Here is a 57671-nt window from a genome sequence, read left to right as displayed (position 1 = left end):
TGTCGTTGACGAGGCTGGCGCTGGCGTCGTCGCTGAGCTGCAGGCGCAGCGGCGCCGCGCGTGATACCGATGCGACAACGGAACTTGAAACGGCAGGTTTCTGCAACTGTTCGCTGAGTCGCAGCGGCAGGCCGGCAGCCTGCGCCAGGCCGCAGCACGGCAGCAGGATTACGGCGGCGCAGAGCTGGCGGCGGATCATGGGGCGGACTTGGCGATGGCGAGCGCTCATCGTCAACGGACGACAGGTGCGCGTGCGGCCGACCGCGATGAGCGGCGGCGTCGGTCCGACTGGCGCCGACCGATCGGAGGATTTCGAACGGCCGATGCGTTTGCGGTTCCGCTCCTCGGGCCGTTGCGGCGCGGGTCGATCCGGAATGCCCGTCATTGCGAGCCGCGCAGCGGTGATGCCATCCAGCTGGGCGGCCGGATTCCGCGGTGGCGGTGGATCGCTTCGTCGACCTTCGGGTTCCTCGCAATGCGGTGACTTTTTTCGACAGACAGGCAATGTGCGGGTCTGCTCGCGCCTGCGCCGTGATGCGAGGCACGGCATCCTCTGGGTGATGGCGGGCATCGAGCGCACAAAGCAAGAGGCCCGCATCACGATGCGGGCCTCTTGTTTTCCGCCATCCTTCAGCCGCGCAGCCTGCGGACGATGCCGGTGACGATCACCAGCGCGGACAACACGCAGACGATGAACGGGCCGGCCGGCAGATCGAAGGGCACCGACAGCCACAGGCCGAGGCCGTAGCCGGCGCCGGCGATCAGATAGCCGATCGGCAGGCCACGTCTTTCCGGCAGCATCGAGGTGGCGATCGCCGGCATGATCAGCGTCGCGAACACGAGGTAGACGCCGACCAGTTGTACCGAGGCCATGACGGTCAGCGCGAACAGGAAGTAGAACAGCCCCGGCCGCGTGCGCACGACACCGAACCACATCAGCAGGATCACCGCGTAGAGGATCGCGACCGGCCACAGCTGCGAATAGCTGACCCAGAGAATCTGGCCGGCCAGCAGTTCCTGCATGTGTTCGGCGCCGTGCGGATTGTGGGCGAGCACGAGGATCGCGATGCAGGCCGACAGCACGTAGAGACTGCCGATCAGCGCTTCCTGCAGCTTGCGGAACTTGTGCTCGGTCCAGGTCAGCAGTGCCGCGGCGAGGAGTGCGGCCACGGCTGCGGCGACCTGTGTCGCGATGCCGCCACCGTCTTCGCTGACGCCGGCGAGAATCACGCCGAGCGCGGCGACCTGCGCGATCGTCAGGTCGATGAAGATGATGCCGCGCTCCAGCACGCGCCGGCCGAGCAGCACGTGCGTGGAGGCTACCAGCAGGCCCGCCAGCAAAGGCGGGCCCATCAGCGACCAGTCGAACGAGAAATCGGCAAGCGTCATGACGACTTCCCGTTCAGCGCGTTGAGCAGCTGCTGGATCGTCACGTCATAGAAGCCGAACAGGTCATCCGTGCCTTTCAGACCGCCGGGCGAGAACGGCAGCCTGGCGCCGGGCAGGCCGCTGTGTTCTTCCATCCAGCCGACCGGACGCGGGTCCTGATACGCAGCGTAGACGACCATCTTCGCCGGCGTGCGCTTCAGCGTGGCCAGCACGTTTTCGAGATCGGCGCCGCTCGGCGGAATGCCGGGCTTGGGCTCCAGCGTCGCGACTTCCGTCATGCCCAGCCAGTGGTACATGTAGACCCAGCCCTTGTGCGCGCTGACGACGGCGACCCCTTTCAGCGGCGCGGCTTCGGCGGTCCACTTCGCCATGGCCGCCTGCCAGCGCGTGTCGAAGCTGGCGTAGCGCTGCGCGTAGTCGGCCTTGTCCGCGGGATCGAGTTCCGCGAGCTTGTCGGCCAGCGGTTTGGCGACCAGTCCGATGTTTTCCGGCGAGGTCTGGATGTGCGGATTGCCGAACGGATGCACGTCGCCTTCCGAGCGATCCAGCTTCTCCGGCACTTCCAGCATGTGCACGTAGCGGCTGGCCTCGAAGTAGCCCGCAGCGCCGGGAATGACCCTGGGGTTGTTGCCCTTTTCGGCCAGCGGCGGCAGCCAGCCGATCTCCAGTTCCGAGCCGGTGCAGACCACCAGATCGGCCTGTCGATACTTCGCGATCAGGCTCGGTCGCGGCTGGATCTTGTGCACGTCCTGCAGCGCCGAAGTCGCGACGTAGACATCGAGATGGTCGCCGCCGAGTTCCTGCAGCAGGGCGCCCCACTCGGGTTCGCAGGTGAAGACCTTGAGGGCGGCCGCCGAAGCGGTCTGACTGAAGACGGCGCCGAGACCGAGCGCGGCGACGATGAGATAAGGCTTCATGAGTTCACCTTCAGAACTGATGCGCGGGGTGCGAGCCCATCGCGAAAATGTATTGGACGAGGATCTGGTTGTCCGCCTTGTTGTCCGGCCGCGATTCGTCGCGGTTGTACTGCAGACGGATGCGTGAGAACTCGCTGTTCGAGAAATCGAGCATGGCCGAGACGCGCTGCGGGTGATCGCCGTCGTCGGCGAGCGTCGCCAGCGACGTGCCGCCGACCGGATTGGCGACGCTGTTGCTGGCGTTCATGCGGTCATAGCGCAAACCGACGCGCCAGCGCTGGATGAACTGGTAGACGCCTTGCACATACCAGCCGAACTGCGTGCCGTCGTAGGCGCTGGCGTCGGCGGCGCCATCCGGATCGTAGATCACGCTGCCGTTCTCGCTGCGGCGCATGGCTTCGGCCTGCAGCACGAAGTTGTGCACTTCCGGATTGCCGTTCGGCGCCCACTTGTAGACGAAGTCGAGGCCGTTGATGTGGCTCTTGCCGGTGAAGCTGGTATCGACGTCCTCGTCGCCGCTGCTGCGTCGGTCGTCCGACTTGCCGTCGTAGTGCCAGGCACCGAGACGCCAGGAGCCGGAGAAGCCGATGTCGCCACCGACATGCGCAAACGCCGTCCAGGCTTCGACGCCGCTGCGGCTGTCGCCGCCGGCCGGGAAGGCGTCGCCGCGCAGGCCTTCGGCGCCGATTTCGAGGAACAGGTCGGTCGGCGCCAGCCAGCGCAGCTGTACGCCGTCATCGCCGAGCTGGCCGCCGAAAAACGTGCGATAGACCAGCGGTGCGTCGGCGAAGTCCCAGGCGTGCGCGTGCACGTGGTTCTGATAGCCGATATCGGAGAAGAAGCGGCCGAGCTTGACGGCCAGGCCGTCCGGCAGCGCCAGGGTGTTGATGTAGGCCTCTTCGACGCTGACATCGGCATTGCCGTGGCCGTCGTTGCCGATCGAGATCGCGGTCCAGCCGTGGAACTGGTCGTCGATGTTCGATTCGATCGCCAGTTCGGTTTCGCCGATCGAGAAGCCTTCCGGCGCGTAGTCGGACTCACCGCCGAGCAGGGCGCCGGCGACATCGGCCGGCGCCTTGGAGCTGTAGTGGGCGTACTGGCCGTTGAGGATCAGGCTGATTTTGGGATTGAAACTGTTGCCGGACTGGGTCTGGGCCAGCACGGCGCCCGGTGCGCCGAGGATGAGCAGCGCCGCCGCGCTGCGTCTGAACAGATGGGACATGAAAACCTCGTTGAAAAAATGAAAACAGCAGACGACGACTCCGCGCCGCGGAGCCGTGCCGTTTCAGTGATCAGGCGAGGTGAAGGGGAGGGCCGCGAATCCGCTGGCGCGTGCGCGGTGCGAGCGCCGCAACGACCGCGATCGCCGGGGCCGGCGCTTCGCTGATCGCGAACTGCGAGGGCAGTTGCAGGCTCGGCGCCAGCGCGCTGCCGTCGAGGCCCTGGCCATGCGCGCAGATCTGGCAGGCGGCATCGGTCTGCAGCGCCGGATGCTCGAAGCCGTGCGCCAGCCACAGCCACTGGCCGAGCGCGAGCGCAGCGGCGAGCAGCAGGAGACGCAGCTTGAAATGACGACGCATAGGCCGGCGATTCTAAAGCCTCCGGGCGCCGGCACAAGCGGGAGAACCCCTGCAGCGCCGGCGTCAGTGCTTGCCTGCCCCGGGCTCGGCGGCGGCCTGCAGGCTTTGTCGGGTCGGCGCGTGGGCCGGCATCCAGCCGGCGATCGACGGCAGGCGACGCGTGAGGTGGTAGGCCAGATAGCTGAGGATCTGCCGCAGCAGCGTCCGTTGCCGGGCGTCCTGCCGGTCGATCTGGCGACAGTGACGGTCCATCAGTTGCGTCAGGCTCGTGTGCAGGGTCGTCGCCAGTTCCGCGTCGCGCACCACGACATTGGCTTCGAGATTGAGGAACAGGCTCAGCGGGTCGAGATTGCTGGAGCCGACCGTGACCCAGTCATCGTCGATCAGCGCGACCTTGGCGTGCATCGGTCGCTCGCAGTACTCGTAGATGCGCACGCCGGCGCGCAGCAGGTAGTCGTGCAGCGTGTTCGCCGCCCACTGCACCCACTGCATGTCCGGATTGCCCTGCAGGATCAGGCGCACGTCGACGCCGCGCCGGGCTGCCCGGCGCAGATCGCGCAGCAGCCGGTAGCCCGGAAAGAAGTAGGCATTGGCGATGACGATCTGCCGCTTCGCGGCGCGAATGCCGAGGCGATAGATGCGCTCGATGTCGGCGCGATGCAGGCCGTTGTCGCGAATCAGGAAGGCGGCCAGGGCCTTGCCGGCGCGCGTCGAGGCGACCGGCGCGGCCTGTGCCGGGCGCTGGCGTCGGCGCAGCCACTGCCAGGCCGGTCGCGCGGTCCTCGGCAGCATCACCAGCATCGCGCGGTAGATGTCGGCGACGACCGGGCCCTCGACTTCGAGCGCGTAGTCCTGCTTTGAGTGCTCGCCGTAGCTGCGCAGATGATCGTGCGAGAAATTGATGCCGCCGCACCAGGCGATGCGCTGGTCGATGACGATCAGCTTGCGGTGCAGGCGCCGGAAGATGCGCGTGCGGCGGCCGAAGCGCCATTTCACGGGATCGTAGATGTGGATGCGCACGCCGGCTTCGATCATCGGCGCGATGAAGTCGGCCGGCAGGGTCGCCGAGCCCCAGCCGTCCAGCGTCATCTGCACGCTGACGCCGCGTCGCGCGGCCGCGATCACCGCCCGCTGCAGCGGCTGCCCGGCCGGATCGTCGAACAGGATGAAGGTTTCGAGCAGGACCTCGCGCTCGGCCGCCGCGATCGCGTCGAGCACACGCGGGTAGAACTGCTCGCCGTTTTCGAGCAGCGCAACGCGATGGTCTTCATGCCAACGGGTCAGGCTCACAGATGCACCTCGGCAGTCAGGGCGGCATGGTCGGAGAGTCGCGACCACGGCGTCGCCGACAAGACCTGAGGATTGTCGATCCGGGCATTGCGATAGTAGATGCGATCGAGCTTGAGCAAGGGCCAGCGCACCGGGAATGAACGCGCGAGATGCCCGCGGCACTCGACGAAGGCTTCGCGCAGTCCGCAGGCCTGCAGGCGCCGATTGGCGCGCAGCCACCAGTCATTGAAATCGCCGGCGACCAGCAGCGGCGCATCGGACGGCACTTCGGTGCCGATCAGCTCGCAGAGTTGCTGCAGCTGTTGCCGGCGATGTGCTTCGCGCAGGCCGAGATGCACGCACACCGCGTGCACGTCGAGTCCGCTGCCGGGCACGCGCAGTATGCAGTGCAGCAGGCCGCGCTCCTCGTGCGTGCCGACCGACACGTCGTGATTCTCGTAGTGCACGATCGGGAATTTCGACAGCAGCGCATTGCCGTGATGGCCCTCGGTGTAGACCGCGTTGCGGCCGTACGCGAAGTCCTGCCAGATCGAGTCGGCGAGGAATTCGTACTGCGGCCGTTCCGGCCAGGCCGGTACGCGCACCGCGTGCGCCGCATGGCTGCCGAGCACTTCCTGCAGAAACACCACGTCCGCCGATTGCCCGCGCACGGCTTCGCGCAGCTCGTGCAGCACGAAGCGACGATTGAAGGAATTGAAGCCCTTGTGCGTGTTGAGCGTCAGGAGCTTGAAGCCCCGCGGCCGGCGAGCCATCGTTCATCCATGACAAAAACCTGCGTATAGCCTTCGCGATCCCGATGAACGCAGGCTGATGCCGCGCTCAGGATGGCAGGCCATCCGGCCAGCGCCGTGCGAGCCAGGCGATCGCGTCGTCGGCATCCTGTGCGAACCACGCGGCGGTGCTGCCGAGCCGGAAGTTGTAGCCCCAGGCGTCCATGTCGGCGAAGCAGCGCGCCTGCGAGTAGCCGGCCAGGCGATCGGCGAGCCGGCATTGCAGGTAGCAGACGGCGTGCTCCTCGACGTCTTCACCGCCGGCGTTGGTGTGCAGCTTCTGCCGCCGCGCGCTGTCGGCGCACAGCCAGTGGCAGGCCTCGTGCAGCGCCGAATGCACCGGGGTGTCGGCGCGCAGATACAGTGTCGCGCCGATCAGGCCGGCTTCGCTGTCGCCCCAGTAGCTGCCGGGAATGTCGGTGCCGTCCGCGACCGCTGAAATCTGCAGGCCCAGCGGTTCCAGCAGCGCGCGCAGCGGCGCGATGCCCAGCGCAGCGCAGCGCAGAACGGCGGCTTCATCGACGACAGCCATTAAGGTGGATTTCCTACTGTGGATCGCGGCACAGGATTTATAGTGCCGGGTATTAAAAAACAAGGGGAGCATGGTCGCGCCCCGAGAACGACGATGAGGGGAATCATGAACGGATCGAGCGTGACGCAGCGTGGCGTCTGGATCGGTGCGCTGCTGCTGGCCTTGAGTGCCTGCGGCCGCAGTTCGCCGGTCGGCGACGACGGTAATCAGAGCGATGGCGGCAGCGGCATCAATGCGCCGGGCACCATTGTCAGCAGCCAGAACACCTTTCTCAGCATCGTGCCGCCCGGTTCGAACGGCAACTCGGCGGGCGGCATCGGCGCGCCGGTGCCAGGCGTGCCGACGCTCAGCTATCCGAAGAACTTCGCCGACCAGCTGACGATGTACGGCGATCTGTCGTACGCGAAGTCGCCGCTGCAGGCCGACAACTGCGTGCCGCCGAAGAACATCGGCGAACACCAGAAGGCGTCCGATCAGGCCTGCAACTATTTCAAGCGCGCCGATCTGACGCTCAGTGACACCGATGCCGTTTCCAAGCGCACGATGACCGCACCGAACGGCAAGACCGTGACGATCCGCCGCGACGGCTGGGGCGTGCCGTACATCGATGCCGAAGACCGCGAGTCCGCCGAATACGGTCTCGGCTTCGCCGCCGCGCAGGACCGCCTGTGGCTGTTCGACGTGCTGCGCCGCGCCGGCCGCGGCCGCGCGTCGGAATTCCTCGGGCCGTCGCCGACCACCTACGGTCTCGATCTCGAATTCGGCCCGCCGGCCGGCTACAGCGAGGACGAGCTGACCGACATGGTGAACAAGGCGGTCGCCAAGCTCGGCGCGCTCGGGCCGATGTTCCTGGACGACACGCAGAACTTCGTCGACGGCATGAACGCCTACATCAGCTACCTGCAGACGCCGCAAGGATTGACTGAGCTGCCGCCGGAATACGCGACGCTCGCACTGGAAGTGCCGCCGAATTTCCCGCCGAAGCCGTTCACCGTCAACGACATCGTCGCCAACGCCGTGCTGATCCAGTCGGCGCTCGGCGGCGGCGGCGGCGGCGAAGCCACCAATGTGCAGCTGCTGCAGAAACTCGATCCGGGCATCGGGCCGAACACCACCAGCCTGCCGAAAGCCGCCTGCGAGATGTGGCGCGATCTGCGTCATGCCGACATCGCCGATACGCCGCATACGCTGGATACGCGCTTCGACACCGAATCGCCGGCCAAGCTCGACGAATCCTGCCCGCAGACCCTGCCGGCCGGTGTCGCGATCTGGGACGCCGGCAGTTTCGAGGGCATTCCGTTCCTGAATCACGCCGGCGCGATCGGCGTGCCGCTGCTCAATCTCGGCGCGCTGCCGAAACCGCTGGACGCGCTCAGCCGCCTGACGCTGAGCCAGTTCGTGCCGGTCGATGGCGCCGCGCCGGTCGTCGATGCACGTCCGCCGCTGAAGCGGCAACAGCGCGGCGTGACGATGGTGGCGTCGAACGATCCGCTCGGCAGCCTGCATCGCACCCTCAACAAGATGGGCCTGCCGATGACCACGTCGAACTGGATCGGCGTGACCGCGAGCCAGACCAAGAGCGGCCATCCGATCGCCGTGATGGGGCCGCAGACCGGTTACTACAACCCGCAGCTGCTGTGGGAAGCCGCGGTGGTGTCGCATGGCGGCACACCGTACGAGTTCGCCGCGCGCGGCATCACGACCGTCAACCTGCCGTATATCGTCATCGGCCACGGCCTCGATTTCGCGTGGAGCCCGACCTCGGCCGGCAGCGACTTCACCGATACGCGCGTGTCGAAGATGTGCAATACCGATGGTTCGCAACCGAGCCGCGACGACAACGACGGCGACGGCTTTCCGGATGCCGACGGTTATCTGTACAAGGGCCAGTGCGTGCGTTTCTATCGTCGCGTCGATGAGTGGACGGCGACGCCGACCGCCGCGAGCATCGCACTGGGCGGTCCGGCCACGCCGGAAGCGGTCAAGCGTTACATCCTGCGCACGCACTACGGCCCCGTGTTCGGCACCGCGACGGTCAACGGCGAGCCGGTCGCGATCTCGACCGAGCGCTCGACCTTCCTGTCCGACATCGACACCGCCGCGCCGTTCGCGCTGCTGACGACGACCGGCCGGAAGATGAACGAGAAGCGCTTCAAGCAGTTGTTCAACAGCATGAGCAGCACCTTCAACTGGCTGTATCTCGACAGCAAGGATCTCGCGTACATCCAGTCCGGGCTCTATCCGATCCGGCATTCCGGCACCAATCCGGACCTGCCGGTCTGGGGCGACGGTCGTTTCGACTGGGCGGCCGACAACGATCTGCCGAGCGACTTCTTCACCGCGCATGGCGGCGATGCCGAGAACGGCGGCACGCCGTATCCGGCGCGCACGGTGGCGGTCGCGCAGGGCAATGCGCTCGACGGTTACTTCGAGTGGAAGGGCTATCTGCCGCTGTCTTCGCACATCCAGGCGACCAACCCGAGCAAGGGCTACATGGCGAACTGGAACAATTCCGGCGCGCCCGGCTGGTGGGCGGCCGACAGCAACGGCACCTACGGGCCGACCCATCGCGTGACCATGCTTCAGCAGCGGCTGGCGGCGTTCAAGGCCAGCGGCCGCAAGCAGGATCTCGGCAGCATGGTCGAGATCATGGCCGACACCGCCTATACCGATCTGCGCGGTTTCGACGTGCTGCCGGAACTGCTGAAGATCATGAAGATGGGCACGCTGACATCCGATCAGCAGGCCGTCGTCGACCTCATGCAGCAGTGGTACGACAGTGGCTCGCGCGAGTGGATCGATCAGCAGAAAGGCCTGGGTGCGTACCGGCGTGACCGCGATGGCGACGGCATCTACGATTTCCGCGCGCAGGCGGTGTTGATGGATGCCTGGTATCCGCATCTGATCGACACCGTGCTGCCGCAGATGGTCGCCATCGAGGGCAAGGGCGCATCGCTGCTGACCGGTCGTTACGACGCGCCGCGTGCGCAGGGTTCGGCGTTCCAGGAAGGCTGGTTCCAGCACATGAAGCGCGTGCTGAACACGGCCATGGCCACGCCGGGGCATGTCGACTATCGCGCGCTCAAGTGTGCCGATTCCGATGATCTCGAAACCTGCCGACAGGCGGTGCTGACTGCGCTCGGCGAAGCGCTGAGCGATCTCGGTGGTCTGTCGAACCAGGCGAACTGGGATGGCACGACGCTGAGCAACGCCAAGGGCGATGCCAACGCCACGATCGAGGATTACGACGCGGTCGAGCACACCTCGTTCAGCTTCATTCCGGTGCCGCCGATTCCCTGGCTGAACCGGCCGACCTTCCAGCAGGCGGTGGAGATCACCACGCCGCTGTCGCCGCCGTAGCGGCGTTCCCTGCGCACGCGAGGTGAATCGCGTGCGCAGGCTCTCGTCTCAATGCAGGACCCGCCGTGCCCGGCCCGGCGCTAGGATCGGTGCACGCATTCCCTCACGAGAGATCAGGCCATGCCCGCGACACCCGAGAAGGTTCGTTCCGTCATCCGGCAGTACGCCGACGCCTGGGCGCGCAACGATCGTGCGCTGCTGATTTCGCTGTTCGCCGAGGATGCGAAGTGGATCGATCCGGCCGGCACGCCGGCTTTCGTCGGCCACGCCGGCGTCGCCGCGTTCTGGGACTTCGCGCATCAGGAGACGGCCCGCGAGTTGTCGCCGCGGGTGCATCGCATCGTCGCCTGCGGCAACGAGGGCATTCTCGATTTCACGATGCAGGTACGCGTGCCGGGCGCGAATCAGGGGCTGGACCTGCACGTCATCGACCGCTTCGTGCTCGACGACGACGGCAAGATCGCGCTCGCCTGTGCGTACTGGGACGAGGCCAGCGCGAGCGCGCCGCCCGGCATGGACTTCTTCGCGCCGAACCTCGACGACGCCTACGACAAATCCTGATCGTCGCTACGCGCAACCGCCTCGATGGGCGCCGCTCCTGCACGGGAATTCGCAATCGTCGTTGCGAGTACGGCGGGGCCATCCGGCGACGTCGCGGGATGGCCCTGTCGCGCGAGCTGTCGCGATGGAGAGATCCCTTACAGAATCCACGGAATCAGCGCGCGCCGCGTACTCGGATAGTCGGCAAAATTCTCGCGATACCAGCGATGATGCGACAGCGCGCGTGGCAGCAGATTGGAGATCGTGAAGATCGCGAACAGCGCACCGGCGGCGGTCCACGACATCACCGCCCAGCCACACCACAGCACGATCTCGCCGAAGTAGTTGGCGGCTGACACATACTCGAACGCGCCGCCGCGCGGAATCCTGTAGCCGGGTGCGCCATCGCTGCGCAGGCCGATCAGGATGCTGTCGGCCTGGAAGTTGATCAGCCAGCCGGCGACGGCGATCGCCAGGCCGAGTCCGAAGCGCGGATCGCGGAACCACGCGTCCGTCATCAGATGCGGTGCGTGCGAAACCGCGTAGCCGTTGACGAAACCATTGAGGCCGTTGAACAGCACGCCGAAGATCACGCCGCTCATCGGAAAGCGTTTGCCGTCTTCATTGCGACGCAGCGGATAGATGATGCCGCGATACAGATAGTGACTCTGCCAGAGTGCGAACAGGACGATCGCCGGTGTGCCGGGCGATTGTGCGGTGAGCCAGAACGTGACCGCGAACGACCACCACTGCGGCGACTCGAACAGCAGCCACGCCGGCCGCGCCGTCATCGTGTTGCGGTCGGTCGGTCTGGCGTAGCGGCCGTAGGGATTGACCTGCTTCATCGTGCCGTAGAACGTGAACACTGCGAGCGCCGCGATGAAGATCAGGACGCCGGTGTAGAGGTGCTGCAGCATGGTTGCTCCCTTGCATGACGATGCGCCGCATCGATGCGCACCGCTCGCGAATCTGTCACCTGCCGGCCCTCCGGCATGCAGCATTAAGGCGTCGCGGGTCCGGCGATGCCTCGTCCATACGAATGATGGCGCCGTAGCCATTTCGGCCCTGCAGGTGCCGGCGGGAGTCAGGGCCGCGAACCGCTGTCGGGCTTTTCGCCGCGCTCGACCCAGCGGCGCAGTTCGTCCCACGCCGACGCCAGCTGCTGCGGCCGGAAGCCGCAGTGCATGTAGCCGTCGAGCGTGCTGAAAGGCAGCGGGCGGCGCATCGGCGGAACCGTCAGCTGCACGAGATGCTGCAGGTTGCCGGCAGCGGCGACGCGCCTGCCGAGGTCGACAGGCTGTGCATACGGCACGAGCGAATCGATGCGGTTGTGCAGCGTCAGCAGCGGCGTGTCGAAGCGGCCGCTCGCGGTATGCCATTTCGCGATGTAGGCGACCGCCTGCGGATCGGCGGCGATGCGCGCGATGCCGCGGTTCAGCGCCGCGATGTCGGCATCCGTCAGGCCCGCGCCGCGATAGACCCTGGCGCGGTTGTCGTAGGTGCTGCCGCCGGCGGTGGCGACCACATCGTCCATGCCCAGCGCGATCGTCGCGATCGGCAGCACGAAGGCGGCCGGGTCGGGTTCCCAGCCGGTCACGGCCGACACCTTGCGGATGATCGCGGCCTCGCGGCCGTCGGGATTTTCCGCCGCCGCCGTGAACAGCGCCTTGATCGGATCGAAGATCCGCTTGAGCTGGATGACGGCCCAGGGCTTCTGCAGCCAGCCCAACCCGGTCGGCGGCCGGGCGGCGAGCGCGGACACGTTCAACTCGTGCGATCCCGGCAGGGCATACGGCGTGCCGGCCGTGTAGTAGTCGTAGACCGCGCGGATGTCGATCAGTCGACCGATCAGCTCGGCGAAACTGTCGTCCGCGCCGCAGACCGCCAGCGCGCCGGCGAACGCGTCGGGATGCATTTCGATGAGACCGACGACGATGTTGCCGCCCATCGAGCCGCCAGCGATATAGACGCGTTTCGCACCGAGGCGGTCGAGATACTGCTTCAGGCGCAAGCTGTTCTCGACGCCGCTCTGCACGCCGAGCCCGGCCTTGTCGTAGGCGGCCGTCGCGACCGCGTAACCCTGCAGGTAGGCGTACTTCAGCAGGCCGCCGCTGAGATCCTGATCGAGCGGATTGTCGGGCACCTTCGTCGATGCACCGGGCAGGGTGTAGCCGTGCGCGAACAGCAGAGCATCACCACCATTCCAGTCGACCGGAAACGCGATCGCGTAGGCGTGTCCCGCCAGCGTGCCGTCCACCACCAGGCCACCATCGTCGAGCTCGGTGCTGCGCAAATCGGCCGCGCCGTTGCGCGTCGCACCAGCTGTGGCGAGCAGCCGCGAGCGAGCCGGACTGTCGCCGGGCCGGATGGCGGCACAGCCGGCCAGGCCGAGGATCAGCAAGGCCAGTGCGGTGCGAGGCAGTCGGCGCATGTGCAGGGCTCCGGAATGTCGGGATGTCGCGGTTGGCGAATCAGCGGACGATCGCATCCGCCATCAGCGTCTGGGTCGTCGCCTGCAGCGGCGGCGCGCTGTACGACATCAGCTGGATCAGGCCGATGAACAGCAGGTCGTTCTCGGGGTCGACCCAGAACCAGGTGCCGGCCGCGCCGTCCCAGTGATAGGTGCCCTTGCCGACCGGAATGCCGGCCAGCGCCGGATCGGTGAAGACGACACCGTTGAAGCCGAAACCGAAGCCCGGTCGCAGGCGCTGGTGGCCGGCAACGTAACCTGCATCCAGCATCGTGTCCGGCAAGTGATTGCGCATCTGCAGGGCGATCGCTTCGCGGCTGGCGATGCGGTGGCCGTTCAGTTCGCCGCCGTCGAGCAGCATCTGCGCGAAACGCGCGTAGTCGCCGGCGGTGGAGATCAGACCGCTGCCGCCCAGGGCCAATGCTGGCGGCGTTTCATGGTCCGGTGCCAGCGGATTGGCGATCGGGATCAGGGGGCCGTTCTTTTCGCTGAAGTACAGCGTCGCCCGGCGCCCCTGCTTTTCCGCCGGCGTGTGGAACGCCGTGTCCTGCATGCCGAGCGGCGTGAAGATGCGTTCGGCCATGAAGTCCGGCAGCGACTGGCCGCTGAGGCGTTCGATGATCGCGCCCTGCAGATCCATCGACAGGCTGTAGGCCCATTTCGTCCCCGGCTGGTAGGCCAGCGGCAGCGTCGCCAGCCGTGCGCAGAACTCCGTGAGGTTGGCGGACTTCCAGATCGCGGCCTTCTGGTAGAGGCGGTCGAACGCCGTGGTCGGCAGCAGGCCGTAGCCGAAACCGGCGGTGTGCGTCATCAGCTCGCGCATGGTTGGCGCGTGCGCCGCCACTTCGGTGGTGTAGCTGCCGTCCGGCAGGTGTTGCCCGATCACCGCCAGATTCGCGAGCTCCGGCAGGTGTCGGCCGATCGGATCGTCCAGCGCCCAGCGACCTTCGTCGAACAGGATCATCATTGCCGTCGCCGTCACCGGCTTGGTCATCGAATAGATGCGGAACAGGGTGTCGGCGCGCATCGGCTCCGCGCTCGCGAGATCCTTGCTGCCCATCGCGTTGACGTGAACGGTGCGGCCGTGACGAGCGACCAGCGTCAACGCACCGGCGAGCGTGCCCTGATCGATCAGCTGCTGCACCGCCGCGTCGACGGCGGCCAGGCCCTCGCGAGACAGTCCGACGTCTTCCGGCTGCGCCGGCTCCAGATTGCGTTCCAGGGGGGCGTGCTTCGGCATTTCGATGGTCATCCGGGTTCGTGCTGCTCGCGCTGCGGGCAGGGCGGCGATGCTATTTCAGATATCGGTCAAGGAAAGTGCAGAAGTCCTGCATGCAGGCATCGGACTCGGGCATGCGGAAGCCCATGAAGCCGTGCGGCATGCCCTCGAAGACACGCAGCTCCTGCGTGACGCCGGCGTCGATCAGCTTGCGCTGCAGTCGCGCGCAGTCGGACAGCAGCGTGTCGCGCGTGCCGGTCGCGATGATCGTCGGCGGAAAGTCCGCCGGATACCTTGCATGGATCGGCGAGAGCGCTGCCGAGCGCAGCGCCTCGTCCGAGCCGACCAGCTTGCGCACGGTATCGAGCGAATCGGTGTCGAGAATGTCGTAGGGCACCAGCGTCCGGTTGGTGTCGCCGGCGCCGGTCACGTCCGTCCAGGGCGTCGCGAGCAGCAGCGCCGCCGGCAGCGCTTCGCCCAGCGCATGCAGCCGGAGCGTGGTTCGCAGGGCGAGGCCGCCGCCGGCCGAATTGCCCATCAGGGCGATCGACGAAGCCGGACGCTCCTTGCGCAGCTCGCGGTAGATCGCGACCAGACGATCGACGTCGGCACCCGGCGGCGCCTCCCACCACAACGGATAGCGCACGGACAGCACGGCGCAGTTCAGCAGCTCGACGACGGGTGTCGCCGAGCAGGCTTCGTTCTCGGGGGCGCCGGACACGTAGCCGCCGCCGTGGATGTGGACCAGCAGCCGCGGGTCGCGACCGGCGTCGTACCCCGGCGGATGGAACAGCACATGTTCGGCACCGTCCAGCGTGAGCCGGCGCGACTGCGCAGGTTTCACGTTCAGCATCTGCTGCATCAGGGGACTGGCGATGAACGCCTTGCCGGCTTCGTTACGCGCCCGCCATTCCTCGGTGGAGGTCGGCGCGACCCGATTGATCGGCACGTGGCGGAACATCTCGGCAATCGCACGCGCCTCGCGACTGATGGTGTCGGGCAGCAGACTCCAGACGCCCGTCTCGCGCTTTTCCGTATGGGTATTCATCGGGGACTCCGGTGGCGGTTCGCGCTCAGGCGGTTTTGGGGTGGAATGCCCGCAGGCGCAGCGCGTCCGTGCGCAGCGGCTGGTCCGCGGTGACGTGCAGGCTGCGAACTTCGCCGGCCTGCAGGTCGAAGTAGTTGTCGCTGTAGCGGAGGCTGGCGTCGTCGCCCTGCAGGTGCACGAAGCTGTGATAGCGCGTGCCGCGCAGGGTCACCGCCAGGCCACCGTCGTCCAGCGCCTCGATCTGCATCTGCGGCAGCTCGTCGGCCAGCGGCAAGTCCTTGAACGCGGCGAACAGCAGGCGGTTGCCGGCAAAATTCGGCGAGCGCACCGTCAGCACGCGATCGGGCGAGGCGGCGATGGTCGCGGCATCGGCGCGCCAGACCGCGACCGACTGGTTCGCGCCAGCGTTGATCGACAGCGATTCGCGCCACAGCGGCTCGCCGTTGAGGTGCAGCATCGTCACCGTGGCGTCGATCTGCGCGGGTGCCTGCCGATCGTTGCTGATCCAGAGTTCGACATCGCCGTTGTCGAGCGTCTTGAACGACGCCATCAGCGGCGCGTAGGCGCGCGCCACGTAGAACCAGCTCGCCTTGCGCACGCCATCGTGATCGACGAGGCTCCAGCTGATGCCGGGCCAGCAATCGTTGTATTGCCAGATCAGCGTGCCTGAGCAATGCGGCTTGCGGCGCCGGTAGTGTTCGACGCCGAACTTCAGGCCCTCGGCCTGGACAAGCTGGGTGTAGTCGACGTACTCGTCGAGGTTGCCGGGCAGGCCGGTGACCGGCAACAGCATCGCATTGACCTTGTTCTTCGGACGGTCCTTGATGCGATCGAGGAAGGCCGCACTATCGAGCGCGAGCGCTTCATGTCCGATCCAGCGTTCCAGCGTCGCGCGTGCGGGCGCCGCCTGGATGCCGAACTCGCTGACGAAGCGCGCCTTGTCCTCGGCGTAGCGCGTGTAGGCGACGGCCGCCGGGCTGTGGTCGAAACCGCCGACCGGCAGTTCGTCAGGCACCGGCGGCAGACCATGCCAGACGGTCCAGTTGTGCACGTCGCCGGCGCGCATGCTGTTGTGGCTGGGACCGCCGTAAGGGCTGCCGGGACGATACGGCGTGGCCGGGTCCAGCTGTCGCAGCGCGTCGGGAATCAGCGTCTCGAAGATCAGATCGCCGGGATAGCGGGTCTTGGTACCGGACAGGCGATCGACGAGCTGATGGACGGCTTGCCCTTCGTTGTTGCCGCACCACAGCGCCAGGCAGGGGTGATGGCGCAGGCGCCGGACCTGCGCATCGACTTCGCGGCGCACACTGCCGACCAGATCGGCGTCGTGATCGGGGTAGGGGGCACAGGCGAACATGAAGTCCTGCCAGACCAGCAGGCCGAGGCGGTCACAGGCGTCGTAGAACGCATCGGCTTCGTATACGCCGCCGCCCCAGACGCGCAGCATGTTGATGTTCGCGTCGATCGCGGAGCGCAGCAGGCTCTCGTAGTCCTGCACGGTGACGGCACCGACGAAGCTGCTGGCCGGAATCCAGTTCACGCCACGCGCGAACAGCGGCACGCCGTTGAGCACGAAGCGGAAGAAATCGCAGCCGGGCTCGTCGGGGTCCGGCGAAGTGTCCAGCTCGATGCGGCGGATGCCGACCGCCTGCGTACGGCTGTCGAGCGTCTGCGTGCCGCGACAGAGCGCCGCTTCGAGCCGGTACAGCGCCGGCGCGCCGAGCTCGGGCGTCCACCACAATTCCGGCTGCTCGACGACCAGCTCGGTTCCGACCCGCTGCTGATCGGCGTCGATGGCGAGACGGGCTTGCGCGGCACAGTCGCCGGTCGGCGAAAAGAGGCGGAGTTGCACGTTCAGCGCGTCGCCGGCACGCGTCGCGAACTCGTCGATCGACAGCGTGATCTGCAGGTGCGCCCGCGCCGGTGTCGCCTGCGTCACGACCTGCAGATCATCGATCGCGGCGATCCGTTGACGGAGCAGATGCACCGGTTGCCACAGTCCGACGGTTGGCAGGTCGGGACCCCAGTCCCAGCCCCAGCCGAACTGCGCCTTGCGATGGAAATTGCGTTTCGATGCCTTGATCGGGTCAGCGATGAATGGCCAGATCGGCATCGATTTGTCGGCGACCTGCTGTGCCGGCGGTGCGAAACGCACCAGCAGTACGTGCGACGAGGCCTTGCGCAGCGCGGTGCCGATATCGAATCGCAGTGGCGTGAACATGTTGTCGCAGCTGCCGAGCAGCGTGTCGTCGAGCCAGATCGTCGCGTAGGTGTCGAGCCCCTCGAAGCACAGTTGCACGCGCTCGTTCGGCTCGGGTGCGTCGGCATCGAAACGGATGCGCCACCACCATTCGCGATCGCGCACCCAGCTGCATGCTGCCTCGTTCCGGTCGGCCAGCGGATGCGGGATGCGGCCGGCGCGGTGCAGGGCGAGATAGGTATCGCCGGGTGCCGGGCAGGGTATCCAGGCATCACCGCCGTGCGTCAGCGCGACCGGCGACCCTTCGCCGGGCGCGAGGTCGAGAATTTCCCATTCCGTCAGAGCGGATGCGGCGGGCCTTGGGCTAGGGTTCATCGTGTCCTCGTCTGAATGCTGCGGAAGCGGGCGCGCTTCCGCGGATCTGGTCTGCAAGGTGCGGCGCAGCATCGTCATGCCGGCGCTGTCTCAGCTCTTCGACCATGCGGGCGTGCGTCGCGCGGTCTAGCCGATAACGAATCAGAAACACGGCACCGACGAACGACAGCGCCGCCGCGCCCGGGCCATAGAAGAAACCAAGCTCGCGCACCATTGCGTCCGGCAGCACGATGTCGAGGCCGGCCTGCCTGGTTTCCTGCACCGGGAAATGAATGGCCGTCAACAGCAGTCCGGACAGCAGGCTGCCGATGCTGCCAGCGGTCTTGCCGGCGAAAGCCCAGCCGGCGTAGAACAGGCCTTCGCGCCGCGCACCGAACAGATACTCGTGTTCGTCGGCGGCGTCGGCCATCATCGAGATGAAGGCGATTGCCGCCATCGCCATCAGTGAGCCGGCCACTGACATTGCCGCCGCGAGGAAAACAGCCAGCGCCTGGCCTTCGAGCGGCAGCGCGCCGAGCAGGCGCAGCGACGATGGCAGTGCCTGCATCGCGGCCCAGCCGCCGAGGCCGACAAGCACCGAGGTCTTCTTCTCGAGTCGGCCGATCAACGGCGCCATCAGCGGCGCACCGACCAGCGTGCCGACGATGAAGGCGACGGTGACGAGCTGGATCTGGCCACTTCTCAGATGCCAGAAAAAGCTGTTCGCGTGCAGCGCCAGCGCCTGGGTCATGCCGAACGCGACGAAGAAGATCAGCGACGACGCAAACAGCAGGCGGAACGAACGGTTGCCGAACAGTTCACGCAGTTCCGGCATCAGTCGCCGCAGCAGAGGCGCCGGCGTCGCCGGCGGCAGGTGCTGACGCGCCAGAGTGCGATGGACGGTGCGGCAGGACAGGCTGCCCCAGATCACGACAATGGCGGCCAGCGTCAGCGCAAAAGGTGCGTAGGCCTGACGGTCGGCGAGCCCGGCGGGGCCCGAGAAGAAAAACGAAAATCCGATCACGACGCCGCTGAGTGCGCCGATCATCGCGAAGCCCCAGCAGAAGCTCATGATGCGCGAGCGCTCGACGTGGTCGTCGACGATTTCCGCGCCGACCGTGAGAAACGGCAGATGGAAAGTCGACACGCCGATCCGTACGGCGATCGACAGGAAGGCAAGCAGCACGAACAGGGCGCCCTGCTGGTTCCAGTCCGGCAGCGAGAAGATTGCGACAAAGCTCGCGGCAATCATCGGCAATCCGACGAGCATGAATGGCAAGCGGCGACCGAGGCGCGAATGCAGGTTGTCCGACAACGACCCGATCAGCGGATCGGCGATCGCGTCGACAACCAGGCCGGCAGCAATCGCGACGCCGGCCAGTGACGCCGACAGTCCGCACACCGTGGTGGCGTAGAACAACAGGAAGGTGTTGACCAGCGCGCTGATCGTGCCCTCGACGGCGGCGCCGACGGCATAGCTCAGCTTCGTGCCGCTTCCGAGCCGGCTGCTGCGCAGCGCCGCGCGGACGGCGCCGGTGCTCCCGACCGGCGTCTTCGACGTTGTAACTGCAGCGGCTTGCACGGATTGTTCTCCTCGGCGCCGGCTCCGAAGGGACCGGCCGCTCCTCTGCTTTTTTCGGGCGCCAGTCTATCCGCGAATTTACAGAACGCACAACCTGTTTATGAAAAAAATAAACAAGTTGTACGTTCTGTTTTGTAGTGATAGGCTGCCGCAAAATGGCGACTCTGGAAGATCGCCGAGGAGAGATCATGAGCACCAAGCCGGCAAGTGTTGGCCGTTCCACAGCACGGGCATTGCCGTCGCAGACGCCCGCCAGACGGACGTCGAAGAAGCCACGACCGCAGGCGGTCCGCAGCGCCGATACCAGGCGGCGACTGGTCGATGCCGCCGTCGCCTGCCTGTCCCGCTACGGCTACAGCGCGACGACAGTCAGCGTCGTCGCCAGGCAGGCGAAAGTCAGCCGCGGTGCGATGACGCATCAATATCCGGCGAAAAGCGATCTGATGGTTGCCGTTGTCGAGGCGGTCTACGAGGCTGATGGCGAGCAGTACCGGCGTTCGGTGGAGGCGATTCCGTCGCGCGAATGGATGCGCGAATTGCCGACCATCATGTGGGATGTCATCTCGCGGCCGTCGGGTATCGCCGTGATGGAAATCATGCTGGCGTCGCGTTCCGATCGCGAACTCGCGGACAAGCTGCGTTCCGTGCAGCGCGGCATCGATGTGCATGCGCACCAGTGGGTGATCGAAAGGCTGGAGAGCGCCGGACTCAAGGACCGGCCGGACGGCGATGCCGTTCACCGCCTGTTCGTGGCGGCGATCCGTGGCCTCGCTCTGGAGGGATTGTTCCGGCGCGACAAGGTCGGGATCGAGAAATCGGTCGCCGTGCTCAAGGAAATCATCTGTCACCTGTATCCGGGAATCGGCTTCCCGGAAAAGCCTTAGCGCCCGAGCGGCGCGGGCGCTGAGGCAGGCGGAGATCTGCCGCAGCGGTATCCGAGCGATCGCGCCGGCATGGCGGACGGATCGCCGAGCAAACAAGCCTGGAGGAGGCGAACTGGTCATGCGAATCCGTTTTCTTCGGATCTCCGATCCGAATCTGCGGCGCGCGGCGCTGCTGGGCCTCGGCCTGATCGGGCTGCCGTCCACCACCTGGGCGCAGTCGGATGCCGCGGCCGCCACATCGACACCCGACGCGCAGAAACCCGCCGAGCCGGCCGACGAGCTGCAGACCGTGCCGACGATCAGCGTGCCGGACACGCCGCCACCGCCGGTCGCGTCGTCGTCCTCGTCATCGTCAGACGGCGCCCCGATTGCCGAGATCGTCGTTACCGCGACCAAGCGCGAGGAGCGCGTGCGCCGGATTCCGGCATCGATCACGGCGGTTTCGGGCGAGATGCTGGAGAACGCCGGCAAGCAGAGCCTGAACGACTTCATCCAGCAGTCGCCCGGCGTCACGGCGTCGCAGTCGAATTCCGGCTATACCCGCATCAGCATCCGCGGCATCAGCACCGATACCAAGCCGATCACCGAGACTTCGTCGCCGGTCGGCATCCTGATCGGCGATACCGCGTTCACCGATCCCTATATCTCGAGCATCGTGCCGGACCTGAGTGCCTTCGATCTGGCCGGCGTGCAGATCCTCAAGGGCCCGCAGGGCACGCTGTTCGGTGCTGCCGCCCTGTCCGGCGCGATCCGCTACGAACTGCAGGAGCCGGTGATCGGCGAATGGCAGGCACGCATGTTCTCGCAGTACGTGCTGCCGTCGGCGGGCTCCGGTGCCTTCACCGAGGGTCTCGCGGTCAATGCGCCAGTGCTCGACACCGCGGCGCTGCGCCTCGACTACATCCATCGCCGCTATCCGGGGGCCTACGACGACGTGCGCAGCGATCCGGTGCGCCACGACATCGACACCGGGCGCGGCCAGCAGCTTCGTGCGATCGCGTTGTGGGAACCTGCGCCACGCTGGAAATTCAAGCTCACGCACATCAACCAGAACTACGCGTCACCCGACGCCTCGGGCGTCGCCGACGCCCGGCACGGTCCGCGCGCCACCGATCAGGAAATCGTGCCGAGCCCGGTCGACAATCGCTTCGATCTGGACAGCCTCGAAGCGAACTACGACTTCGACACCATGCGCGTGGTGTCCCTGACCTCGCATACCGGCAAGCACGCGAACTCGTCGCTGGATCTCACGTATTCGGCGGTGGGGTCGCCGCCGCCGCCGGGTTATCCGGCCGCGGCCGCCTTCATTCTCGCCAGCAGCTCGAAGACCCACTCGATTTCGCAGGAGTTGCGCCTGCAGTCGACCGGCGACGGGCCGTTCCAGTGGCTGTTCGGCGCCTACTACTACGACTACGGATTCAAGGGGAACATCATTCTCGATTCCGTTGCCCAGCAGAATCTCACGGGCCCCGGCAGCCTGCTCGGGCAGCTGCTCGACGCGCTCGATGCGCCCTTGAATCTCGAACAGAGAACCTCGCTCAGCTACGGCGACTACGACATCCAGTCGCACGAATATGCCCTGTTCACCGATCTGGGCTATCAGCTGCTGGACGATCTGAAGCTGTCGGCCGGGGCGCGTTTCTACCGGACCACGATCGGTGGCATTTCCAACGGCGACGGTCTGCTCGTGATTGCCGCCAACGGCGGCATGCCGACTCGCGTCGACGTGTCCGACGGCGAGAATGGCGTCAACCCGAAGCTGTCGCTGACCTACGATATCTCCCGCGACATGATGCTGTACGCCACGGTAGTGAAAGGCTTTCGCTTCGGTGGCATCAATACGACGCCGTCGACCGTTCAGGTCAAAGTGCCACCGACCTACAAGTCCGACACGCTCTGGAACTACGAAGCGGGTCTGCGCACGAACTGGCTCGACGATTCGCTGCACGCCGACCTCGCCGCCTTCTACATCCAGTACAAGAATCCGATCATCAAGCAGCAGCAGGGGACCACGATCTACACCGACAACGTCGGCGGCGCGATCAGCCGGGGGCTCGAAGCGAGCCTGCTGTGGAACACGCCGCTCGATGGGCTGACGCTGTCGGCAAGCGCCGGCCTCACCGACGCCCACACCACCCGGCCGTTCACCGATGCCAACGGCAAGACCGTCGCGCCCGGCACGCAGATGCCGGGCGCGGCGCGTTCGCAGTATTCGACGTCGCTGCAGTACATGCGCCCTCTGGGCATGCTGATGACCGCCACCAGCGTCGGCTACACCTATGTCGGCAAGGGCTTCGACGATCTGACCCACGACATTCCGATCAACGACTACGGCACGCTCGACGCCGGCTTTGCCGTCAGCACGCTGCTGTACGGCGCCAAGGCGCGGCTCAGTTTCAATGTTGCCAATATCCTCGACGAGACGACGCCGATTTCCGGCGCGACCGGAACCGCCATCCTCAATCCGCTGGCCACGGCGACGGCGTACTATCTGAATCCGCCACGGACCTACACCGTGCGCCTCAGCGTCGATTACTGACGACAGCGGGGATTCCGAATCGGACATGAACGGTCAATCGACACCAACGGGCGTTGAGTCCTCGGCCGCGCCGCAGCGCTCGCCGGCCTTTCTGCGCCACTATCTCGGACAGCTGATCTCGTTCTATCACCCGCGCTGCCTCGATCCGCGTGGTGGCTATTTCCAGTTCTTCCGCCGCGACGGCAGCGTCTTCGAGCCGCAGATGCGGCACCTGGTCAGCAGCGCGCGCATCGCGGTCAACTACGCGTTTGCGTACCGGCAATCCGGAAGCCCCGAACATCGCGCGGCGATTGCGCATGGCATCGACTACCTGCGTGCGGCGCATCGCAACGCACGGACCGGCGGTTATGCCTGGCTCCTGCGTGACGGCGAGGTCGTCGATGCCACCAATCACTGCTACGGGCTGGCGTTCGTGATGCTGGCCTACGCCAAGGCCGCGCAGTCCGGCTTCCATGAGGCTCGCACCTACGTCGACGAGACCTGGGAGATTCTGGAAGCGCGTTTCTGGGAGCCGCGACACGGACTCTATGCCGACGAAGCGAGCGCCGACTGGACACTGTCACCGTATCGCGGCCAGAACGCGAACATGCATCTGTGCGAGGCGTTCATCGCGGCTTTCGAGGCGACCGGCGTGTCACGCTTTCTCGATCGCGCCGCGCTGCTTGCCGACCACATGGTCAATCGGCAGGCCGCGCTGTGCGGCGGACAGGTCTGGGAACATTACGATACCGACTGGCAGGTCGACTGGCTGTACAACAAGGGCGACCGTTCCAACATCTTCCGACCCTGGGGCCTGCAACCCGGCCATCAGATCGAATGGGCCAAATTGCTGCTGTTGCTGGAGCGGCACGATCCTCGGCCCTGGCGTGCGAACCGTGCCGGCGAGCTGTTCCGGACCGCGGTCGAACTGGCCTGGGACCGTCGCAACGAAGGCCTGATCTACGGATACGACGAGAACGGCGGCGCCTACGACCGCGACAAGTACAGCTGGGTGCAGGCCGAGGCGATGGCGGCCGCTGCCTTGCTCGCGCAGCGCAGCCGGGAGACGTACTACGTGGATTGGTACGACAGGATCGCCGCGTACAGCTGGCGCGTGTTCGTCGATCCGCAGTACGGCTGCTGGCATCGCATCCGTACACCGGACAATGCGCCCTGCGACGAGGAAGGCTGCTTTTCCGGGCTCACCGATTACCACACGATGAGCGCCTGCACCGACATCATCGCCGCGCTGGCGCCGGTCTGAGGCGGCGCCAGCGCGCGCTTCGCGCATCAAACCCGGCTGATCACGATCTCCCCGCCCGCGGCATGGCCGGCGGGGAGATGCGTGCCGGCGGCGGCGCTACCACGAGAAGCCGCGGAAGGCCGGGCTGGTCCAGCCGATGCCGTCATTGCTCGCAGCGGCCGCCAGCGGCGTGCCGCCGTAGATCACGTTGCCGCTGCTGTTCTGGTAAGTCAGCCAGGGAATCGTGCCCTGCTGGCTGACACCGGGCTTGCTGAAGTCACAGACGCCATTCGGGAACAGCGCTTCCATCTGTGCCCATTGGTCGTCGGTGAAGGCGGTCGGGCCGTAGTCATCGTTGCGGTTGAGCGGCCTGAGCTGGCATTTGTTGGTGTCGGTGGTGATGGCGTCGCCGGCCACCGTGCGCGGCGTGCCGAAGATCGGCACCACCAGCGAGCTGCACAGCTGGTTGCTCAGCTTCTGGCCGGCGCCGTCCCAGCATTCGTCGGTCAGATCGCCCGGCTTGTCGGCGACGATCTTCTGCGCGAGCGGGACGTCGCTGAGGTCTTTCTCGACGGCTGACAGCCAGGCATCCATCGCGATCAGGCTGTTCTGGTTGCAGGCAAGATCACCGGCGATGATCAGCGCGCCTTCCCAGATCAGCTGATTGGCGTGCGAGCCGTGTTCGCGATCGAGGCGGCCGCGCATCGCGAAGGCGCGATAGGCATCGTGGAACAGGCCCGGGTCCGGGCCGCGGCAGTCGATGATCGCGACCTGATCCATGTTGTTGCCTTCATTGATCATGCCGCTGCGATAGGCATTGCCCAGCGCCGGTTCGACCGCGGCAAGCCGCGTGCTGGTCAGGTTGGTGTCGACATCGAGGCCGCCGATCTTTTCGTTGACGTCGAGGAACTGCAGCGGCGTGATGCTGCCGTCCTGCAATGCCGACAGGCCGTACTGCACGCCGACGTTGTCGACCGGGAAACCGGCGAAGCCGTGACCGGCGGCCTTTTCCATGTCGCTCCACAGCTCCGGCGGGCGCGGTCCGAACAGGTTGATCGCCGCGTCGGTGATCGTGCAGCGCGTGCCGCCCGGATTGTTGACCGGATCGTAGCGCTGCGCATCACTGACGCCGCTGCAGGGGTCGGTCGGCACGGCGACGTGGAACTGCGCGCTTTCGCTGACCGTCGCATTGAGCGTCAGCAGCTCACGGCCCATGACCTTGGCCTGTTTGCTCATGGGCCAGCTCACGCCGTCCGCCCATTTGCTGTTGTCGCCGAAGTACGCAAGCAGCAGGTGATAGTCGGCGAACTGCGTCGCCGTGCTCCAGGCATCCGGAAACGAGCAGGTCGGCAGGATGCCCTGATAGATCCCCGGATAGGCGTTGGCGATCCACTGCTGGGCCAGCGAGCCGCCCGAGCAGCCGGTACCGATCGTGTAGCGCAGCGTGCCGTAGTGCTCGATCAGATGTTCCTTGGCCATGATCAGCGACTCCGCCTGCAGCGCCACATTGCAGTTGTGGCCGCTGTAGTCGAGCGCCGTCGACATTACCGCGAAACCGGCACCAAGCGCGTACTGCGCACTGTCCGGAACGGCCTGCGACGGCAGATTCGGCGAGTTGCCGCCGGTGATGCTGATGATGTTGGCCGGCGCGTAGCTGAGCACGCTCGGCGCCGTGCCCGTCATGTACGAAACCCCACAGCTGACGCCGTGCGTGATCAGCAGTTTGTGATTGAACTGGGCTTGCGGGCTGATGGCCGTCCAGTCCTGGCCCGGCTGATAGAGCGCGGCGATCTGATACTGATCGCGATCCTGGTAGCCGGTTTCGACGCGGACGATGAACGGCACCGTCACGCCCTGGTCGGTCGTCGTGTTGGCGACGTCGCTCGGCGGATTCTCCGGATCGTAGGGCTGGAAGCCGATCTTCAGCGGATCGGACGACAGATAGACGAAGCTGTAGCTCGCCGGCTGGTTGCATTGCGCGTCGACCGCGCCGTCCTGGCAGGTCCAGGGCTGCAGCTGCGGGCCGGCGAGGATCGGCCCGCCATTCGGATGGTCGACCAGCGTGGTCTGCGCCTTGCCGCCCGGGTACTGCGCCTTGAAGCTGTTGTCGCCGACGTTCAGGCCGGTCACCAGGCCGCGCAGCGTGCCGTCGCTGCTCGGCGCGAACAGGCTGCTGACGTCGTTGCCGTTGAGACTCATGGTCACGGTCGAAGTATCGACGCCGGCCGGCAGCACGACATCGAGCAGTGCGTCGCCGCCGCTGATCAGATCGGCGCGGTTCGACATCACGCGAATGCCGATGCCGCCACTGCTGCTGCCGTTGCCACTTCCGCCGCTGCCACCGGTTGGCGAACTGACGCCGCAGGCAACCAGCAGTGCGGCAAGCGTCGCGCCGACGACGGCTTTCAGATGTCGAGCTGTCAACATGGGACCTCCCCCGGGAGCGCCATCGAGGGCGCCCGATTATTGGAATGCGCACGGCTTGATGCCACGCGATACCCCGATGTCCGGGGCCGGCCCATTATGGCGCGCGTTGCGCCCGGCGATGATGGGCGCAGCGCCCGGCCACGATTGTCATTCATGCCGGGGCGGACGCGGGCCGGAACTCGCCGTGCGCGGCATCGCCGCGCCCGCCGGGCTGCACGAAGTTCGTGCGCTGCGCCGATCCGTGCGCACCAATTTGGCGGCGCGACACCCGTCGATTCGCCCGCGGCGTGGCCGATGGCCACGCAAACCGCCTTGTACAAAGGGCCGGACCGCTGGCACGCGCTTTGCTCCGTTTCATGCTGAGTTGGTGGCTAGGGTTCCAGCTTCGTCGTCCGGCGAAGTGTTCGGTCCGAGAGCTGCCGTCCGGATGAAGATCCGGAGCACGGCGGGATAAAAGCCCGGGAGACCTCGACCAGCCGGATTGGCAAGGTTCGAGCGTGTCTGTGCCCGTGTCTCGCCAATCCTCCGACGTCTAGTTTTTATGGAATCGCGAGGGTTGAAAATGAAGCGTTCAATGTCGTCTCTGTCCAGGCTCCTGCTCGCCGCCGCCGTGTGCAGCGCAGCGTTCTGTCTGCCGGCGCAGGCCGCCCCCAGGAAGGAATTCAATGTTGCCTGGTCGATCTATGTCGGCTGGATGCCGTGGCCGTATGCGGAGCAGGCCGGCATCGTCAAGAAGTGGGGCGACAAGTACGGCATCAAGATCAACATCACCCAGATCAACGACTACGTCGAATCGATCAACCAGTACACCGCCGGCAAGTTCGACGGTGTGACCGTCACCAACATGGACGCGTTGACGATTCCCGCCGCTGGCGGTGTCGACACCACGGCGCTGATCGTCGGCGACTATTCCAACGGCAATGACGGCGTGATCCTGAAGAACGCCAAGAGCCTGACCGACATCAAGGGCCAGAACGTCAACCTCGTCGAGTTCTCGGTGTCGCACTATCTGCTGGCGCGCGCGCTGTCGTCGGTCGGCCTGGCCGAGAAGGACATCAAGACCGTCAACACGTCGGATGCCGACATCGTCTCCGCCTACAAGGCCGAGGACACCACCGCGCTGGTGACCTGGAACCCGCAGCTGTCGGAGATCAACAGCGAACCGACGGCCCACATGGTGTTCGATTCGAGCAAGATTCCGGGCGAGATCATCGATACGCTCGCGGTCAACACCAAGACCCTGCAGCAGAATCCCGCGCTGGGCAAGGCGCTGGTCGGTATCTGGTTCGACACGCTCAAGCTGATGCAGGACCCGGTCAAGGGCAAGGCGGCGCGTGAGGCGATGGCCAAGCTGTCGGGTTCGTCGCTCGCCAGTTTCGAAGGCCAGCTCAAGACCACCAAGCTGTTCTACACGCCGGCCGAAGCGGTCAGCTTCACGACCGATCCCAAGCTCGTGCAGACCATGGACCTGGTGCGCAGCTTCTCCTTCGATCACGGCCTGCTCGGGCAGAACGTCGGCAACAAGGACGTGGTCGGCATCGCCTTTCCGGGCACGGCGACGCTCGGCGACACGAAGAACATCAAGCTGCGCTTCGACGCCACCTACATGAAGATGGCGGCGGACGGCAAGCTCTAGCGCCCACTCACCGAGGCCGGGGAGATCCATGCGTCGCGTGATGAACATGCAGCCGGGCCGCGCCCGATGGCTGCTGGCGTTGCTGCCGTTTGCGCTGATCGTGATGGTGTATGTCGTGGGGTCGGCACAGCGTCGCGCGGAGAATCCGAGCGACAAGGTGCTGCCGCCGTTCGGCGAGATGAGCAGCGCGATTCACCGCGTCGCCTTCGAGGAAGACAAGCGCACGGGCGAGTACCTGTTCTGGTCGGATACCGGCGCCAGTCTCGAGCGGCTGGCGATCGGCCTGTCGATCGCCACCGCGCTCGCGCTCGTGCTCGGCCTGCTGATCGGCCTGCTGCCGATCGGCAACGCGATGTTCGCGCCGATGACGGCGGTCATGTCGATGATTCCGCCGATGGCGATCCTGCCCATCCTGTTCATCGTCTTCGGTCTCGGCGAGCTGTCGAAGGTGGTGCTGATCATCGTCGGTGTGGCGCCCTGCCTGATGCGCGATCTGGTGTTCACGGTCGGCAGCCTGCCGCGCGAACAGCTGGTCAAGGCGCAGTCGCTGGGTGCTTCGACCTGGCAGGTGCTGATACGCGTGGCGCTGCCGCAGGCACTGCCGCGCCTGATCGCCTCGTTGCGTCTCGCGCTCGGCCCGGCGTTCCTGTTCCTGATATCGGCCGAGGCGATCTCGGCCGACAGCGGGCTCGGTTATCGCATCTTCCTGTTGCGTCGCTATCTGGCGATGGACACGATCCTGCCGTACGTCGCCTGGATCACGCTGCTCGCGTTCCTGATGGATCTGGCGCTGGCGCAGCTGTCGCGGCGGGCATTTCCCTGGGCGCACGGCGCGGAGCCCAAGGCATGAGTGCCCTGAGCATTCGCAATGTCTGGATCGAGTACGGCTCCCAGGTCGTGCTGGAGCGCGTCAACCTGGAGATCGATGCCGGCGCGTTCATCGCCATCGTCGGCCCTTCGGGCTGCGGCAAGACCAGCTTCCTGCGTCTGCTGCTCGGCCAGGAGCGTCCGGCACGCGGCAGCATCCTGCTGGACGGCAAGCCGATGCCGGACGAGCCGGGGCCGGATCGCGGCGTCGTGTTCCAGCGCTATTCGGTGTTCCCGCATCTGACCGTGCTCGGCAATGTCCTGCTCGGGCCGGAACTGCAGAGCTCGCCCTTGCTCGGCCGCAGTTTCGGCAGGCGGCGGCGTGCGCTGGTCGAGCGCGCCCACGCGCTTTTGAGCGAAGTCGGTCTCGGCGATTCGTTGCACAAATATCCGGCGCAGCTGTCCGGCGGCATGCAGCAGCGTCTGGCACTGGCACAGGCGCTGATCCGCCAGCCGCGCGTGCTCTTGCTCGACGAGCCCTTCGGCGCGCTGGACCCGGGCATCCGCGGCGAAATCCACGTGCTGATGCGCAAGCTGTGGAAAGAGACGGGCGTGACCATCGTCATGGTGACGCACGATCTGCGCGAAGCGTTTCTGCTCGGCACGCGCGTCGTCGTCTTCGATCGCCTGCGCAAGCTGCCGACCGAGGCGCAGCGCTACGGGGCCACCATCAGCCAGAACATCGCCGTCCATCGCCGCCATGTGCCGGGGCCTGGCGATGACGGTATTGCGGCAAATGACTCGGATCGGGACGACCCGATCGCAGTGGAAACCCCAGGTCGGGACGACCCGACGCCCACGCACTGAGACGCGCCCGCGTCTCCGGAGTCCTCATGTCCATGACTGAAACAAGCTCAGTCGACGCGCTCGCGCCCGGCGACCACGATGTCGAGAAAAATCGAAGCCGCTATCTGCAGCTCAAGGCGGCGGGGCAGGGCTCGCAGCGCCCCTTGCCGGCGGCGAGCCCGCGCGGCGGCGCGCCGATCGCGGCGGACCGCATTCTCCAGCGCGAATCGATACCGGGTGGCTGGTACTGCGCCTTGCGTGTCGCGCGAGGTCAGGTGCTGCGCCTGTGCAATCCGCAGGCAACGCCCGGCGTCGCGGTGATGATCTGGAACGGTGACGACACCGCCGAGCGTTACAACGCCGGTGACACCGTCAAGCTGCAGTGGACGGCGGAGCTGCGCAAGGGGCGCGTGCTGTTCTCCGACATGGGGCGTGTGCTGGCTTCGATCACCGAAGACAGCTGCGGTCGTCACGACACGCTCGTCGGTCCGAGCACGGCGGCATCCAATCTCGACCGGTACGGCGTGCCGGGCCTGCGCAACAGCCGCGACAACCTGATGCTGGCGGCGGGCAAGCACGGCCTGAGCCGCCGCGATCTGGCGCCATGTATCAGCTTCTTCTCGCCGGTCGGTACCGATGCGCAGGGACATTTCGTCTGGAACGACGGCGTGCTGCAGCATGGCGACTTCGTCGATCTGCGCGCCGAGATGAATCTGCTGCTGGCGATCTCGAACTGCCCGCACCCGCTGGCCCCGGCTGCGCGCTACGCACCCGCGGCGATCGACGCCATCGTCTGGCGGGGCGCGCCGCCGGCGGCCGACGATCTCTGCCGCACGCTGACCGCCGAAGCGGGCCGCGGTTTTGAAAACACCGATCCGCTGTTTCGCCGGGAGACGCCATGAAGGCCGAAAATTCGGGCGTGCAGCGCGACGCCGCAACCGCACTCGTCGACGTCACCATTGCCGCGCGCGCGCCGTGGTCGGGGCTGGTGCAGCGCGGTCAGGTGCTGCGCATCGTCGATGTCGAAGGCCAGCAGGCAGTCGATACGCTGTTCTATCGCGCCGACGATTTCAGCGAACGCTACAGTGCCCAGGACACGCTGCGCGCACAGGGCTCGGCCTATGTCGTGACGGGCACGCGCCTGCTGTCGAACGAGGGCCGCGAGATGCTGAGCGTGATCGCCAACACCGGCGGTGCGCACGACACCTCGGCCGGGGCCTGTTCCTGCGAAAGCAACACCGTGCGTTTCGGTCACCAGACCCGCTACATGCACGCCTGCCGCGAAAACTTCCTGCTGGAGGTGTCGCGGCACGGCATGAGCAAGCGCGACATCGTTGCCAACATCAATTTCTTCATGAACGTGCCGGTGGAGCCGGACGGTCGGCTGGCGATCGTCGACGGCGTCTCCAGGCCTGGTGACTATGTCGAGATGCGTGCGGCGATGGATGTGCTGTGCGTGATCTCCAACTGCCCGCAGGTCAACAATCCCTGCAACGGCTTCAATCCCACGCCGGTGCGCGTGCTGATCTTCGGGGATTGAGCATGTTCCGGAAAATACTGATCGCCAATCGCGGCGAGATTGCGGCGCGCGTGGTGCGCACGGTGCGCCGCATGGGCTTGTCCCCGGTCGCCGTGTATTCGGATGTCGATCGCCATTCGGCACCGGTGCTGGCGGCCGACGAGGCGATCCGTCTCGGGCCAGCGCCAGCGCGCGAGAGCTACCTGAAGATCGACGCCATCATCGACGCCTGCCTGCGCACGGGTGCCGAAGCCGTGCATCCCGGCTACGGTTTTCTCAGCGAGAACGCCGACTTTGCCGAGAAGCTCGCGGCGCACGGCATTCGCTTCATCGGTCCGCGGCCCGAACATCTGCGCGAGTTCGGCCTCAAGCACACCGCGCGCGAGATCGCGCGGAAAAGCGGCGTGCCGCTGCTGCCGGGCAGCGGCCTGCTCGACGACGTCGAACAGGCCGTGCACGAGGCGCAGCGCATCACGTACCCGGTGATGCTCAAGAGCACGGCCGGCGGCGGCGGCATCGGCATGCAGCTGTGCCACGACGCGGACGAGTTGCGTGCGCGCTTCGCAGCCGTGCAGCGCATGGCCACTGCCAGCTTCGGCGATGCCCGTGTCTATCTCGAACGCTGCATCGATACGGCACGGCACATCGAAGTGCAGATCTTCGGCGACGGTCGTGGCCGGGTCGTGTCGCTGGGCGAGCGCGATTGCTCGCTGCAGCGGCGCAACCAGAAGGTCGTCGAGGAAACGCCCGCGCCGGGATTGTCGGACGCGCTGCGCGCACGCCTGCACGCCGCCGCCCGCGCGCTCGGCGCCGCAGTGCAGTACGAATCGGCAGGCACCGTCGAATTCATCTACGACGTGGCTCGCGAGGACTTCTACTTCCTCGAGGTCAATACGCGCCTGCAGGTCGAGCACCCGGTCACCGAGATGGTGTTCGGCATCGACCTGGTCGAGTGGATGATCCGCCAGGCCGCCGGTGAATTGTCGCTGCCGGCGCAGGCAACGCTGCAGCCGCAAGGGGCGTCCGTCGAGGTCCGTCTCTACGCCGAAAATCCGCAGCAGGATTTCCGTCCGTCCACCGGCCTGTTGACCGAGGTGGGATTCGCCGAGGGTGTGCGCGTCGACGGCTGGGTCGAAACCGGCACCGAAGTGTCGTCCCACTACGATCCGATGCTGGCCAAGATCATCGCGCGTGGCGAGCACCGCGACGCGGCGATCGCCAATCTCGCACAGGCCCTGCAGTCCACCACGGTCCGCGGCATCGAAACCAATCTCCGCTATCTGCGCGCGGTCCTCGATTCCGATGCATTCCGAAGCGGCAGGGTTGCGACGCGCGTGCTCAAGGACTTCGTCTACCGGCCGAATGTCGTCGAGGTGATCGCCGCAGGCGCGCAGACCAGCGTGCAGGACTGGCCGGGGCGGCTGGGTTACTGGAGCGTGGGCATTCCGCCGTCGGGGCCGATGGACGATCGTTCGTTCCGTCTCGCCAATCGCATCGTCGGCAATCGCGAGGGCGCCGCGGCGCTCGAGTGCACGATGATCGGACCGACCTTGCGCTTTTGCTGCGATGCCCTGATCGCATTGAGCGGTGCGGCGATGCACGCGACCCTGGACGAGGTCGCGATTCCGTTCTACATGCCGGTGCCGGTTCGTGCCGGGCAGGTGCTGGCGCTCGGCGCGATCGAAGGCGCCGGCCAGCGCTGCTACCTGGCGCTGCGTGGCGGACTCGATGTCGCGTCCTATCTGGGGTCGGCGGCGACCTTCGGCCTCGGCGGTTTCGGCGGCCATGCAACCGGCGTGCTCAAGGCCGGCGACAGCCTGCATATCGACAGCGCCGCCACGCCGGCATCGGCGCCGCAGCCCTTACCGGACCAGGAGCGGCCGGTGCTGAGCCGCGACTGGACGATCGCCGTGCACTACGGTCCGCACGGTGCACCGGATTTCTTCACCGACGCCGACATCGAGGCGCTTTACGGCGCCGAGTACGAAGTGCACTTCAACAGCGCGCGTACCGGCGTGCGCCTGAAGGGCCCGCGCCCGCAGTGGGCGCGCAGCGATGGCGGGGAAGCCGGTCTGCACCCGTCCAACATTCATGACAATGCCTACGCGATCGGTGCCATCGATTTCACCGGCGACACTCCGATCATCCTCGGGCCGGATGGCCCCAGCCTCGGCGGCTTCGTCTGCCCGGCCGTGATCGCGCGCGACGATCTCTGGAAGACCGGCCAGCTCAAGCCCGGTGACAAGATCCGCTTCGTTCCGGCCGGCGCGCCGACCGTGGCGCCGACTGCGGCGAGGCGCATCGCCGAGCCCGGTTCGCCGATTCTGGCGCGCACCGACGACGGGCCGGTGCCGGTCGTCTATCGCCGCTGCGGCGACGACAATCTGCTGGTCGAATACGGACCGATGGTGCTCGATCTGGCCCTGCGCCTGCGCGTGCATCTGCTGTCGACGGCGATCGAAGCCGCGAAGCTGCCGGGCATCATCGATCTCACCGCCGGCATCCGCTCGCTGCAGATTCACTTCGACAGTCGCGTCCTGCAGCCTCGACAGCTGCTCGATGTGCTGGCCGCGATCGAGCACACACTGCCGCGCGCCGAAGACGTCAGTCTGCCGAGCCGCATCGTGCATCTGCCGCTGTCGTGGAACGATCCGCAGATTCGCCTGGCGATGCGCAAGTATCAGGAGCTGGTGCGGCCGAACGCGCCCTGGTGCCCGGACAACATCGAGTTCATCCGCCGCATCAACGGGCTCGACTCGGTCGACGATGTGCATCGCATCGTGTTCGACGCGCGCTACCTGGTGATGGGTCTCGGCGATGTCTATCTCGGCGCGCCGGTTGCGACACCGGTCGATCCGCGGCATCGCCTCGTCACCACCAAGTACAACCCGGCGCGGACCTGGACGCCGGAGAACGCCGTCGGTATCGGCGGCGCCTATCTCTGCGTCTACGGCATGGAAGGACCGGGCGGCTATCAGCTGTTCGGCCGCACCATCCAGATGTGGAATCGCTGGCGGCGGACGCCGGCCTTCGCACAGCCGTGGCTGTTGCGCTGTTTCGATCAGATCCGCTTTTTCGAAGTCAGCGACGCCGAACTCGAAGAGGCGCGCGCCGCGTTTCCGCACGGACGTTATCCGCTGAAGATCGAGGACACGAGCTTTTCGTACGCCGAGTACGTGCGCTTCCTCGATGCCAATGCCGCGGACATCCATGCATTCAAGCAGCGCCAGCAGGCGGCCTTCGAGGCGGAGCGTACCGACTGGAAGCTGCGCGGCCTCGACAGCTTCAGTGTCGACGATGTCGCTGCCGATATCGGCGGCGACGATATTCCGAGCGGCTGCAGCGCGGTGAATGCGCAGGTCACCGGCAATGTCTGGAAGATCGAGGTCGCCGAAGGCGCCAGCGTCGAGCGCGGCCAGGTGCTCGTGGTGGTCGAATCGATGAAGATGGAAATGGAAGTCCGCGCGCCGGCTGCGGGCCGGATACGCGAACTGCGCTGCCAGCCGGGGCGCACCGTGCAGTCCGGACAGGTCATCGCGGTGCTGGAGGATGCCTGAGATGCTGCCGCGCATATTGACGATCGACGAGCTGCAGGCGCGTTACCGCGACGGCAGCCTGACGCCACTGCAACTGGTCGACGAGATCCTGCGCCGGATCACCGCAGGCACCGATCCGGCCGTGTGGATCAGCCGCGTGCCGGACGCTGCGCTGCGCGATGCGGCGCAGGACCTGATGCGCGGTGCCGCGCCGGGCGCCGATCAGCCGCTCTGGGGCATTCCGTTCGCGGTCAAGGACAACATCGACTGCGCCGGCCTCGACACCACCGCGGCTTGTCCCGCGTTCGCCTATCGCCCGCCGGACGACGCCGCGGTCGTGGCGCGCCTGCGCGCGGCGGGCGCCTTGCTGATCGGCAAGACCAATCTCGATCAGTTCGCGACGGGTCTGAACGGCACACGCTCGCCTTACGGCGCGCCGCGCAGCGTGTTCGATGCGCGCTACATCTCCGGCGGTTCCAGCTCCGGCTCCGCGGTGGCGGTGGCTTCGGGACAGGTGTGTTTTTCGCTGGGCACCGACACCGCCGGCTCCGGACGCGTGCCGGCCGCCTTCAACAACCTGATCGGCATCAAGCCGACACGCGGCCTGTTGCCGACACACGGTGTCGTGCCAGCCTGCCGGAGTCTGGATTGCGTGACCGTGTTTGCAGCCTGCACGGCCGACGCCGATCGCGTCCGGCGCATCGCGCAGGGCGACGATGCGCGCGACCCCTACGCACGCACCGCGCCGCAACAGCGTCTGCCGACGTCCGGCTTCCGCTTCGCGATTCTGAAACCGTCCGAGCGCGAGTTCTTTGCCGACGCACAGTCGGCGCAACGGTATGCGGATGCGATAGCGCGGCTGACGGCGCTCGGCGGCATGGCCGTCGAATTCGACTACCGACCGTTCCGCGACGCCGCTGCGCTGCTGTACGCCGGCGGCTTCGTCGCCGAACGGCTGGAGCCATTGCGCGCCTTCGTCGAACAGCATGCCGACACGATGGACCCGGTCGTGCGCGGCATCATCGGCGGTGCGCAGGGCGTCAGCGCTGCCGAGCTGTTTGCCGACTTCAATGCACTGGCGGCGCTGCGCCGGCAGGCGGAAAAGGCCTGGGCCGACTTCGATCTGATGCTGCTGCCGACGGCGCCGACGCTCTACAGCGTCGAGCAGATGCAGGCCGATCCGATCCGGCTCAACTCGCGTCTCGGGCTGTACACCAATTTCGTCAATCTGCTCGACTATTGCGCGCTCGCCGTGCCGGCGGGCTTTCGTGACGACGGACTGCCGTTCGGCGTGTCGCTGATCGCGCCGGCGTTCCATGACGACGCGCTCGCGGCGCTTGGCGAGCGTCTGCATCGTGCCACGCAGTGCGGTCTGGGCGTCGACCGATCCGCGGCGATTGCGGAGCCCTCCGCGCCGATCGCGGTACCGGCCGACGAGCGCATCGTGATTGCCGTCGTCGGTGCCCACCTCAGCGGCATGCCGCTCAATCGCGAACTCACCGAGCCCGGCGGCAGCCTGTTGCGGCGCGCACGCACGGCGGCGCACTACCGCTTTTACGTGCTACCGGACACCACGCCGAAGAAGCCGGGTCTGGTGCAGGCGCCCGGGTTCGACGGACCGGGGATCGATGTGGAGCTCTGGTCCTTGCCGGCCGCGGCCTTCGGTCGGTTCGTGTCCCGCATTCCGTCGCCGCTCGGCATCGGCAAGCTCAGGCTCGAAGACGGCAGCGAGGTCAGCGGCTTTCTGTGCGAAGCTCACGCCGTGAGCGGCGCGCAGGAGATCACCGCGCTCGGCGGCTGGCGGGCCTACATCGCCGGCATCCAGACGTAGTCGGACTGGAAGCGCCGCGATCCGCAGTGCTCTCGGCCCGAAGGCCCGCCATGGACCGGCATCGACGCGACAGCGCCAGCCATCGCCACCGCCCCCGTTACGGTGGACGGTGGCGAGCGGAAAGCGCGCTAGCCGTTTTCCGGTTTGCGCCCGGCGCGCGTGGCGACCAGGAAGCCGATGCTGGCGACGACGCTGGTGACCAGCGTGACGACGGTGAGACCGTCGCGGATGTGCGCTTCGCCACCGAACAGATCGCTGACCAGCGTTACCACCGTCGGTGCGACACCGAAGCCGAACACGGCGCCGACGACGACGAAGGCGCCGAGGCAGACGCCGCGCAATTCGTTCGGCAACAGCACCGCGAGTGCCGTCGCCGTGATCAGGCCGGCGACGGCGCCGCCGAGCACCAGCACGGTCAGCATCGCGGCAAAACCGCCGACCGTCGGCATGACCGGGAAGAATGCCGCGGGAATCGTCAGCAGCGACGCCAGCACGGCGCCGCCGAGCAGCCCGCCCGGAATGCGGCCCTTCTGTCCAAGCTCTGCCAGCACGCCGCCGATGATCGATCCGACCAGGCCGGACAACAGCACGATCAGGCCCATCCAGGCGCCGAAGTCGGCGGGCTGCAGGCCGTAGTCGCGGATCAGCACCGGCGAGGCCCAGATGCCGGCGGAGGCGTCTGCCATGACGACGGTGACCTGACCGAGAAACAGCGGCGCCAGCAGGGCGCGGCGCTGCCAGATCGCATGCATCGCCTCCCGGAACGACGGGCTGACGATGCCTTCGAGTTCGTGCCGGGCGGGTTCGCGCAGCCACAGCAGGGGTATGGCGAGCAGGGCGCTGGCGATGCCGAAGATCAGGTGCACGCCGCGCCATGGCGCGAGCGCTGCGATCAGCGCCGGCGGCTGTGCGGCGATGCGCCCGAGCAGCGAACCGCCGAGCGCAAACGAAAGTGCAACGCCGACCATGCGCGCCACCGAGAGCAGCAGCAGCGAGCGCCCGCGCCTTTCGGGGACGCTGAGATCGGCGGCGATCGAAATGGCGACCGGCAAGGCGCACATCATGCCGACGGCGGCGAGCGTACGCGCGGCGAACAGCATCGCGAAACCCTGTGCGAACGCGGTCATCAGGGTGCCCAGCGTCCAGCACACCGCCATCGCCGCCAGCAGGCGCACGCGCTTGCCGCGATCGGTCATCCGCCCGAGCGGAATCGACAGCACCGCTACCGGCAGCGACGCCGCCAGACCCTGGACCAGGCTGATCTGGAAATCGCTGAGCCCGAGATCGAGCTTGGCGGCTTCCTGCAGCGGGCCGAAGACGCCCTGGGTCGCCGCGCTGCAGGCGATCGCGCTACCGAGCAGCAGCAGGGCCGGCAGCGACGAACGCGCTGCCGGCACCGTGTCCTTGCCGGTCGTGATCGACGCCGGCATCAAAAGTAGGTGCCGACGCGAATGCCGACACGGCGGCCGTCACCGATGATGCCGACGTCGGTCGACAGCGGACCGACCAGCCCGGCCTGTTCGAGTATCGAGCGGTCGATGTAGGACGAGAAATACTTTTCGTCGGTCAGGTTGCTGCCCCAGAGCGCGACTTCCCAGTTTGCCGCGCGCCAGGTGATCGCGCCGTTCAGCAGGGTGTAGTCCTTCAGGCGTGGCACCGAGTTCGGGTCCGAGGTCGAGCCGTTGCGCGCGCCCTTGTAGGTCGCGTTGACATCGAAGATCAGCTTGTCGCCGAGCAGGTCGAGGCTGTAGCGGGTACCGGCGAACGCACTCCAGTCCGGCAGGAACAGGATGCGGTCGGACGGGATCTGCTTGCCGGTCGTGTCTTCGTACTCGGAGGCGTCGCTGATGCGCGAGTGCAGATAGGTGAGACCGCCATTGACCGTCCAGTGCGGGTTGATGACGCCCTGCAACTGCGCTTCGATACCGGGGCTGTGCACTGTGCCCGTGTTGAGATTGACCGCGACGAAGCCTGCGCCGAGCGTGCTCGGCGCCAGCGCGTTCTGGCCGATGAAATGACGGTAGTCGTTGTAGAACGCGGCGACGTCGAGGTTCAGGTGGCGATCGAGCAGCGACAGTTTCGAGCCCAGTTCGTAGGTCCAGACCGAATCGCCCTGGTAGGTCGGATTCGGCGAGCCCGGCGGGTTGACGCCGCCGCCACGAAAGCCGCGCGAAACCGAGGCGTAGCTCATCGTGTCCGGGGTCCAGTTCTTCTTGAATGTCAGGCGCGGTTCGAGCTCCGAGGCCTTGATCTGCCCGGTGCTGTCGCCGCTGGCGACGACATGCTGATGGTCATAGCGCAGGCCGGCGGTCAGCTCGGTGGTCTGCGTCGGGTTCCAGAACATCGTGCCGTACAGGGCGTAGACGCCGGTTTCGATGCGTGCCTGCGAAGGCACCGGCACGCTGGTGCCGGGGCCGGTCACGACATCGAGTTCGCCATCGATGCCGTAGATGTTGCGGTCGGCGAACACGCCGAACAGCGATGAAAGGTTTTCCGCGTAGTGCGTGTCGAGGCGCAGCTCGCCGGTCGTGGTGTGGAAGCGGGTGTCGGCCCTGGAGACGCGGTAAACGTCGTACGGACCATAGTCGCCGTCGCCGTGGCCCTCACCGCTGCGCACGTCGTAGGCGGTCAGGACCGTCAGCTTGCTGGCGATCGGCGCGAGTTCGAATTCGCTCTTGAGGTTGCCGCCGCTGTAGCGCAGCGTGGTCAGGCTGTTTTCGTTGGTCGTGACCTTGTCGCTGTAGTCGGTGGGACCGGTGACATCGGCATACGGCGTCGAGCCGCCGAACACGCGGTTGTAGTAGCCACTGAGCGTGAAGCGCGCGTCGGCGATCGGCTCGTAGATCAGCGCGCCGTTCACCGCCTTCTGATCGAGCGGATTGGCGTCGCCACCGGCAAGCGTGTTGTCGAGAAAGCCGTCCTGATGCTGGTACGCGGCGCCGAGCCGGCCGCGCAGCACGCCCGGCACGAGCGCGCCGCTGATGCTGCCGGCGAGCTGTCGATAGTCATCGGGCCCGGCGAGCGAGCCCGTCAGTTTGCCGCTGAGCTGATCGGTCGGCTGCCGGGTGATGATGTTGATCGCGCCACCCAGGGTGTTCTGCCCGAACAGCGTGCCCTGCGGCCCGCGCAGCACTTCGATACGGTCGACGTCGAGCAGCGGCGTATTCAGGTACGAGGTGTTCGGCTGGTAGACGCCGTCGAGGAAGATGCCGACGCCCGGCTGAACGGTGTCGATCAGGGTCGTGCCGACACCGCGAATGTCGACGAACGAACGCGATACCGAGTCGGACGTGATGTTGAGGCCGGGCGTCAGTGCCGCAATGTCCTTGGCCTGCGTGATGTGCTGTTCTTCGAGGGCTTCGCCGCTGATCGCGGTGACGGCGACCGGCACGTCCTGCAGCCGCTCGGCACGCTTGCGCGCGGTGACCACGACGGTCTCGATCGCGTCGTCGGCCGGCGCCGAAGCGTCGCTCGCCGGAGCATCAGTCGCCGCGGCTGTGGCGGCGCCTGCATCCGCCGTTGCCGCGCCATCGGCCGCTGCAACCGACTCCGGCTGCGTGGCGGCCGAGGCCGACAGCGAGACCATCAGCGAAGCGCCCAACGCAACAGCCGAAAGATACTGCTTGTTCATCTGCTCTCCTCGTGCAATTCGTTATGAATTTGCTATGTATAGTAATACGTTGTGTTTTCTTTTATATCAGTTGCCGTCTGGTACGGCAAGGCCGGCGGACGAACGACATCGCCGGGCGGTCAGACGGTCATGTCGCCGTGTCCCGCCGTGCAATCGCGTGGCGGCAACCGTGGCGCGATCCGCGACCGGGACCCGCAAATCGGCTACTTTCAGCGCCACGGATGGGTCTGCGGCAGAGGTCGCGCCGTCCGGTGCGGGCTTGCAGCGAGCAGGAGGAACATGAGAATCGGCATCGACCTCGGCGGCACCAAGATCGAAGGTGTGGTCATGGCGGACGGCTCGCGCATCGTCGCGCGTCAGCGGATCGCGACGCCGGCCGGGGATTACGAGGCGACGCTGGACGCCGTTTGCGGGCTGGTGCGAAGGCTCGAGGCCGCGGCGGCGGCGCTCGATCTGCCGATCGGTGTCGGGTCGCCTGGCGCGCTGTCGAAAGCCAGCGGCCTGATCAAGAACAGCAGTTCGACCTGTCTCAACGGCAGGCCGCTGCTCGCCGATCTCGAGCATCGGCTTGGCGCGCGTGTGCGCCTCGCCAACGATGCGGATTGCCTGGCGCTGTCCGAAGCCCGCGACGGCGCCGCGGCCGGCGCCGACACGGTGTTTGCTGCCATCCTCGGCACCGGCGTCGGTGGCGGCATCGTCGTGCGCGGGGAGCTTCTCAACGGCGCCAATGGCATCGCCGGCGAGTGGGGACACAATCCGCTGCCCTGGCCGCAAGCAGGAGAGGCTCCGGGGCCGGCGTGCTACTGCGGCCGTCATGGCTGCATCGAAACCTGGATTTCCGGGACCGGCTTTGCCGCCGATCATCGGCGCAGCACCGGCGAAGCCCTTCGTGGCGAGCAGATCGTGTTCGCCGCCGACGACGGCAAGCCCGCCGCGCAAGCCAGCCTGCAGCGCTACGAGCAGCGACTGGCGCGGGCGCTGGCGCACATCGTCAACGTGCTCGATCCGCAGGTCGTCGTGCTCGGCGGCGGCATCTCCACCCTGCGACGCCTGTACCGCACGGTGCCGGAACTGTGGAAGCCCTGGATCTTTTCCGACGAAATCCGCACGCGACTCGTGCAGGCGCAGTTCGGCGACGCGAGTGGTGTGCGTGGCGCGGCCTGGTTGTGGCCGGAGGCTGGCTGAAGCGGGCTCGGCAGCCGCCGGCGGTGTCGCGGATGTGACAGCACCGCTCCTGACACAAGGGCACAATCGGCCGTCATGCAGATAAAGCCCGACCGCCGGGCCGGTTCGCGCTGCCCCTCGGCAGGATGCGATCGAGACGGCGCAGATCCGGGCCACCGGAGCGAGACGCTTGAGAAAACCGAGCCGTAGCCTGAGCGCGCGTCCGATGCGCAACTCCCCGGTGCGGCGGCGCGGCGGCGGCGAAGCGCCCGCGGCGACGGCAGCGCGATGAGCAGCAATTCGCGGGAGCCATCGCCGAAGTTGCCGGTCCACACCAAATTCGCCTACGGCCTCGGCTCGCTGGCGTTCGGCATCAAGGATCAGGGTTTCAACACCTTGCTGATGCTGTACTACAACCAGGTCATCGGCTTGCCGGCCGCCTGGGTCGGCGCCGCGATCATGCTGACCATGGTCGTCGATGCGCTGAGCGATCCGCTGATCGGGCATTACTCCGATCACCTGCGCACGCGCTGGGGCCGTCGCCATCCGTTCATGTACGCGTCCGCGGTGCCGGTGTCGGTTGCCTATCTGCTGCTGTGGATGCCGCCGGCCGGCGGGCACGACCTGCAGTTCCTGTATCTGCTGGTCATGTCGATCATCGTCCGTGTCGCGATCTCCTGCTACGAGATTCCGTCGACGGCGTTGATCAGCGAGTTCAGCGGCGACTACGACGAACGCACCAGCATGTCGACCTACCGCTCCCTGTTCTACGCCATCGGCACGGTCGGCATGGCCGTTGTCGCGCTGAAGGTGTTTCTGCGACCGACGCCCGAGCAGCCGATCGGCCAGCTGAACGCGGCGGGTTACCACCTGTATGCGGCGGCCGCCGGCGGTTTGATGCTGTTCAGCATCCTGATTTCGACGCTGGGTACCCATCACCGCATTCCGTCGCTGCGCGTCCAGCAGGAAGAAAAGCGGCCGTCGCTCGCGGATTTCCGCGGGCAGCTCAAGGCGATCGTCATGGACCGCACCTATTCCAGCGTCCTGCTCTGCGCATTCTTCTTCGCGGTCGGCGGCGGTTTCGCGACGACCCTCGGCGTCTACATCAACACCTACTTCTGGCGCCTGAATGCCGATCAGCTGGGGACGATCTCGGGTTCGATGGCCTGGGGTGTCATTCTGGCGCTGGTGGTCGTGCAGCTGTCGAAGAAGCTCGGCAAGAAGGAGACCGCCATGGTTCTGTTCGGCGTCGCCTTGCTGTCGATCGCCGCGCCGGTGACGCTCGGCCTGCTCGGCGTGATGTCGGCCGGCATGCCGGACCTGATTCCGATCCTGTCGCTGCAGGCGGCGGTGATGGTGATGTGCATCCTCGCTGCCATGATCCTGGCCACCTCGATGGTCGCCGACGTCGGCGAGCACTTCGAGCTCAAGACCGGAAAGCGCACCGAGGGCCTGATGTTCGCGGCGCTGATCATGATCAACAAGGCGGTGTCCGGCATGGGCGTGTTCCTTTCCGGTCTCGCCCTGAGCGTGATCGGCTTCCCGGACCACGCCGATCCGGCGACCATCGATCCGCTGGCCGTCGCGCACCTGGGCTGGAGCTGCGTCATCGTCGTGACCTTCTTCTGCGTGCTTGCCATCGTCGCCCTGAGCTTCTATCCGATCACGCGTGCGTCACACGAGCGCGCCCTGCGCGAACTCGGCCGGCGCTGATCGCCGCCTGGTGGCGGGCGCATGCGGGGACCGGCGATGCTATAAAGCCGCTCGTTCATTTCGACCTCGAGAATCCGGATGTCCGCCGTCCCCGTGTCCTTGCCACGCTTCGTTGTGCTGGGCGAAGCCCTCACCGATTTCGTCCGTACCGACTCGCAGGCCTGGCACAGCGTCGCCGGCGGTGCGTGCTGGAACGTGGCGCGGGTCGCCGGCACGCTGGGAATCGCGGCCGCCTGGGCCGGCGCCGTCAGCGAGGATTTCTTCGGTGACGAGATCGCGGTCAAGTCGCAGGCCGCGCATCTCGATGCGCGTTTCCTGCAGCGGGCACGCAAGCCGCCGTTGATCGCGATGGTGCATCAGCTCGATCCGCCGGCCTATTTCTTTCTCGGCAATGACACGGCCGATCTGGCATTCGATGAGGCGCTGCTGCCCGCGGATTGGCAGCAAGCCTGTGACATCGCGCACTTCGGCTGCATCAGTCTGGTTCGGCAACCGCTGGCAGAACGTCTGATGCGCATTGCGGCCGACTTGAAGCAGCAAGGCGTGAAGATCAGCTACGACCCGAACTACCGCAATCTGATGGGCGCCGATTTCGCGGACTCGTTCGAACGCATGGCGCGGCTTGCCGACATCATCAAGCTCAGCGACGAAGATCTGGCGCAGATCTACAAGGGGCTGTCGCCGGCCGCCGCCCTGGCGCGTGTTCGCGAGGTTGCCGCGAACGCGATGATCCTGTTCACGCGCGGTGCGGGCGGTGTCGCCCTGCATGTTGGCGATCGCGTGATCGAACAGCCGGCGTTCGCGGTGAACCTGGCCGACACCGTCGGCGCCGGCGATGCGTGCATCGGCGGTTTCGTTTCCAGTCTGCTGTTCGACCCGTCGCGCGACGCGGCGCAGGCACTGCGTTTCGCGGCCGCGACGGCGGCGGCAGCCTGCATGCGCGCCGGCGCCCACGCGCCGTCGCTGGCCGAAGTCGAAGCGCTGCTGCAGCGTGGCGAAGCGGGCGGCGCGATATCGGGCGCCGCGTAATCGAAGCAAGCGCGGTTCAGCTGCGCCGCGCGGTGGCCCAGTACTGTCGCAGGCTGCCGCCGTAGTCGTGTTCGAGACGCGGTTGATGGTCGAAGACCATCGTCGCGCGGCCGTTGCTGTCGAAGGCCGGCCATTCCGGCATGCCGCTGGCGCGTGGAACGCCGTCCCGCGCGAAGCGGGTCCAGGCGTCCAGCAGCAGATCGGAAAGTCGGCGCGTCGCGTCGTCGTCGTGGATCAGATGGCGCGTCGGCCCGCTGCCGAACAGCAGCGCGACATCAATGGCGTGGATCGCGCGCAGGCCGGAAATCGCCGATTGATATTCGAGCTCGTAGAGATAGGTGTGCCCGGTTCTGCCGGCGGCATGCGCTTCGGCGGCGGCGATCGTCGGCATCCGGTAGAAGGTGTCGTTGTTGACCTGTTCGATGACGGCAGTGCGGCTGGCGTCGGGCATTGCATGCCGATAATGGCGGATCAACGGCGCCGGATCGCCGGCCGGCATCAGGCCCTTGAACTGGCGCATGAACAGACGTGCCGACCAGGACATCGGCAATGGCAGCGCCAGCGAGAACAGCTGGCCGTCCGCGCCACAGGTGCCGAGCATCAGATCGACCTTGTTGGACGTGCCGCGGCGATACGCCGCCAGCGGTGCCTCAGGCAGAAAGTCGCCGCCGATCGCGGCGCCGAGAAACGGCACCCTGGTGTGGCTGATCACGCCGTAACGGTCCGACGCAAGCCTGCCGAAAATCCGTTTCGAGACTGCGTCCTGCAGGCGCTGCAGCGCCGGCTTGCCGAGCGCCAGCAGCTGTTCCGTCTTGCCCGCCTGCACGCCGATGTCCTGCAGGACATCGCGCGTCAGCGCGTGATAGTCGGCGGCCGGGGCGCAGGTCTCGGCCATGCCGCCCATCGCGATCGCGCGACGGAACAGGCCTTTGCCGAGTGGACTGGCGACCAGCGGATAGACGCTGAAGGCCCCGGCCGATTCACCGAAGATCGTGACCTTGCCGGGATCGCCGCCGAAGGCCTCGATGTTCTCCTGCACCCAGCGCAGCGCGGCGAGCTGATCGAGGAAGCCGCGATTGTCGGCGCACAAGTCGCCATCGAACAGGCCGCTGCCATGCAGGAAGCCGGGCGGACCCAGCCGGTACTGCAGCACGACGGCAACCACGCCCTTGTGTGCGAACGGTGCCGCGTCGTAGAGCGCATCGGCGGCGCCGCCGACGAAGCCGCCGCCGTGGATGTAGACCATCACCGGCAGGCGGGCGCCACGCTCCAGCGTCGGGGTCCAGACGTTGAGCCGCAGGCAGTCATCGTCTTCGGGCGTCCGGATCAGGCCGCCGCTGGCTTCGAAATAGCGGCGCCGGGTGGGCAGGAACGGGCCCGGCGCTTTCTGGCCGAATTGCATGCAGCGCGGGCCATAGCGGCCGGCGTCCAGTGTTCCCTGCCACGGTTTGCGTGGCTGCGGCGGCAGCCAGCGCGCAGGCCCCGACAGCGGTTCGGCGTAGGGGATGCCCTTGAAGCTGTGCAGCGCGTTTTCATGGCGACCGCGGATCTCGCCAGCCGCAATACGGACCGTTGTCATGTCGGGGGTGTCGTGCAGGCGCGTATCGGCCGGCGGCCATCTTAGGCAGCTGCCATCGGCGGGGCTGTCAAATGTGCGACTCGTCCTTGCTGGCCTTGCCTTGCCAGCCACCGTGCCAGGCCGACAGATAAGTCGCCAGATCGAAACCCGTCTTCCTTGCTTCCGCGCCGAGGCCGTCGATGTCGAGAACGCGGATGCCGTCCTTGTGCAGTTCCAGGTAGCCGCGACGCGCCCAGCTCTTGAGGACACTGTTGACGCGTTGGCGTGTACCGCCGACGCGCGCGCCCGTTTCGCTCTGACTCTCGAACGGGCTTAGCCAGACTGCGCCGCCGGGTTCGCGCTGGCCACGCAGGCGCAGCATGCGCAACAGATAGACCGCGAGTCGGACACGGAGGTTGTGCAAGGTCAGCAATTCGATGCGACCACCAATGACCACTGCGCGATTCAAGTATTCGTGATACAGGCCCCGGTAGTAAGCGGGCCAGCGCTGCGAGAATTCCTCCACAGTCGGCTGGTCGATGCAGATCACGCTCGCGTCGTCCTGACAGACACAATTTGCAAGGTAGCTTGGCGGCTTATTCGGCGCGAAATGTGGAAACCAGCCGCCGGCGACGACCTCCTCCAGCGTGATCTCGTCGCCGGAGGGCGTCGCCAGAAAAATCCGGAAAACGCCGCTGACTACACCGTAGATATGTGTGGCAGGATCGCCGGAAATATAGACGGTTTTGCCCTTTTTGATGGAACGTAGACTGGTGTGTACGGCCAGCCAATCCCTGGCTTCGGCCGGGACGTAGGCAAACCACCCCCAGCCTTCGATCAGATTGCGTGCGACCGGCGCGGCTGCTCGGTTATCGCCGGGAGTGTCGCCGGCGGCTCCCGGTAACGGCGGGTCCACCATCTTGTTCGGGGTGCGCATGACCGAGTTCTCCTCGACGCCGTCTCGCAGCATTCTCTGGCAACTGTCGCGCAGTCTAACCACCGAGCGGACGACGCGGAGGGTGCCGTCTCATGGCATCGGGCACGTCGAGGAAGGGTCATATGATCAACCCGCAGATTTTGCGGGTCGAATTTCGCGTTGTGCCGTCAGGTGACGATGCTACGGCGCTCGCTGTAGGCGATGAAGCCGCGCACCATGCGGTAGACCCACCAGATGCCGAGCCCGATGAGTAGCGGGACGCCGATCAGGATCCAGCACAGCAGGCCGAACAGGAAGCCCAGGCCCAGCGTCCACCAGAACGTGCGGATCAGGTAGCGGTGGTGGCTGCGGATGAATTCGTTCTGGGTCTCGGCCGACTTGATGTAGCTGATCACCACGCTGACGATCGACGCCATGAAGGCGGTGAACGGTGAAACCGCCTGCAGGACGTAGGCAATCAGTAGCGTCGTGCGTTCGGCTTCGCTGGCAGACTGGCCTTCGCTGATGATCGAATCGGTGTCCATGTTTATCGCTCCCTCGCAATTGTCGGCCCCAAGCCGCGAGGCGACTTTGACATAGGACGACCGGGGGGCGTCAACGGTTTGTGTGGCGGCAACAAAAAAGCGGCCGGCGCATCGGCGCCGGCCGCCTTGTCCACGAACGGCTTACTTGTAGGCTTTCATGCCGTTGCTGATTTCCTCACGCGCAGCGGCGGCATCGCGCCAGCCGGAGAGCTTGACCCACTTGCCTTTTTCCAGCGCCTTGTAGCTGCTGTAGAAGTGTTCGATTTCGTTCTTGACGCGTTCCGGCACGTCGGCCAGATCACGCAGATTGTCGTAAGCGTGGTTCGAAACCTTGTCGACCGGCACGGCGAGCAGCTTGGCGTCGGTCCCCTTTTCGTCGGTGGTGTCGAGCACGGCCACCGCACGGCACTTGATGACCGAGCCGGCGACCACCGGATGCGGGGTGACGACCAGCACGTCGACCGGATCGCCGTCGCCGGACAGCGTTTTCGGCACGTAGCCGTAGTTGGCCGGGTAGCTCATCGCCACATTCATGAAGCGATCGACCATCAGCAGGCCCGTTTCCTTGTCGACTTCGTACTTGACCGGCGGGCCATAGGCCGGAATCTCGATGACGACGTAGAACTCTTCCGGCGCCTTGCTGCCCGGACCCAGTGTTTCAAAACCCATGTTCGCGTTCCTTGATCTGATGGCGATTTCGAATTCGAGCCGTGGCCCGGCAATTCGGGACGGCGATTCTAACAAATGCACTTCGAAGGCAATTGCAAGGGTTTGACGCCCTGAAACCCAGCGGTTACTTTTGCGGGCCCCGCGCCCCGCCGACCGGCTGGCGTTGCGCGTTTGACGTATGCAAGGGTCACTCCAAAGATGAGAATCGTATTGCTGGGCGCCCCCGGCTCTGGCAAGGGCACGCAAGGCGAAAAGCTGGTCGCGCACTTCGGCATTCCGAAGATTTCCACCGGCGATGCGCTGCGCGCCGCGGTGGCCGCCGGCACCGAACTCGGCAAGAAAGCCAAGGCGACGATGGACGCCGGCCAGCTGGTCGCCAACGAAATCGTGATCGGCATCGTCGAGGAACGTCTCGGCCAGCCGGACGCCAGAAAGGGTTTCATTCTCGACGGCTTTCCGCGCAACACCGCGCAGGCCGAAGTGCTCGATGCGATGCTGCTGCGCTTGGGCCAGCCGTCGGTCGACAAGGCCGTGCACCTGGCCGTCACCGACGAAGAGATCATCAAGCGCCTGCTCGAGCGTGCCCACAAGGAAGGCCGCGCCGACGACAAGGAAGACGTGATCCGGCATCGCATCAGCGTCTACAACGCTGAGACCCATCCGTTGCTCGACTACTACGAAGGCCAGCACAAGCTGGTGACGGTGCCGGGCGTCGGCGGGCTCGACGAAATCTTTGCGCGCATCGTCGGCGTGCTGAAATAGAAACGGTTTTCGACATGAAAAAGCCCGCAGCAGCGGGCTTTTTCATGTCTGCGGCCCGCTGTCAGAAAAAGCGCGCCAGCAGGTCCTCGCCGCAGACCTGCAGTCGCCAGCCGCTCAGCGCCGCCACCGAGGCCGCGCGCGCGCGGCGCAGCACTTCCACCAGGTCGGCGCGCGGCGCCAGATAGCCCGCTGGCAGTTGCAGTTCGCCGGCACGGGTCTGCACGAAATTCTGCAGCTCGCGCAAACGCTGCTTCTGCTCACCCGTGAGCTCGTCGTCGCTGAGCAGCTTGCGCGGCGCGAGCTCCCGTGCATCGGCGATCACGGCGAGCAGTGTCTCGCCGAGTCGTTCCAGGGTTTTCGGCGGCAGCGCGCCCAGCGCCTCCAGTTGCGCCATCGAGTCCGGCAGGCGTTCGGCCATGCGGTAGATCGCATCGTCCTCGATGATCCACTTGCGCGGCCGGTTGCGCGCCTGCGCCTCGGTCTCGCGCCAGGCGGCGAGCGCGCCGGCGACGGTCTGCGCGCGCGCGTCCATGCGCGCCAGACCGCGCAGACGTTGCCAGGCGTCGGCCGGCTGCGTGACGTAGGCGGAGGCGTCGGCGAGACGCGCGCAATCCTCGGCGAGCCAGGCGAGTCGGCCGCAGGCGGCGAGTTCGTCCTGCAGCGAGACGAAGATCGTCGCCAGATGCGAGACATCGGCGGCGGCATACGCGAGCTCGGCTTCCCGCAGCGGACGGCGCGCCCAGTCGGTACGCGACAGGCTCTTGTCGAGCGTGATGCCGAGCCGCTTGTCGATCAGACCGGCGTAGCCGATCTGATCGCCGATGCCGAGCAGCGTGGCGGCGATCTGCGTGTCGAACAGCGGCTGCGGACAGCTGCCGCGCAGGCGCACGAGAATTTCGAGATCCTGTGCGGCAGCGTGAAATACCTTGATCGAGTTCGGTGCGTACAGCACATCGAGCAAAGGGTCCAGATCGTCGAACGCTAGGGTATCGACGCAGACCGCCTGCTCGCCGTCGCCGATCTGGATCAGGCACAGCTTCGGGTAATAGGTGTCGATGCGGACGAATTCGGTGTCGATCGTCAGCCACGGGCGCTGCGCCCAGCGTTCGAGATGGGGCGCGAGGGTGTCGGCGTTCTGGATCAACGTGGTCATGGGGTTCTGTTCGTCGCGGGCGGGCGTGCCGCACCGCGCGTGGCGGGCCACTAGAATATCGGCCTTCGTCACTTGCCGGCCACCCATGTTCGCCACGCTCATCACTGCCACGCTGCGCATTCTGTTCTTTCGCGCCGGACCGCAGGACTTTCCGTACGATCCGCGGCTGACGGCGCCGCTGGTGGTGACGGCTGCGGTTGCCAACGGCTTGATGTTCGTGCAGGTGCTGCCGATCGGTGCGGCGCTGGTGATGGCGCTGGCGATGGTCGGCGGTCTGGCACTGGCGACACGCGGCGTGTTGCGGACCCGGCAACTCGAGGCGCGTTTCCACCAGACTTTTGCCGCGCTGCTCGCCACCAATGCCGCGCTGACCTTTCTGCTCGTGCCGTTCTTCGCGCAGGTCGCACCGACGCTGCGCGAGCTGGCCAGCAATCCGGAGCTGCTCGAGCATCCCGAGCAGTTCAAGCTGCCGCAGGGCATCGGCTTCGTCATGAACGCGCTCAACGTCTGGAGTTTCGCGGTCACCGCCGCGATCTTCCGGCACGCCGCCAATGTCTCGACCGCGCTGGGCCTGCTGATCTCGCTGGTGATCGCGGTTGCGCTGCTGTTCTTCGTCGCGTTCGCCGGCTCGTTCGCCGGCCTGATGTTCGGCGGCGCGGCCTGAGACGGACCATGCGCATCCACATCCTCGGCATCTGCGGCACCTTCATGGCCGGCATCGCGGCGATCGCGCGCGAGGCCGGGCACACGGTCACCGGTTCCGACGCCAATGCCTGGCCGCCGATGTCGACGCAGCTCGAAGCGCTCGGCATCACCGTCATGCAGGGCTACGAGCCTGCGCAGCTGACGCCGGCACCGGACATGGTGGTGGTCGGCAATGTCGTGACGCGCGGCAACGCGGCGATCGAGCACGTGCTCAATGAAGGCTTGCCCTACACCTCGGGCCCGCAGTGGCTGGCCGAACACGTACTGCGTGATCGCCATGTGCTGGCGGTTGCCGGCACGCACGGCAAGACCACGACCTCGGCCTTGCTGGCCTGGCTGCTCGACCATGCCGGTCTCGAACCGGGCTTTCTGGTCGGTGGCGTGCCGCAGAATTTCGGCATCTCGGCGCGGCTCGGTGCGTCGAAGTATTTCGTGATCGAGGCCGACGAATACGACACGGCGTTCTTCGACAAGCGCAGCAAGTTCGTGCACTACCGGCCGCGCACGGCGATCCTCAACAACCTTGAATTCGATCACGCCGACATCTTTCCGGACCTCGCGGCGATCGAACGTCAGTTCCATCACCTCGTGCGCACCGTGCCCGGCCGCGGCCGCATCGTCGTCAACGGCGGCGATGCCAATCTCGCGCGCGTGCTGGAACAGGGTTGCTGGAGCGAAAGGGTGACGTTCGACGACGCGTCGGGCTGGCACGCGCTCGGCGAGCCGCAGGACTACGAGCTGAAGATCGGTGCGGAGTCGCAGGGCAGGGTGCGTTCGCCGCTGGCCGGTCGCCACAACATGTCGAACACACTGGCCGCGTTCGCGGCCGCGCATCATGTCGGCGTGCCGGTGGCGAAGCTGATCGCTGGGCTCGCGGATTTTCGCAGCGTCAAGCGACGCCTGGAACGGATCGGCGAAGCACGCGGCGTGACGGTCTACGACGATTTCGCCCACCATCCGACCGCGATCGCGACCACGGTCGACGCGCTGCGCCGGGCCGGTCCCGGCCGCATCCTGGCGGTGCTCGAACCGCGCTCGAACACGATGCGTCTGGGCACCCACGCCGACGAACTGGCAGACAGTTTGCGTGACGCCGATCTGTGCTTCGTCTACGCGCGGCCCGATCTGAAGTGGAATGCGTCAGCGGCGCTGGCCGGGGTCGGCACGCGCCTTCGCGTGCAGGCCGACTTCGACGCGCTGCTGGCGGCGATCGCCGCCGAAGCGCGCGACGGCGATCGCGTGCTGGTGATGTCGAATGGTGATTTCGGCGGTATTCACCGACGCCTGCTGGACACCCTGCAGGCCTGAGCGCGGCGGCCGATCCGCGCGATGCTATTTGATACGCCTGATTCCGGCGCGCGCGTTGAGGCCTTCGACGCGCAGGAAGTAACTGCCGAACACACCTTTCTCGATGCTCACCTCGGGATTCAGCGTCGGCTTGCAGTAGACGCTCTTGTCGTCGACGACTTCCCAGACCTGACCGTTGTCGAGTTCGAAGCGGGTTTTCGGCTCCCAGCCTTCGAAGTTGCCGCGGATATGGACCTTGATGGCACGCACTTCCGGCGGCTTGTCGGCCGGTGCAGGCAACTGTTCCGCGCCGAACTCCGCTGGTGCAGGCGGGCTGCTCCGTGCGGGCGCCGACGGCACGGCTGCCGGTGCGCCGTCCTGATCCGTGCCACGGCCGAACGCCGCGTCGTAGCAGTTCAAGCGTGCGGCAGCATCGGACAGCCTGGTGCAGGCCGCCGGATCGGCCGCATGTGCCGCAAGGCCGGGTGCCAGCAGCAATGCGGCCGCGAGCAGGCCGGCGCCGCGCGCGGTCATCATGCCGCCGCTACTGGACACGCTCGACCTTGACGCGCGCATTGAGCTCGTCGAACTCGAGGAAGTATGTGCCGAGCAGGCCTTTCTTGATCTTGACGGCCGGATTTTCGCGGGCGCGATAGGTGCTGACACCATCTTCCGTGACACGCCAGACCTGGCCGTTGTCGAGCGTGAACCGCGTGTGCTCGTTCCAGCCGTCGAACTTGCCGACGATATGCGCGTGGATGACGTCCGGCTCTGCCACACCGGCGGTCGCCGGTGGTGGCGGCGCGGCTGCGGGGTGCGGAGCGGCAGCAGTGACGGCCGGTGCCGGCGGCGCCGGTGCCGAGGGGGGCGCTGCCGACGACGAGGTGTCGACGCTCGCCGAGCTGCGGCCAGCGAGCACGTCGTAGCAGGCCAGGCGGGCGCTGTCGGCGTCGATCGCCGCACACGAAGCCAGGCTGTCGGCCCAGGCCGGTGTCAGGCAGGCCAGTCCCAGGGCGGCTCCGATCAGTATTGCGCGCATCATCATCCCTTGCCGTGCAGAACCTGTTCGGCCTGCAGATCGGCGTGATAGCTGGAACGCACCATCGGCCCGCTGGCGACGTGCGAGAAGCCCATCTGTTCACCGAGCACACGCAGGCGATCGAATTCCTCGGGCGTCACGTAGCGCGCAACCGGCAGATGGTTCTTCGACGGCTGCAGGTACTGGCCGAGCGTCAGCATGTCGACCTGGTGCGCGCGCAGATCGCGCATCACCTGTTCGATCTCCTCGATCTCCTCGCCGAGACCGAGCATCAGGCCGGACTTGGTCGGCACGTCCGGATGCAGCAGCTTGAAACGTTCCAGCAGATCCAGCGACCAGTCGTAGTCGGAACCCGGGCGCGCCTGCTTGTAGAGGCGCGGGATCGTTTCGAGATTGTGATTGAAGACGTCCGGCGGATGGTCCTTGAAGATTGCCAGCGCCGGGTCCATCCGGCCACGGAAATCCGGTACCAGCACTTCGATCGTGAGTTGCGGCGACAGCGCGCGCGACTGCTGGATGCAGGCGGCGAAGTGCGCGGCACCGCCGTCGGCGAGATCGTCGCGATCGACGCTGGTGATGACGACATAGCGCAGGCCCATGTCGCGGATCGTTTCGGCGAGATGCCGCGGTTCGTCGGCGTCGAGTGCGTTCGGCCGGCCGTGCGCGACATCGCAGAACGGGCAGCGTCGCGTGCAGATGTCACCCATGATCATGAAGGTGGCGGTGCCCTTGCCGAAGCACTCGCCGAGATTCGGGCAGGCCGCTTCCTCGCAGACCGTGTGCAGCTTGGCGGTGCGCAGGATTTCCTTGATGCGCGCGACTTCCGGCGTGCCCTGGCTCTTGGCGCGAATCCAGCTCGGCTTGCGCAGCGGTGTCGTGGTCGCTTCGATCTTGATCGGGATGCGCGCCATCTTTTCCGCGCCGCGCAGTTTTTCACCCTGCACGACCGGCTTGACGGCAGCGCCTCGGCCCGGCGCCGCGGGATTGGGGGGGACTGTGCTCATTGCAGCTCCGCTGGACAGGCCCGCATTGTACGCCGGAGCGTGCAGTCGGCCGAGCGCGGCAATTCCTCAGGCGGCCGCGGCGATCGGAGGTGCCGTGCTCGCGGCGACGGGATTCGGCTGCAGGCCGAGTGCCTGCTCGATGCCGGCCTGTGCGGCGTTTGCGAGATCAGTGCGCTCGCGGCCGTTCGCCTCGATCGGCGCGCAGTACGTCACCTCGACGTCGAGCCGCGCCACCATCAGCACGCGCAGGACATGATGCAGCAGATCATCGTCGCCGATGAACGGAGCAATGGCGCGACCATCGACGCCGTCGTAACGCAGCGCGATGGGCTGCACCGCGCAGCGGGCTTCGATCGCCGGCGCGAACATGCGGGCATGGAACCGCAGCATGCCGCTGCCGTCGGTGGTCGTGCCTTCCGGAAACAGTGCAACGCTGCCACCGTTGCGCAGATAGACCGACAGGCGATCCAGCAGTCGCGGCGAGTCACCCTTGCCGCGGCGCAGGTAGAAACTGCCGGCCGCGGTTGCCAGCCAGCCGGCCAGCGGCCAGTTGCGGATTTCGGATTTGGCGACGAACCGTACCGGCTCGCTGGCGTTGATGACCGGGATGTCGAGCCAGGAGATGTGGTTGGCGACGCTCAGATGCGCGGCCGTGGTCGGCTGTCCGTGACGCCGGACGTGGACGCCGAGGATGCGCAGCAGCACGCGATGCCACCAGCCGGCGAGCCGCGCGCGATCCAGCCATTCGAAGAAATCGAGGCCGGCCGCCACTGCCATCAGCAGGCCGATCACCAGATGCACGATCACCAGCGCGCCGCGCAACACGGCGCGCGTCACCGCGAACACGCGCGCCGGCATCAGAGTGCGCCGGTCTCGGTCGACGTTGCCACGGCGCCGGCCGACTGGCCGAGGAAGTGGCGGGCATAGCGCGGATTCAGATCGCGCACGTCGAGCAGCATGAACACGTCGGCGCAGTTGAAGTCGCGGTCCCAGTACGCCTCGCCGCAGGCTTTCGCGCCAAGGCTCAGGTAGGCCTTCAGCAACGGCGGCATGCGGGTTTTCTCCGTCGCGCGGCGGTCGGCGGCCGGCAGCGGGATGTACGGCCGTACGCGCTGCGACGGCGGGGCCAGGTGCTGGTTGCGGATCTGGTCGAGGATCGCGTGCGCGCTCGCGCCGCCGTCACGCAAATCGATCGACGCGCATCCGAACAGGTAATCGTAGCCATGGTTGACGATGTAGGCGGCGATGCCCTGCCACAGCGTCGCGATCACCGCGCCACTGCGGTATTCCGGTGCGACGCAGGTGCGGCCGATTTCCATCACGCGACCCGGCAGGCTGTCGAGCATTGCCAGATCGAACTCGTCGGCCGAGTAGAAGCCCCCGGCGCCCGGTGCGCGTTCGCCGGTGAGGATGCGGGTGCAGGCGACGATGCGGCCGGACTCGGCCTCGCAGACCATCAGATGCCGGCAGAACGGATCGTACTGATCGTGATCGAGGCCGGCGTCGCCGCCGTCGATCGCGGCGCCCAGCTCGCCGGCGAAGATTTCGTAGCGTAGACGCTGCGTCGCGCGGATTTCCGCGCTGGTCTCGGCCAGGCGAACCTCGAACCGCGGGCGTCGCGGCAAATCACCATCAATGCGTGTCGACATGCGTCGCTCCTTTTCGGATGGGCGCACTCTATGAAGCGGGCATTGAAGCGATGTGACGATGGAATGACCAACACATGACAGCAGGCGCGGCTGGCCCGCCTGCGTCAGTTGTCTTTGAACCACCCGGGATGCGCGTCGCTGGTGGTCCAGATGCGCCGATGCAGATGCGTGAGGGCGACGGCGTCGAGCAGCAGCTGATTGCGTTCGCTGTCCTTCAGCGTCGCGGGATCGCGGCGCGCGGCGCTGTCGGCGAGATTGCGCAGGCTGCGTTGTGATTTCTCGTTGGCGGACTGGCGGCGACGGCCGACCAGACTGAGCAGCGCGTTGGCCGCCGGCTCGCGCGCGACGCGCAGGAAGTCCGGATATTCCGGCGCGCGCTTGAGCCCGGCCTTCAGCCAGCGCAGTTCACGCGGGGTCAGCGACTCTTCGGGAATCAGGAACAGGCGTGCGCCGCGGGCCCAGACGCCGATCGAGCGGCGCGAACTCCACACGGACAGCGGGATCGCGATTACCAGACTGCCGGCCACCGGCAGCAGCCACCACAGGAAATGCGGATTGAGCCAGTAGACCAGGCTCAGCCAGGCCAGGCCCAGCAGCGAGCCGCCGCCGTGTCGCAGTGCGGCCTGACTCCATGGCGTCGCGGCGTCTTCGCGCGGCGGCGATTTCCAGACCACGGCGATGCCGAGCAGCGCCGACACCACGTACTGGGTGTGGAACAGCATGCGGATCGGCGCGAGCAGCGCCGAAAACAGCATCTCGACGATCAGGCTGGCCAGCAGGCGCAGGCGACCGCCGTACGGGCGCACGGTTTCATGGCGGAGCATCAGCAGCACGGCCGCGAGCAGCTTGGGCAGGAACAGCAGGGTCATGGTGCCGGCGAACAGCCGGACCGCCCATTCCGGATGCCACTCCGGCCAGCTGGGAAACAGCTGGTAGGGCTGCGTGAAATAGGTCGGCTCGGTCTTCATGAAGACGAACAGCAGGGCCGTCGACAGTGCGAGAAACAGGAACCACAGCGGCGCAGACAGATAGGCCATCACACCGGTCATGAACACGGCGCGATGCGCCGGGTGCAGGCCGCTGGTGAAGAACAGTTTGAAGTTCTGCAGATTGCCCTGGCACCAGCGCTGATCGCGCTTGAGCTCGTCGAGCAGGGTCGGCGGCATTTCCTCGTAGCTGCCGGGCAGGTCGTAGGCGATCCATACGCTCCAGCCGGCGCGCCGCATGAGCGCCGCCTCGACGAAGTCGTGCGACAGGATTTCGCCGGACAGGCCGCCGCGGCCTGGCAGGCGGCCGAGCGCGCAATGCTGCATGAACGGCGCGACGCGAATGATCGCGTTGTGGCCCCAGTAGTGCGACTCGCCGAGCTGCCAGAAGTGCAGGCCGGCGGTGAACAGCGGTCCGTAGACGCGCGTCGCGAACTGCTGGATGCGCGCGTACAGCGTCTCGCGTCCGGCGGCTTTGGGTGCGGTCTGGATGATGCCGGCGTTCGGGTTGGCCTCCATCAGCTGCACCAGGCGTTTCAGGCATTCGCCGGACATCACGCTGTCGGCATCGAGGATGACCATGTGCTGGTACTTGCTGCCCCAGCGCCGGCACCAGTCGGCGATGTTGCCGGACTTGCGCTTGATGCGATGTACGCGTCGCCGATAGAAGATGCGTCCGAAACCGTCGACGGCGCGGCACAGGTCCAGCCAGGCGGCGACTTCCTCGCTGCGGGCGTCGGCCTTGCCGCTGTCGGACAGCACGTAGAAATCGAAGGCATCGCGCAGGCCGGCGCGCGCCACCGAATCATAGGTAGCACGCAGGCCGGCGAAAACACGCTGCACGTCCTCGTTGCAGATCGGCACGAGGATCGCCGTGTTGCGCCCCGCGGCCAGCGGCGTGTCGGCCGCTGCGGTCGCCGAAATCGAATATTTGTCGCGGCGCGTCAGCAGCACGAAGAAGCCGAACACCGCGGTCCAGAAACCGGCGGAAATCCACGCGAACAGCACGGCGTACAGCGTCAGGCTGGCCAGTTCGAGCGGATGCCGGCCCTTGTACGGCAGTACCGCCGACATCAGGTAGGTGGCGACCACGGTCTGCGCGAGGATCAGGCTCAGCAGCAGCAGGCGGCGCGTCGTGCCGGCCCAGCGCCAGCGCATGCGCGCCGGGCCCAGGGTCTTGCCCTGCGGTGCCTGCGGCTGCTCGCCGTCGCGCGGCTTGAGGGCGACGCCGTTGCCCTGCGCGCGCCGGCCCAGCCAGCGCCACAGACGCCGTACGGGATTGTGATCCCAGGGGGCGGGTGTCATCGAGGCGCGGACCACGGCAGGCGTCGTCGCCAGGCGTGCCAGCGCGTCCGGCGGTTGC

46 protein-coding genes and 1 riboswitch (2 of these 47 cut by a window edge) are annotated in these 57671 nt (G+C 66.6%); of the genes, 18 read left to right on the top strand and 28 right to left on the bottom strand.

Annotated features, from left to right (window positions below; genetic code table 11):
- The 8 genes from G7Y85_RS13945 to G7Y85_RS13910 all read right to left on the bottom strand — a co-directional run.
- Positions 1-199 carry the start of a C40 family peptidase gene (locus G7Y85_RS13945; protein WP_166258234.1) on the bottom strand. 350 nt of this gene lie to the left of the window's left edge, so only the first 199 of its 549 coding nucleotides appear in the window; it begins with the start codon at positions 197-199; the stop codon falls past the left edge of the window.
- Positions 200-630: 431 nt separating this feature from the next.
- Entirely contained in the window at positions 631-1389 is a 759-nt protein-coding gene (locus G7Y85_RS13940) for a metal ABC transporter permease (RefSeq protein WP_166258231.1), read from the bottom strand.
- Positions 1386-2306: a metal ABC transporter substrate-binding protein gene (locus tag G7Y85_RS13935; protein WP_166258228.1), complete on the bottom strand. Its 921-nt coding sequence runs from the start codon at positions 2304-2306 to the stop codon at positions 1386-1388. The genes G7Y85_RS13940 and G7Y85_RS13935 overlap by 4 nt, the downstream gene beginning before the upstream one ends.
- A gap of 10 nt (positions 2307-2316) precedes the next feature.
- Positions 2317-3528 carry a putative porin gene (locus tag G7Y85_RS13930; protein WP_166258225.1) on the bottom strand — a complete coding sequence of 404 codons (1212 nt, stop codon included), beginning with the start codon at positions 3526-3528 and terminating at the stop codon, positions 2317-2319.
- A 70-nt stretch (positions 3529-3598) separates the two neighbouring features.
- Positions 3599-3886 (bottom strand): hypothetical protein, encoded by a 288-nt coding sequence (locus tag G7Y85_RS13925; protein ID WP_166258220.1) that lies wholly within the window; start codon positions 3884-3886, stop codon positions 3599-3601.
- Positions 3887-3949: 63 nt separating this feature from the next.
- Positions 3950-5176: a cardiolipin synthase ClsB gene (gene clsB / locus G7Y85_RS13920; RefSeq protein WP_366514975.1), complete on the bottom strand. Its 1227-nt coding sequence runs from the start codon at positions 5174-5176 to the stop codon at positions 3950-3952.
- Complete coding sequence (locus G7Y85_RS13915) at positions 5173-5928, bottom strand: endonuclease/exonuclease/phosphatase family protein (RefSeq protein ID WP_166258217.1); 756 nt, start codon at positions 5926-5928, stop codon at positions 5173-5175. The genes clsB and G7Y85_RS13915 overlap by 4 nt, the downstream gene beginning before the upstream one ends.
- 67 nt (positions 5929-5995) lie before the next feature.
- Positions 5996-6478 (bottom strand): hypothetical protein, encoded by a 483-nt coding sequence (locus G7Y85_RS13910; RefSeq protein ID WP_166258214.1) that lies wholly within the window; start codon positions 6476-6478, stop codon positions 5996-5998.
- A gap of 105 nt (positions 6479-6583) precedes the next feature.
- Here G7Y85_RS13910 and G7Y85_RS13905 point away from each other — a divergent pair, with 105 nt between their 5' ends.
- Positions 6584-9838 (top strand): penicillin acylase family protein, encoded by a 3255-nt coding sequence (locus G7Y85_RS13905; protein ID WP_166258211.1) that lies wholly within the window; start codon positions 6584-6586, stop codon positions 9836-9838.
- 120 nt (positions 9839-9958) lie between these two features.
- Positions 9959-10399 (top strand): nuclear transport factor 2 family protein, encoded by a 441-nt coding sequence (locus G7Y85_RS13900; protein WP_166258208.1) that lies wholly within the window; start codon positions 9959-9961, stop codon positions 10397-10399.
- Between the two features lie 137 nt (positions 10400-10536).
- Here G7Y85_RS13900 and G7Y85_RS13895 read toward each other — a convergent pair whose 3' ends face one another.
- The 6 genes from G7Y85_RS13895 to G7Y85_RS13870 form a co-directional block, all read right to left on the bottom strand.
- The gene (locus G7Y85_RS13895) at positions 10537-11295 is read right to left on the bottom strand and encodes a DUF1295 domain-containing protein (protein WP_166258205.1); all 759 of its coding nucleotides are present in this window, start codon (positions 11293-11295) and stop codon (positions 10537-10539) included.
- Positions 11296-11462: 167 nt separating this feature from the next.
- Positions 11463-12809 carry an alpha/beta hydrolase gene (locus tag G7Y85_RS13890; RefSeq protein WP_166258202.1) on the bottom strand — a complete coding sequence of 449 codons (1347 nt, stop codon included), beginning with the start codon at positions 12807-12809 and terminating at the stop codon, positions 11463-11465.
- Between the two features lie 40 nt (positions 12810-12849).
- A complete protein-coding gene (locus G7Y85_RS13885; RefSeq protein WP_206675579.1) occupies positions 12850-14100 on the bottom strand; it encodes a serine hydrolase domain-containing protein in 1251 nt (416 codons plus the stop codon).
- Positions 14101-14140: 40 nt separating this feature from the next.
- On the bottom strand, positions 14141-15115 hold the full coding sequence (locus G7Y85_RS13880; protein WP_166258199.1) for an alpha/beta hydrolase: 975 nt from the start codon (positions 15113-15115) through the stop codon (positions 14141-14143).
- A gap of 25 nt (positions 15116-15140) precedes the next feature.
- Positions 15141-17690 (bottom strand): glycoside hydrolase family 2 protein, encoded by a 2550-nt coding sequence (locus G7Y85_RS13875; RefSeq protein WP_166258196.1) that lies wholly within the window; start codon positions 17688-17690, stop codon positions 15141-15143.
- Positions 17680-19251, bottom strand: a complete 1572-nt coding sequence (locus G7Y85_RS13870; protein WP_166258193.1) for an MFS transporter — start codon at positions 19249-19251, stop codon at positions 17680-17682. Before G7Y85_RS13870 ends, G7Y85_RS13875 begins: the two co-directional genes overlap by 11 nt.
- Positions 19252-19439: 188 nt before the next feature.
- Between G7Y85_RS13870 and G7Y85_RS13865 the strand changes: the two genes are divergently transcribed.
- From G7Y85_RS13865 to G7Y85_RS13855, 3 genes are all read left to right on the top strand, one after another.
- Positions 19440-20135, top strand: coding sequence for a TetR/AcrR family transcriptional regulator (locus G7Y85_RS13865; RefSeq protein ID WP_166258190.1), 696 nt, complete (start codon positions 19440-19442; stop codon positions 20133-20135).
- Positions 20136-20253: 118 nt separating this feature from the next.
- The gene (locus G7Y85_RS13860; protein ID WP_166258187.1) at positions 20254-22674 is read left to right on the top strand and encodes a TonB-dependent receptor; all 2421 of its coding nucleotides are present in this window, start codon (positions 20254-20256) and stop codon (positions 22672-22674) included.
- 25 nt (positions 22675-22699) lie between these two features.
- Positions 22700-23917 carry an AGE family epimerase/isomerase gene (locus G7Y85_RS13855; protein ID WP_166258184.1) on the top strand — a complete coding sequence of 406 codons (1218 nt, stop codon included), beginning with the start codon at positions 22700-22702 and terminating at the stop codon, positions 23915-23917.
- Positions 23918-24013: 96 nt separating this feature from the next.
- On the opposite strand, the gene G7Y85_RS13850 is transcribed toward G7Y85_RS13855, so the two are convergent.
- A complete protein-coding gene (locus tag G7Y85_RS13850; protein WP_166258181.1) occupies positions 24014-26323 on the bottom strand; it encodes a DUF6351 family protein in 2310 nt (769 codons plus the stop codon).
- 360 nt (positions 26324-26683) lie between these two features.
- A riboswitch (guanidine-I (ykkC/yxkD leader) is annotated at positions 26684-26790 on the top strand.
- 95 nt (positions 26791-26885) lie between these two features.
- Here G7Y85_RS13850 and G7Y85_RS13845 point away from each other — a divergent pair.
- Genes G7Y85_RS13845 through atzF form a run of 7 tightly spaced genes read left to right on the top strand, consistent with a single transcriptional unit; the run spans position 26886 to position 36498 of the window.
- Positions 26886-27959 (top strand): putative urea ABC transporter substrate-binding protein, encoded by a 1074-nt coding sequence (locus G7Y85_RS13845; RefSeq protein WP_206675578.1) that lies wholly within the window; start codon positions 26886-26888, stop codon positions 27957-27959.
- A gap of 28 nt (positions 27960-27987) precedes the next feature.
- Positions 27988-28809, top strand: a complete 822-nt coding sequence (locus G7Y85_RS13840; RefSeq protein ID WP_166258174.1) for an ABC transporter permease — start codon at positions 27988-27990, stop codon at positions 28807-28809.
- Positions 28806-29633 carry an ABC transporter ATP-binding protein gene (locus G7Y85_RS13835; RefSeq protein WP_166258171.1) on the top strand — a complete coding sequence of 276 codons (828 nt, stop codon included), beginning with the start codon at positions 28806-28808 and terminating at the stop codon, positions 29631-29633. The genes G7Y85_RS13840 and G7Y85_RS13835 overlap by 4 nt, the downstream gene beginning before the upstream one ends.
- 32 nt (positions 29634-29665) lie before the next feature.
- The gene (locus tag G7Y85_RS13830; protein ID WP_166258168.1) at positions 29666-30514 is read left to right on the top strand and encodes an urea amidolyase associated protein UAAP1; all 849 of its coding nucleotides are present in this window, start codon (positions 29666-29668) and stop codon (positions 30512-30514) included.
- Positions 30511-31152: an urea amidolyase associated protein UAAP2 gene (locus G7Y85_RS13825; RefSeq protein WP_166258165.1), complete on the top strand. Its 642-nt coding sequence runs from the start codon at positions 30511-30513 to the stop codon at positions 31150-31152. Before G7Y85_RS13830 ends, G7Y85_RS13825 begins: the two co-directional genes overlap by 4 nt.
- Before the next feature lie 2 nt (positions 31153-31154).
- A complete protein-coding gene (uca, locus tag G7Y85_RS13820) occupies positions 31155-34688 on the top strand; it encodes an urea carboxylase (RefSeq protein WP_166258162.1) in 3534 nt (1177 codons plus the stop codon).
- A 1-nt stretch (position 34689) separates the two neighbouring features.
- Positions 34690-36498, top strand: coding sequence for an allophanate hydrolase (gene atzF / locus G7Y85_RS13815; RefSeq protein ID WP_166258159.1), 1809 nt, complete (start codon positions 34690-34692; stop codon positions 36496-36498).
- A gap of 128 nt (positions 36499-36626) precedes the next feature.
- Here the strand turns inward: atzF and G7Y85_RS13810 are convergent, their stop codons facing one another.
- Entirely contained in the window at positions 36627-37928 is a 1302-nt protein-coding gene (locus G7Y85_RS13810) for an MFS transporter (protein ID WP_166258156.1), read from the bottom strand.
- A complete protein-coding gene (locus G7Y85_RS13805) occupies positions 37928-40129 on the bottom strand; it encodes a TonB-dependent receptor (RefSeq protein WP_166258153.1) in 2202 nt (733 codons plus the stop codon). Before G7Y85_RS13805 ends, G7Y85_RS13810 begins: the two co-directional genes overlap by 1 nt.
- 279 nt (positions 40130-40408) lie before the next feature.
- Between G7Y85_RS13805 and G7Y85_RS13800 the strand changes: the two genes are divergently transcribed.
- From G7Y85_RS13800 to G7Y85_RS13790, 3 genes are all read left to right on the top strand, one after another.
- Positions 40409-41314: an ROK family protein gene (locus G7Y85_RS13800; RefSeq protein ID WP_166258150.1), complete on the top strand. Its 906-nt coding sequence runs from the start codon at positions 40409-40411 to the stop codon at positions 41312-41314.
- A gap of 267 nt (positions 41315-41581) precedes the next feature.
- Entirely contained in the window at positions 41582-43006 is a 1425-nt protein-coding gene (locus G7Y85_RS13795) for an MFS transporter (RefSeq protein ID WP_166258147.1), read from the top strand.
- Positions 43007-43084: 78 nt separating this feature from the next.
- On the top strand, positions 43085-44035 hold the full coding sequence (locus G7Y85_RS13790; protein WP_166258145.1) for a carbohydrate kinase family protein: 951 nt from the start codon (positions 43085-43087) through the stop codon (positions 44033-44035).
- A gap of 16 nt (positions 44036-44051) precedes the next feature.
- Here the strand turns inward: G7Y85_RS13790 and G7Y85_RS13785 are convergent, their stop codons facing one another.
- The 4 genes from G7Y85_RS13785 to ppa all read right to left on the bottom strand — a co-directional run bounded on the left by G7Y85_RS13785 (position 44052) and on the right by ppa (position 47723).
- A complete protein-coding gene (locus G7Y85_RS13785) occupies positions 44052-45614 on the bottom strand; it encodes a carboxylesterase/lipase family protein (protein WP_166258142.1) in 1563 nt (520 codons plus the stop codon).
- A 67-nt stretch (positions 45615-45681) separates the two neighbouring features.
- Positions 45682-46530 (bottom strand): Crp/Fnr family transcriptional regulator, encoded by an 849-nt coding sequence (locus G7Y85_RS13780; RefSeq protein WP_166258139.1) that lies wholly within the window; start codon positions 46528-46530, stop codon positions 45682-45684.
- Positions 46531-46697: 167 nt separating this feature from the next.
- Positions 46698-47054, bottom strand: coding sequence for a DUF4870 family protein (locus tag G7Y85_RS13775; protein WP_166258136.1), 357 nt, complete (start codon positions 47052-47054; stop codon positions 46698-46700).
- Positions 47055-47195: 141 nt separating this feature from the next.
- A complete protein-coding gene (gene ppa, locus G7Y85_RS13770; protein WP_166258133.1) occupies positions 47196-47723 on the bottom strand; it encodes an inorganic diphosphatase in 528 nt (175 codons plus the stop codon).
- Between the two features lie 198 nt (positions 47724-47921).
- On the opposite strand from ppa, the gene G7Y85_RS13765 reads away from it, so the two are divergent.
- Complete coding sequence (locus G7Y85_RS13765; protein ID WP_166258130.1) at positions 47922-48485, top strand: adenylate kinase; 564 nt, start codon at positions 47922-47924, stop codon at positions 48483-48485.
- Positions 48486-48546: 61 nt separating this feature from the next.
- Here the strand turns inward: G7Y85_RS13765 and rnd are convergent, their stop codons facing one another.
- Complete coding sequence (gene rnd, locus G7Y85_RS13760) at positions 48547-49638, bottom strand: ribonuclease D (protein ID WP_166258127.1); 1092 nt, start codon at positions 49636-49638, stop codon at positions 48547-48549.
- A gap of 85 nt (positions 49639-49723) precedes the next feature.
- Between rnd and G7Y85_RS13755 the strand changes: the two genes are divergently transcribed.
- Entirely contained in the window at positions 49724-50302 is a 579-nt protein-coding gene (locus tag G7Y85_RS13755; protein WP_166258124.1) for a hypothetical protein, read from the top strand.
- A gap of 8 nt (positions 50303-50310) precedes the next feature.
- Positions 50311-51651: a UDP-N-acetylmuramate:L-alanyl-gamma-D-glutamyl-meso-diaminopimelate ligase gene (mpl, locus tag G7Y85_RS13750; protein ID WP_166258121.1), complete on the top strand. Its 1341-nt coding sequence runs from the start codon at positions 50311-50313 to the stop codon at positions 51649-51651.
- A 24-nt stretch (positions 51652-51675) separates the two neighbouring features.
- Here the strand turns inward: mpl and G7Y85_RS13745 are convergent, their stop codons facing one another.
- From G7Y85_RS13745 to mdoH, 6 genes are all read right to left on the bottom strand, one after another.
- Positions 51676-52167 carry a hypothetical protein gene (locus tag G7Y85_RS13745; RefSeq protein ID WP_166258118.1) on the bottom strand — a complete coding sequence of 164 codons (492 nt, stop codon included), beginning with the start codon at positions 52165-52167 and terminating at the stop codon, positions 51676-51678.
- Between the two features lie 7 nt (positions 52168-52174).
- Positions 52175-52672, bottom strand: coding sequence for a hypothetical protein (locus G7Y85_RS13740; protein WP_166258115.1), 498 nt, complete (start codon positions 52670-52672; stop codon positions 52175-52177).
- On the bottom strand, positions 52672-53673 hold the full coding sequence (lipA, locus tag G7Y85_RS13735; RefSeq protein ID WP_174839780.1) for a lipoyl synthase: 1002 nt from the start codon (positions 53671-53673) through the stop codon (positions 52672-52674). The genes G7Y85_RS13740 and lipA overlap by 1 nt, the downstream gene beginning before the upstream one ends.
- 66 nt (positions 53674-53739) lie before the next feature.
- Positions 53740-54531: a lysophospholipid acyltransferase family protein gene (locus tag G7Y85_RS13730; protein WP_166258112.1), complete on the bottom strand. Its 792-nt coding sequence runs from the start codon at positions 54529-54531 to the stop codon at positions 53740-53742.
- Positions 54531-55322: a GNAT family N-acetyltransferase gene (locus G7Y85_RS13725; protein ID WP_166258109.1), complete on the bottom strand. Its 792-nt coding sequence runs from the start codon at positions 55320-55322 to the stop codon at positions 54531-54533. The genes G7Y85_RS13730 and G7Y85_RS13725 overlap by 1 nt, the downstream gene beginning before the upstream one ends.
- A 104-nt stretch (positions 55323-55426) precedes the next feature.
- Positions 55427-57671 carry the 3' portion of a glucans biosynthesis glucosyltransferase MdoH gene (gene mdoH / locus G7Y85_RS13720; RefSeq protein WP_366514974.1) on the bottom strand. Its footprint extends 287 nt past the window's final position, so only the last 2245 of its 2532 coding nucleotides appear in the window; the start codon falls outside the window, past its right edge; it ends in the stop codon at positions 55427-55429.

The organism is Solimonas terrae (assembly GCF_011067135.1).
Taxonomy (GTDB): Bacteria; Pseudomonadota; Gammaproteobacteria; order Nevskiales; family Nevskiaceae; genus Solimonas; species Solimonas terrae.
Note: the sequence above shows the minus strand (reverse complement) of the source record. Positions and strands in the feature narration are given on the sequence as shown.

Coding starts and splice junctions, on each gene's coding strand:
- G7Y85_RS13905 (WP_166258211.1), top strand. CDS start 6,584: ATGAACGGATCGAGCGTGACGCAGCGTGGCGTCTGGATCGGTGCGCTG.
- G7Y85_RS13740 (WP_166258115.1), bottom strand. CDS start 52,672: ATGATGCGCGCAATACTGATCGGAGCCGCCCTGGGACTGGCCTGCCTG.
- lipA (WP_174839780.1), bottom strand. CDS start 53,673: ATGAGCACAGTCCCCCCCAATCCCGCGGCGCCGGGCCGAGGCGCTGCC.
- mpl (WP_166258121.1), top strand. CDS start 50,311: ATGCGCATCCACATCCTCGGCATCTGCGGCACCTTCATGGCCGGCATC.
- G7Y85_RS13795 (WP_166258147.1), top strand. CDS start 41,582: ATGAGCAGCAATTCGCGGGAGCCATCGCCGAAGTTGCCGGTCCACACC.
- G7Y85_RS13875 (WP_166258196.1), bottom strand. CDS start 17,690: ATGAACCCTAGCCCAAGGCCCGCCGCATCCGCTCTGACGGAATGGGAA.
- G7Y85_RS13910 (WP_166258214.1), bottom strand. CDS start 6,478: ATGGCTGTCGTCGATGAAGCCGCCGTTCTGCGCTGCGCTGCGCTGGGC.
- G7Y85_RS13805 (WP_166258153.1), bottom strand. CDS start 40,129: ATGAACAAGCAGTATCTTTCGGCTGTTGCGTTGGGCGCTTCGCTGATG.
- G7Y85_RS13775 (WP_166258136.1), bottom strand. CDS start 47,054: ATGGACACCGATTCGATCATCAGCGAAGGCCAGTCTGCCAGCGAAGCC.
- G7Y85_RS13860 (WP_166258187.1), top strand. CDS start 20,254: ATGCGAATCCGTTTTCTTCGGATCTCCGATCCGAATCTGCGGCGCGCG.
- G7Y85_RS13790 (WP_166258145.1), top strand. CDS start 43,085: ATGTCCGCCGTCCCCGTGTCCTTGCCACGCTTCGTTGTGCTGGGCGAA.
- G7Y85_RS13745 (WP_166258118.1), bottom strand. CDS start 52,167: ATGATGACCGCGCGCGGCGCCGGCCTGCTCGCGGCCGCATTGCTGCTG.
- G7Y85_RS13825 (WP_166258165.1), top strand. CDS start 30,511: ATGAAGGCCGAAAATTCGGGCGTGCAGCGCGACGCCGCAACCGCACTC.
- G7Y85_RS13890 (WP_166258202.1), bottom strand. CDS start 12,809: ATGCGCCGACTGCCTCGCACCGCACTGGCCTTGCTGATCCTCGGCCTG.
- G7Y85_RS13765 (WP_166258130.1), top strand. CDS start 47,922: ATGAGAATCGTATTGCTGGGCGCCCCCGGCTCTGGCAAGGGCACGCAA.
- G7Y85_RS13725 (WP_166258109.1), bottom strand. CDS start 55,322: ATGTCGACACGCATTGATGGTGATTTGCCGCGACGCCCGCGGTTCGAG.
- G7Y85_RS13900 (WP_166258208.1), top strand. CDS start 9,959: ATGCCCGCGACACCCGAGAAGGTTCGTTCCGTCATCCGGCAGTACGCC.
- G7Y85_RS13785 (WP_166258142.1), bottom strand. CDS start 45,614: ATGACAACGGTCCGTATTGCGGCTGGCGAGATCCGCGGTCGCCATGAA.
- G7Y85_RS13925 (WP_166258220.1), bottom strand. CDS start 3,886: ATGCGTCGTCATTTCAAGCTGCGTCTCCTGCTGCTCGCCGCTGCGCTC.
- G7Y85_RS13850 (WP_166258181.1), bottom strand. CDS start 26,323: ATGTTGACAGCTCGACATCTGAAAGCCGTCGTCGGCGCGACGCTTGCC.
- uca (WP_166258162.1), top strand. CDS start 31,155: ATGTTCCGGAAAATACTGATCGCCAATCGCGGCGAGATTGCGGCGCGC.
- G7Y85_RS13940 (WP_166258231.1), bottom strand. CDS start 1,389: ATGACGCTTGCCGATTTCTCGTTCGACTGGTCGCTGATGGGCCCGCCT.
- G7Y85_RS13895 (WP_166258205.1), bottom strand. CDS start 11,295: ATGCTGCAGCACCTCTACACCGGCGTCCTGATCTTCATCGCGGCGCTC.
- G7Y85_RS13830 (WP_166258168.1), top strand. CDS start 29,666: ATGACTGAAACAAGCTCAGTCGACGCGCTCGCGCCCGGCGACCACGAT.
- G7Y85_RS13855 (WP_166258184.1), top strand. CDS start 22,700: ATGAACGGTCAATCGACACCAACGGGCGTTGAGTCCTCGGCCGCGCCG.
- G7Y85_RS13755 (WP_166258124.1), top strand. CDS start 49,724: ATGTTCGCCACGCTCATCACTGCCACGCTGCGCATTCTGTTCTTTCGC.
- G7Y85_RS13840 (WP_166258174.1), top strand. CDS start 27,988: ATGCGTCGCGTGATGAACATGCAGCCGGGCCGCGCCCGATGGCTGCTG.
- G7Y85_RS13880 (WP_166258199.1), bottom strand. CDS start 15,115: ATGAATACCCATACGGAAAAGCGCGAGACGGGCGTCTGGAGTCTGCTG.
- G7Y85_RS13810 (WP_166258156.1), bottom strand. CDS start 37,928: ATGCCGGCGTCGATCACGACCGGCAAGGACACGGTGCCGGCAGCGCGT.
- G7Y85_RS13800 (WP_166258150.1), top strand. CDS start 40,409: ATGAGAATCGGCATCGACCTCGGCGGCACCAAGATCGAAGGTGTGGTC.
- atzF (WP_166258159.1), top strand. CDS start 34,690: ATGCTGCCGCGCATATTGACGATCGACGAGCTGCAGGCGCGTTACCGC.
- G7Y85_RS13865 (WP_166258190.1), top strand. CDS start 19,440: ATGAGCACCAAGCCGGCAAGTGTTGGCCGTTCCACAGCACGGGCATTG.
- G7Y85_RS13780 (WP_166258139.1), bottom strand. CDS start 46,530: ATGCGCACCCCGAACAAGATGGTGGACCCGCCGTTACCGGGAGCCGCC.
- ppa (WP_166258133.1), bottom strand. CDS start 47,723: ATGGGTTTTGAAACACTGGGTCCGGGCAGCAAGGCGCCGGAAGAGTTC.
- G7Y85_RS13885 (WP_206675579.1), bottom strand. CDS start 14,100: ATGACCATCGAAATGCCGAAGCACGCCCCCCTGGAACGCAATCTGGAG.
- G7Y85_RS13915 (WP_166258217.1), bottom strand. CDS start 5,928: ATGGCTCGCCGGCCGCGGGGCTTCAAGCTCCTGACGCTCAACACGCAC.
- G7Y85_RS13935 (WP_166258228.1), bottom strand. CDS start 2,306: ATGAAGCCTTATCTCATCGTCGCCGCGCTCGGTCTCGGCGCCGTCTTC.
- rnd (WP_166258127.1), bottom strand. CDS start 49,638: ATGACCACGTTGATCCAGAACGCCGACACCCTCGCGCCCCATCTCGAA.
- G7Y85_RS13730 (WP_166258112.1), bottom strand. CDS start 54,531: ATGCCGGCGCGCGTGTTCGCGGTGACGCGCGCCGTGTTGCGCGGCGCG.
- G7Y85_RS13930 (WP_166258225.1), bottom strand. CDS start 3,528: ATGTCCCATCTGTTCAGACGCAGCGCGGCGGCGCTGCTCATCCTCGGC.
- G7Y85_RS13845 (WP_206675578.1), top strand. CDS start 26,886: ATGAAGCGTTCAATGTCGTCTCTGTCCAGGCTCCTGCTCGCCGCCGCC.
- G7Y85_RS13835 (WP_166258171.1), top strand. CDS start 28,806: ATGAGTGCCCTGAGCATTCGCAATGTCTGGATCGAGTACGGCTCCCAG.